This is a genomic window from Enterovibrio makurazakiensis, from assembly GCF_050336585.1.
Classification (GTDB): Bacteria; Pseudomonadota; Gammaproteobacteria; order Enterobacterales; family Vibrionaceae; genus Enterovibrio; species Enterovibrio gelatinilyticus.
Genome location: NZ_JAKJSE010000008.1, coordinates 172407 through 230077, shown reverse-complemented (window position 1 = coordinate 230077; position 57671 = coordinate 172407). Strand labels below are relative to the sequence as shown.

The 57671-nt window shown below is 46.3% G+C and carries 48 protein-coding genes and 2 riboswitches (1 of these 50 only partly in view); of the genes, 23 read left to right on the top strand and 25 right to left on the bottom strand.

Annotation, left to right across the window (positions count from 1 at the left end; genetic code table 11):
- Positions 1 to 313: 313 nt before the first annotated feature.
- Positions 314 to 393, top strand: a riboswitch (glycine riboswitch).
- A 20-nt stretch (positions 394 to 413) separates the two neighbouring features.
- Positions 414 to 537: riboswitch (glycine riboswitch) on the top strand.
- 111 nt (positions 538 to 648) lie between these two features.
- Positions 649 to 2040 (top strand): alanine/glycine:cation symporter family protein, encoded by a 1392-nt coding sequence (locus tag L4D06_RS07285; protein ID WP_274165536.1) that lies wholly within the window; start codon positions 649 to 651, stop codon positions 2038 to 2040.
- Positions 2041 to 2156: 116 nt separating this feature from the next.
- Here L4D06_RS07285 and L4D06_RS07280 read toward each other — a convergent pair whose 3' ends face one another.
- Positions 2157 to 2837, bottom strand: a complete 681-nt coding sequence (locus tag L4D06_RS07280; RefSeq protein ID WP_429738508.1) for an HAD family hydrolase — start codon at positions 2835 to 2837, stop codon at positions 2157 to 2159.
- Between the two features lie 623 nt (positions 2838 to 3460).
- On the opposite strand from L4D06_RS07280, the gene L4D06_RS07275 reads away from it, so the two are divergent.
- The 4 genes from L4D06_RS07275 to L4D06_RS07260 all read left to right on the top strand — a co-directional run bounded on the left by L4D06_RS07275 (position 3461) and on the right by L4D06_RS07260 (position 7972).
- The gene (locus tag L4D06_RS07275; protein WP_274165538.1) at positions 3461 to 5617 is read left to right on the top strand and encodes an adenosylcobalamin-dependent ribonucleoside-diphosphate reductase; all 2157 of its coding nucleotides are present in this window, start codon (positions 3461 to 3463) and stop codon (positions 5615 to 5617) included.
- Between the two features lie 68 nt (positions 5618 to 5685).
- Entirely contained in the window at positions 5686 to 6384 is a 699-nt protein-coding gene (locus tag L4D06_RS07270; RefSeq protein WP_028024136.1) for a TSCPD domain-containing protein, read from the top strand.
- Positions 6385 to 6699: 315 nt separating this feature from the next.
- Positions 6700 to 7299, top strand: a complete 600-nt coding sequence (locus tag L4D06_RS07265; protein ID WP_429738507.1) for an FMN-dependent NADH-azoreductase — start codon at positions 6700 to 6702, stop codon at positions 7297 to 7299.
- A gap of 196 nt (positions 7300 to 7495) precedes the next feature.
- On the top strand, positions 7496 to 7972 hold the full coding sequence (locus L4D06_RS07260) for a hypothetical protein (protein ID WP_274165541.1): 477 nt from the start codon (positions 7496 to 7498) through the stop codon (positions 7970 to 7972).
- A gap of 213 nt (positions 7973 to 8185) precedes the next feature.
- On the opposite strand, the gene L4D06_RS07255 is transcribed toward L4D06_RS07260, so the two are convergent.
- Together L4D06_RS07255 and L4D06_RS07250 are read right to left on the bottom strand one after the other, a co-directional pair.
- Entirely contained in the window at positions 8186 to 9586 is a 1401-nt protein-coding gene (locus L4D06_RS07255; protein ID WP_429738505.1) for a MipA/OmpV family protein, read from the bottom strand.
- Positions 9587 to 9685: 99 nt separating this feature from the next.
- Entirely contained in the window at positions 9686 to 10321 is a 636-nt protein-coding gene (locus L4D06_RS07250) for a 2OG-Fe dioxygenase family protein (protein ID WP_274165543.1), read from the bottom strand.
- Between the two features lie 343 nt (positions 10322 to 10664).
- Between L4D06_RS07250 and L4D06_RS07245 the strand changes: the two genes are divergently transcribed.
- A complete protein-coding gene (locus tag L4D06_RS07245; protein ID WP_274165544.1) occupies positions 10665 to 11435 on the top strand; it encodes a nucleotidyltransferase family protein in 771 nt (256 codons plus the stop codon).
- Between the two features lie 91 nt (positions 11436 to 11526).
- On the opposite strand, the gene L4D06_RS07240 is transcribed toward L4D06_RS07245, so the two are convergent.
- The 8 genes from L4D06_RS07240 to L4D06_RS07205 all read right to left on the bottom strand — a co-directional run bounded on the left by L4D06_RS07240 (position 11527) and on the right by L4D06_RS07205 (position 20752).
- Positions 11527 to 12315, bottom strand: coding sequence for a class II glutamine amidotransferase (locus tag L4D06_RS07240; RefSeq protein WP_429738503.1), 789 nt, complete (start codon positions 12313 to 12315; stop codon positions 11527 to 11529).
- An 88-nt stretch (positions 12316 to 12403) separates the two neighbouring features.
- Positions 12404 to 13591, bottom strand: coding sequence for an NnrS family protein (locus L4D06_RS07235; protein ID WP_429738518.1), 1188 nt, complete (start codon positions 13589 to 13591; stop codon positions 12404 to 12406).
- Between the two features lie 176 nt (positions 13592 to 13767).
- Positions 13768 to 14712: an ABC transporter permease gene (locus tag L4D06_RS07230; RefSeq protein ID WP_274165546.1), complete on the bottom strand. Its 945-nt coding sequence runs from the start codon at positions 14710 to 14712 to the stop codon at positions 13768 to 13770.
- The gene (locus L4D06_RS07225) at positions 14709 to 15677 is read right to left on the bottom strand and encodes an ABC transporter permease (protein ID WP_274165547.1); all 969 of its coding nucleotides are present in this window, start codon (positions 15675 to 15677) and stop codon (positions 14709 to 14711) included. Before L4D06_RS07225 ends, L4D06_RS07230 begins: the two co-directional genes overlap by 4 nt.
- The gene (locus tag L4D06_RS07220) at positions 15674 to 16690 is read right to left on the bottom strand and encodes an ABC transporter ATP-binding protein (RefSeq protein ID WP_274165548.1); all 1017 of its coding nucleotides are present in this window, start codon (positions 16688 to 16690) and stop codon (positions 15674 to 15676) included. Before L4D06_RS07220 ends, L4D06_RS07225 begins: the two co-directional genes overlap by 4 nt.
- A gap of 10 nt (positions 16691 to 16700) precedes the next feature.
- Entirely contained in the window at positions 16701 to 17648 is a 948-nt protein-coding gene (locus L4D06_RS07215) for an ABC transporter ATP-binding protein (protein WP_429738501.1), read from the bottom strand.
- A 9-nt stretch (positions 17649 to 17657) separates the two neighbouring features.
- Positions 17658 to 19313: a peptide ABC transporter substrate-binding protein gene (locus tag L4D06_RS07210; protein WP_429738499.1), complete on the bottom strand. Its 1656-nt coding sequence runs from the start codon at positions 19311 to 19313 to the stop codon at positions 17658 to 17660.
- Positions 19314 to 19861: 548 nt separating this feature from the next.
- Positions 19862 to 20752, bottom strand: coding sequence for a TauD/TfdA dioxygenase family protein (locus L4D06_RS07205; RefSeq protein ID WP_274165551.1), 891 nt, complete (start codon positions 20750 to 20752; stop codon positions 19862 to 19864).
- Between the two features lie 262 nt (positions 20753 to 21014).
- On the opposite strand from L4D06_RS07205, the gene sbcB reads away from it, so the two are divergent.
- The 7 genes from sbcB to purT all read left to right on the top strand — a co-directional run bounded on the left by sbcB (position 21015) and on the right by purT (position 27624).
- Positions 21015 to 22439: an exodeoxyribonuclease I gene (gene sbcB / locus L4D06_RS07200; protein WP_274165552.1), complete on the top strand. Its 1425-nt coding sequence runs from the start codon at positions 21015 to 21017 to the stop codon at positions 22437 to 22439.
- 134 nt (positions 22440 to 22573) lie between these two features.
- Entirely contained in the window at positions 22574 to 23074 is a 501-nt protein-coding gene (locus L4D06_RS07195; protein ID WP_274165553.1) for a hypothetical protein, read from the top strand.
- A gap of 117 nt (positions 23075 to 23191) precedes the next feature.
- Positions 23192 to 23539: a CidA/LrgA family protein gene (locus L4D06_RS07190; RefSeq protein ID WP_429738496.1), complete on the top strand. Its 348-nt coding sequence runs from the start codon at positions 23192 to 23194 to the stop codon at positions 23537 to 23539.
- Positions 23539 to 24243: a CidB/LrgB family autolysis modulator gene (locus tag L4D06_RS07185; RefSeq protein ID WP_429738516.1), complete on the top strand. Its 705-nt coding sequence runs from the start codon at positions 23539 to 23541 to the stop codon at positions 24241 to 24243. The genes L4D06_RS07190 and L4D06_RS07185 overlap by 1 nt, the downstream gene beginning before the upstream one ends.
- 135 nt (positions 24244 to 24378) lie before the next feature.
- Positions 24379 to 25266, top strand: coding sequence for a cytidine deaminase (gene cdd, locus L4D06_RS07180; RefSeq protein ID WP_274165556.1), 888 nt, complete (start codon positions 24379 to 24381; stop codon positions 25264 to 25266).
- A 121-nt stretch (positions 25267 to 25387) separates the two neighbouring features.
- Positions 25388 to 26272, top strand: a complete 885-nt coding sequence (locus L4D06_RS07175) for a DMT family transporter (RefSeq protein ID WP_274165557.1) — start codon at positions 25388 to 25390, stop codon at positions 26270 to 26272.
- A gap of 176 nt (positions 26273 to 26448) precedes the next feature.
- Complete coding sequence (gene purT / locus L4D06_RS07170; protein ID WP_274165558.1) at positions 26449 to 27624, top strand: formate-dependent phosphoribosylglycinamide formyltransferase; 1176 nt, start codon at positions 26449 to 26451, stop codon at positions 27622 to 27624.
- 101 nt (positions 27625 to 27725) lie between these two features.
- Here purT and L4D06_RS07165 read toward each other — a convergent pair whose 3' ends face one another.
- Positions 27726 to 28367, bottom strand: a complete 642-nt coding sequence (locus tag L4D06_RS07165; protein ID WP_429738494.1) for a thiopurine S-methyltransferase — start codon at positions 28365 to 28367, stop codon at positions 27726 to 27728.
- 273 nt (positions 28368 to 28640) lie between these two features.
- Here L4D06_RS07165 and L4D06_RS07160 point away from each other — a divergent pair, with 273 nt between their 5' ends.
- Together L4D06_RS07160 and L4D06_RS07155 are read left to right on the top strand one after the other, a co-directional pair.
- The gene (locus tag L4D06_RS07160) at positions 28641 to 29168 is read left to right on the top strand and encodes a SulA-like leucine-rich domain-containing protein (RefSeq protein WP_429738492.1); all 528 of its coding nucleotides are present in this window, start codon (positions 28641 to 28643) and stop codon (positions 29166 to 29168) included.
- Positions 29169 to 29395: 227 nt separating this feature from the next.
- Complete coding sequence (locus L4D06_RS07155) at positions 29396 to 30805, top strand: basic amino acid/polyamine antiporter (protein WP_274165561.1); 1410 nt, start codon at positions 29396 to 29398, stop codon at positions 30803 to 30805.
- A 141-nt stretch (positions 30806 to 30946) separates the two neighbouring features.
- On the opposite strand, the gene L4D06_RS07150 is transcribed toward L4D06_RS07155, so the two are convergent.
- The gene (locus tag L4D06_RS07150; protein ID WP_274165562.1) at positions 30947 to 31357 is read right to left on the bottom strand and encodes a hypothetical protein; all 411 of its coding nucleotides are present in this window, start codon (positions 31355 to 31357) and stop codon (positions 30947 to 30949) included.
- A gap of 346 nt (positions 31358 to 31703) precedes the next feature.
- On the bottom strand, positions 31704 to 32081 hold the full coding sequence (locus L4D06_RS07145; RefSeq protein ID WP_274165563.1) for a MarR family transcriptional regulator: 378 nt from the start codon (positions 32079 to 32081) through the stop codon (positions 31704 to 31706).
- A gap of 271 nt (positions 32082 to 32352) precedes the next feature.
- On the opposite strand from L4D06_RS07145, the gene L4D06_RS07140 reads away from it, so the two are divergent.
- Complete coding sequence (locus tag L4D06_RS07140) at positions 32353 to 33048, top strand: DUF2982 domain-containing protein (protein ID WP_274165564.1); 696 nt, start codon at positions 32353 to 32355, stop codon at positions 33046 to 33048.
- Positions 33049 to 33060: 12 nt separating this feature from the next.
- On the opposite strand, the gene L4D06_RS07135 is transcribed toward L4D06_RS07140, so the two are convergent.
- Positions 33061 to 33714, bottom strand: coding sequence for an MBL fold metallo-hydrolase (locus L4D06_RS07135; RefSeq protein WP_274165565.1), 654 nt, complete (start codon positions 33712 to 33714; stop codon positions 33061 to 33063).
- A 219-nt stretch (positions 33715 to 33933) separates the two neighbouring features.
- Here L4D06_RS07135 and L4D06_RS07130 point away from each other — a divergent pair, with 219 nt between their 5' ends.
- Both L4D06_RS07130 and olsF read left to right on the top strand, forming a co-directional pair.
- Positions 33934 to 34818: a UDP-2,3-diacylglucosamine diphosphatase gene (locus tag L4D06_RS07130; RefSeq protein WP_429738489.1), complete on the top strand. Its 885-nt coding sequence runs from the start codon at positions 33934 to 33936 to the stop codon at positions 34816 to 34818.
- Positions 34819 to 34853: 35 nt separating this feature from the next.
- Positions 34854 to 36632, top strand: a complete 1779-nt coding sequence (olsF, locus tag L4D06_RS07125) for a bifunctional ornithine lipid synthase OlsF (RefSeq protein WP_429738487.1) — start codon at positions 34854 to 34856, stop codon at positions 36630 to 36632.
- A gap of 89 nt (positions 36633 to 36721) precedes the next feature.
- Here the strand turns inward: olsF and mepK are convergent, their stop codons facing one another.
- From mepK to L4D06_RS07095, 6 genes are all read right to left on the bottom strand, one after another.
- On the bottom strand, positions 36722 to 37273 hold the full coding sequence (gene mepK / locus L4D06_RS07120) for a peptidoglycan L,D-endopeptidase MepK (RefSeq protein WP_274165568.1): 552 nt from the start codon (positions 37271 to 37273) through the stop codon (positions 36722 to 36724).
- Between the two features lie 303 nt (positions 37274 to 37576).
- The gene (locus L4D06_RS07115) at positions 37577 to 39223 is read right to left on the bottom strand and encodes a L,D-transpeptidase family protein (RefSeq protein ID WP_489685843.1); all 1647 of its coding nucleotides are present in this window, start codon (positions 39221 to 39223) and stop codon (positions 37577 to 37579) included.
- Positions 39224 to 39324: 101 nt separating this feature from the next.
- Positions 39325 to 40413, bottom strand: coding sequence for a DUF1513 domain-containing protein (locus tag L4D06_RS07110; RefSeq protein WP_429738484.1), 1089 nt, complete (start codon positions 40411 to 40413; stop codon positions 39325 to 39327).
- A gap of 2 nt (positions 40414 to 40415) precedes the next feature.
- The gene (locus L4D06_RS07105; RefSeq protein ID WP_429738482.1) at positions 40416 to 41471 is read right to left on the bottom strand and encodes an imelysin family protein; all 1056 of its coding nucleotides are present in this window, start codon (positions 41469 to 41471) and stop codon (positions 40416 to 40418) included.
- Positions 41472 to 41483: 12 nt separating this feature from the next.
- On the bottom strand, positions 41484 to 42860 hold the full coding sequence (locus L4D06_RS07100) for a di-heme oxidoreductase family protein (RefSeq protein WP_429738480.1): 1377 nt from the start codon (positions 42858 to 42860) through the stop codon (positions 41484 to 41486).
- 71 nt (positions 42861 to 42931) lie between these two features.
- Positions 42932 to 44188 carry an imelysin family protein gene (locus tag L4D06_RS07095; RefSeq protein WP_429738479.1) on the bottom strand — a complete coding sequence of 419 codons (1257 nt, stop codon included), beginning with the start codon at positions 44186 to 44188 and terminating at the stop codon, positions 42932 to 42934.
- A 303-nt stretch (positions 44189 to 44491) separates the two neighbouring features.
- Here L4D06_RS07095 and L4D06_RS07090 point away from each other — a divergent pair, with 303 nt between their 5' ends.
- The gene (locus tag L4D06_RS07090; protein WP_028024093.1) at positions 44492 to 44974 is read left to right on the top strand and encodes a MarR family winged helix-turn-helix transcriptional regulator; all 483 of its coding nucleotides are present in this window, start codon (positions 44492 to 44494) and stop codon (positions 44972 to 44974) included.
- Between the two features lie 146 nt (positions 44975 to 45120).
- Here the strand turns inward: L4D06_RS07090 and L4D06_RS07085 are convergent, their stop codons facing one another.
- Positions 45121 to 46002 carry a DMT family transporter gene (locus L4D06_RS07085; RefSeq protein ID WP_429738478.1) on the bottom strand — a complete coding sequence of 294 codons (882 nt, stop codon included), beginning with the start codon at positions 46000 to 46002 and terminating at the stop codon, positions 45121 to 45123.
- A gap of 255 nt (positions 46003 to 46257) precedes the next feature.
- Here L4D06_RS07085 and L4D06_RS07080 point away from each other — a divergent pair, with 255 nt between their 5' ends.
- The 4 genes from L4D06_RS07080 to L4D06_RS07065 all read left to right on the top strand — a co-directional run bounded on the left by L4D06_RS07080 (position 46258) and on the right by L4D06_RS07065 (position 51814).
- The gene (locus tag L4D06_RS07080) at positions 46258 to 47475 is read left to right on the top strand and encodes an EAL domain-containing response regulator (RefSeq protein ID WP_429738476.1); all 1218 of its coding nucleotides are present in this window, start codon (positions 46258 to 46260) and stop codon (positions 47473 to 47475) included.
- A 464-nt stretch (positions 47476 to 47939) separates the two neighbouring features.
- A complete protein-coding gene (locus L4D06_RS07075; protein ID WP_429738474.1) occupies positions 47940 to 48635 on the top strand; it encodes an aspartate/glutamate racemase family protein in 696 nt (231 codons plus the stop codon).
- A gap of 24 nt (positions 48636 to 48659) precedes the next feature.
- Complete coding sequence (locus L4D06_RS07070) at positions 48660 to 49166, top strand: GNAT family N-acetyltransferase (RefSeq protein ID WP_429738472.1); 507 nt, start codon at positions 48660 to 48662, stop codon at positions 49164 to 49166.
- Positions 49167 to 49498: 332 nt separating this feature from the next.
- Complete coding sequence (locus L4D06_RS07065) at positions 49499 to 51814, top strand: methyl-accepting chemotaxis protein (RefSeq protein WP_429738470.1); 2316 nt, start codon at positions 49499 to 49501, stop codon at positions 51812 to 51814.
- A gap of 118 nt (positions 51815 to 51932) precedes the next feature.
- On the opposite strand, the gene mukB is transcribed toward L4D06_RS07065, so the two are convergent.
- The 3 genes in view from mukB to mukF are tightly spaced (each overlapping or abutting the next) and all read right to left on the bottom strand, a layout consistent with a single transcriptional unit that may run on beyond the window.
- Positions 51933 to 56396 carry a chromosome partition protein MukB gene (gene mukB, locus L4D06_RS07060; RefSeq protein ID WP_429738468.1) on the bottom strand — a complete coding sequence of 1488 codons (4464 nt, stop codon included), beginning with the start codon at positions 56394 to 56396 and terminating at the stop codon, positions 51933 to 51935.
- Positions 56393 to 57127, bottom strand: coding sequence for a chromosome partition protein MukE (mukE, locus tag L4D06_RS07055; RefSeq protein WP_429738467.1), 735 nt, complete (start codon positions 57125 to 57127; stop codon positions 56393 to 56395). The genes mukB and mukE overlap by 4 nt, the downstream gene beginning before the upstream one ends.
- Positions 57108 to 57671, bottom strand: the end of a protein-coding gene (gene mukF / locus L4D06_RS07050; RefSeq protein ID WP_274165582.1) for a chromosome partition protein MukF. Its footprint extends 759 nt past the window's final position; only the last 564 of its 1323 coding nucleotides appear in the window; the start codon falls outside the window, past its right edge; its stop codon occupies positions 57108 to 57110. Before mukF ends, mukE begins: the two co-directional genes overlap by 20 nt.

Sequence of the window (57671 nt, the reverse complement as noted above, 5' to 3'; positions counted from 1 at the left end):
TTGATTACTTTGATAAAGATTTATCGGCAGCGGCAGAGAAAACTTGAGTGTTTTAGGGGGAACCCTCAAGTGTTGCGATGAAATGCCAGCCTCTATTTGTCTCACTATTAAGATAGTAATTTCCCCATAGTTCTGCGCATTCAATTGATGAAGTTTTGTGCTTGGCCTCGTTTTTAATTATCAATATTGGCACATTTACTTAACAGAAATTATCAATTTCACCCACCTCAGAGTGAAAATTAATCCAACTCACGATTTTTCATTGCATTCGATTTTTTGTGATCTATGATGCTATCGACAATTTGACGTTCCGTTGAAGACAGCAGGAGAGAGATGGCCTTTGCCATCCGCCGAAGAAGTAAATCTTTCAGGCACTCATACCGTGCATTTGCACCTGAGTAAGGACTGTTGTTGGAGGAGCCTCTGGAGAGAGATAGGCACGACCTATCCGCCGAAGGAGCAAACTCAATTTACCCTCATTTCTTAATGAACGTATTTTTGAGTGAAACTCTCAGGCAAAAGGACAGAGGAGAAAACTGCACTATAGCTTGCGCTTTAGTGCTGCTTTGTGCAGCTATTCTCCTCCTTTTAATTTAAGCCCACACTTTCATTACTTTTCATTGAAAGCTTGGCATGAAAGGGGGAATCATGAACCATTCACTTTATAACTTTCTTCAAACCATCGACAATCTTGTCTGGGGTCCACCTCTACTGCTTTTGCTAGTAGGCACGGGGGTATATTTCACCTTCCGTCTTGGTGCAATTCAATTTTTTAAACTCCCTCTTGCACTCACGTACCTTTTCACCAAAGAAAAAGGCGTGAAAGACAAAGGTGATGTTTCTAGCTTCGCCGCATTGTGCACAGCCCTCTCTGCCACCATAGGCACCGGCAATATAGTTGGTGTGGCGACTGCAATAAAATTGGGTGGCCCAGGCGCTCTGTTTTGGATGTGGATGGCAGCCCTATTCGGCATGGCAACCAAATACGCAGAATGCCTACTTGCTGTGAAATATCGCGAACAGGATAAAAACGGCAACATGCTGGGTGGCCCTATGCTGTACCTTGAAAAAGGTGCAGGTCAAAAGTGGCTTGCTCGCCTTTTTGCTTTCTTCACAATTGGTGTTGCCTGCTTTGGTATCGGAACATTCCCTCAGGTGAATGCCATTGTTGACGCTGGATTTATCGCATTCAATGTCCCTCAACATGTCACTGCAATCGTACTCACTTTGTTAGTAGCAGCAGTCACCATTGGTGGCATTCGCTCGATCGCAGGCATCGCTAGCAAAATCATCCCCACAATGACAGTGGTTTATGTCACGGCTTGTGTCGGCATATTGTTTAATCACGCAAGCGCGATTCCTTCCGCAATCAGTTTGATTGTCGAATCTGCATTTACCAGCACAGCAGCAACGGGTGGCTTTGTTGGCGCAAGCATTATGTTAGCGATTCAATCAGGTGTTGCTCGCGGTGTGTTTTCAAACGAGTCAGGATTGGGTAGCGCCCCCATGGCTGCGGCATCTGCACAAACCAATTCATGTGTTCGCCAAGGTCTGATTTCAATGGTGGGTACCTTCCTAGACACCATTGTAATTTGTTCGATGACAGGTCTAGCTCTTGTACTGACAGGTGTATGGTCAATGGACATTGAAGGCGCACGCATGACCACTGAAGCCTTCTCACTTGGCCTTAACCAAGATTTTGGGCCTATCGTTGTCGCTATTGGCTTAATGTTCTTTGCGTTCACGACGATTTTGGGATGGAACTACTACGGTGAGCGTTGCGTCGTTTACTTATTTGGGCAACGTGCAGTCTTACCCTATAAGTTGGTGTTTGTTGCCTTAGTCTTGTCTGGTGCGTTCATCAAACTCGACATGATTTGGCTACTCGCTGACATCGTCAATGGCTTAATGGCGATTCCTAACCTTATCGGTTTGATCATGCTTCGCCATGTAGTCGCAGATGAAACCAATGCGTATTTCGAAATGTTAAAAACGAAGCTTTCCAATCAGCCAGACAAGTGTCCGCGTATCAATGTTTAGCAATAGGCTTTATCGCTAAGAGACTGCCTGAGTAAGATAGCTAGAAGATAAGCACAAAAAAAACAGCGCCCCAAGAGGCGCTGTTTTTTTTGATGCGATGACTGCTTCAAGCGAGCTTACGCAGTTTTAGCATTGAGCATGTCACTAAGACCGAGTTTTCCGAAGATAGCGTCATAGTGAGCGAAGTTAGGGATACGTGTGTGGTGTTGAACTTTCGTGCCCACTGCGACAAATTCATACCCCAAGGTACTCGTTGCCATCTTGTCCCATTCACCATCACCAAAGTAGACACGACGAGTGAAAATAGCGCCAGTATCTTGCTTGGCTCGGAATGCAGCCAATGCCATGATTTCACTGCGCGTCATCGCATCAGAACAAGATGCAAAGCTAACGCCGCTAACGTCAAACCCAGCCGCTTTCAACTTCATTCTCGCTGATTCTTCCCAGCCACCCGTCGCAATCGCTAAAATCACGTTCGGGTGAGATTTCATGTCATTAACAAATTTTATAGCGCCAGGCGTTGCCGCAAGTTCTGTGGCGTTACTGGCAATATATACACGCAATTTTTTCAGAAATAGTGTTTTCACTTCTCTTAGAATACGCATCCTTTCATGTCGCATTCCTTGTTGCTCAATCAGTTCTTCTAAAATACCGACGTCGGTGACATTGGTGAATGCCCCCCAATCATCGGTTAACTCTATACCCATCACTTCTTCAACCGCAGATCGGAAGCAATCGGAGTCAAAATCATAACTATCGATAAGCGTACCATCGACATCTAACATAAACAGGTTCATTAGCGCCTTTCCTCAAATCTTGTCATTACTCTACTCAAGGCTGATTTGATATCGCGCTTGGCATTTCCCAGACACGCAAACGAAACATTGTATTTACATACGCAGTCCATTGGCAACTCTAATATGCATATTTAGAGATAGTAGACTGTCTTGATACTCAGTGCACCCCGTATTGTAAATCACGAAAATAGACAATGACTTACGGTAAGAAAAAGAGTGAATGTGTACGACAAATTGTTGAAAACTGTGCGTTGTGTTTTTTGTATAAATGAGAGGCCGAATAGAACGCCATGACTATATAGAAGCGGATCAGAGGCAGCCCACTCAATCAACCTTTCAATAGCATATTGTTAACATAACAATGTTTGTATCTGATGTGACGAAAGTGACCAAATTATGGGCACCGTCTCGCTTATTGACTTTACTATCAGAACAGTTTGAACACACAACGCGCTGTGACAGAAAGAGAAGTAAAATTTGTTCGATAAAGTGTGCTTGTCAAGACTTGAAGATCACACGATATAGTGGTTTGATCTGCGCCCTTGCCAATCAGAGACACAATATAGTGTCTTTGGACAAGTTTCGCTCAACAAGTCGGCATTACTCTCGAGGTGCAATTTATAATGGCCAAAACCAAGTCAGCTTCTGAAATCGAACTTACTGGTGTTCTAGCAATTCCATACCAAGATACGTCCATGGAAATCTGGGACAGCAAGTACCGCTTAAAAAGCAAACACGGTGACGCAATCGACGAAACACTCGACGATACGTTCAAGCGTGTTGCTCGTGCTCTAGCTGATCTCGAAGAAAAATCGGTACAAGATAAATGGTATCAAGAATTTCTGTGGGCGCTTCGTCACGGTGCTATCCCAGCAGGACGTATCACGTCTAACGCTGGTGCTTTCGAGCACAAACCTGCGACATCAACGATCAACTGTACGGTAAGTGGCACCATTGAAGACTCAATGGATGACATTTTGGGTAAGGTGCACGAAGCGGGTCTAACGCTAAAAGCAGGTTGTGGTATTGGCTACGACTTCTCTACCCTTCGTCCACGCGGTGCATTCGTATCTGGTGCAGGCGCATACACGTCTGGCCCACTGTCGTTCATGGATATTTACGACAAGATGTGCTTTACCGTGTCGTCTGCTGGCGGACGTCGAGGTGCCCAAATGGGGACCATGGATATCCGTCACCCTGATGTGATGGAATTCATTCGCGCGAAGCGTGAAAACGGTCGTCTGCGCCAATTCAACTTGTCATTGCTGATCAACGAAGAATTCATCGAAGCCGTGAAGAATGACGGCGAATGGCAATTGATCTTCCCTGTGACTGAAAAAGAAGCACGCCAGGACAAAACAGACCTAAACAACGATGCAAGCATCGTATGGGCAGACTGGCCGAGCAGCGAAGGGTTTGTTGAAGACGAACTTGGCCGCATCGCATGTAAGATCTACCGCACTATGCCAGCACGTAATCTTTGGAACGTCATTATGACGTCAACTTACGACTACGCTGAGCCGGGCTTTATCTTGATCGACAAAGTGAACCAGATGAACAACAACTGGTTCTGCGAAGAAATTCGTGCGACAAACCCGTGTGGCGAGCAACCTCTCCCACCTTATGGCGCTTGTCTCCTAGGTTCAGTCAACCTAACCAAATTCGTTCGTGACCCATTCACTGAGAATGCGAAGTTCGATTGGGAAATGTACCGTAAGGTTGTAGCGACCTTCACGCGCATGCTGGACAACGTGGTTGAAATTAACCAATTGCCGCTTGCAAAACAACGTGAAGAGATCGAAACCAAACGTCGCCACGGTATGGGTTTCTTGGGCTTAGGCTCAACCCTAACCATGCTGCGTCACAAATACGGCAGCGCTGCGTCTATCGCATTCACTGAGCAAGTTTCTCAAGAAATGGCGATTACGGGTTGGGAACAAGCTGTTGCACTCGCTGAAGAGAAAGGCGTTGCACCTGTCATGGACCAAGAATTTGTTGTTACCGCAAAAATGCTACGTCTACGCCCAGAAATGGCGGCAGATGGCATTAAGATCGGCGACAAAGTGAAAGGTAAAGTACTTCACGCAAAATACAGCCGTTACATGCAGCAGATTGGCGACATTCGCCCTGATTTGATTGCAAAACTGGTAGAAAAAGGCGGTCGCTTTACCCACCACAGCTCTATCGCACCGACAGGAACCATCTCACTGTCTCTTGCGAATAATGCCAGTAATGGTATCGAGCCAAGCTTTGCTCACCACTACACGCGTAACGTAATTAAACCAGGCAAGAAATCGAAAGAAAGCGTTGATGTATTCAGCTTCGAATTGCTGGCTTATCGCGAACTGATCAACACCAAAGCAATGCCTTACAGCACGAAAGAAGACGAGCAATTGCCGGAGTATTTCATTACTGCTGATGACATTACGCCAAGTCAGCACGTTGAAGTTCAAGCTGCCGCGCAGCGTTGGATCGACTCTTCGATTTCGAAGACAGCTAACGTACCAACTGACTTCCCATTTGAGGACTTCAAAAACATCTACATGGATGCATACGACAAAGGCCTGAAAGGCTGTACGACCTTCCGCTTCAACCCAGAAGTATTCCAAGGCGTATTGGTGAAAGAAGAAGATCTTGAAAACACCACGTATGTATTCGCGTTAGAAGACGGTTCTACCTTCGAAGCGAAGGGCAACGAAAAGATTGAGTACGACGGTGAAATCCACTCGGCAGCGAACCTTTACGATGCGCTGAAAGAAGGCTACTACGGTAAGTTCTAATCACACCGGAATACAATTGTTGGGATGGCTTGAGATCAAGCCATCCACTATGAAAGAAGTAATTCGTTATGACACGTAAAATTGAAAGCAAAATTGTTTCATACAAAGTAAAGAGCAAAGACTCTGCTGACGTTGCGCCAGTTGCGCTTGTGCCAGAACTGCCAACCATCGAGACGATGCATGAAGAGATGCCGCGTCCAGAAATCTTGCTTGGCACCACTTACAAGCTAAAAACACCAGAGCATGTTTCTGAGCATTCGCTGTTTATCACGATCAACGATGTAGTTCTGAACGAAGGCACGGATCATGAGATTCGCCGCCCATTCGAGATCTTCATCAACAGCAAAAGCCTTGAGCACTACCAATGGATTGTGGCGCTAACACGCATCATTTCTGCGGTATTCCGTAAAGGTGGTGACTGCACTTTCTTGGTTGAAGAATTACGTTCAGTGTTCGATCCAAAGGGTGGCTACTGGAACAAAGGGAAATACGTACCATCACTGATTGCTGAAATCGGCAATGTGATTGAACAGCACCTAATGAAAATCGGCATGTTGCGTAACCCTGAAATGGATGAGCACCAAAAAGCATTTCTTGAAGCCAAGCGCGCTGAAAATGCGGCAAAAGAAGAAGTTAAGGAAGAAGAGCCTGTAAATACCGGCTTTCCACCCAGTGCGACCCTTTGCTACAAATGCCACAACAAAGCCGTGATTGTGAAAGACGGTTGCCAAACCTGTCTGAACTGCGGCGATTCTAAGTGCGGCTAATGCACCTAGTGTCATCATAGAAAAAGGCTTCCTTAGGAAGCCTTTTTGTTATCTGCCTATCTATACCCAAACAATCTGGAGATGCAGGATTCAGCGAGCATCTTCAGGTTGATTGGGTATATACGTTAATACGTTACTTCTTTTTTGGACTTCACTTCTGAAACGCCCTCTAATCCTGAACGCCCTGCATCTCAACTTGTTCGATTTTTTCGAATGATAGCGACGGAAATTTACGCTTTGTCATGCTCAACGTTTTGCTTATAGTGATCATCAATAAAGAAATCAGTATTTTATAAAGAATTTACGGAGCGTCTAATGGCAAGTGTTTTAGTTTTGAAATCGAGCATTCTCGGCGAGTTTTCATCATCGACAAAACTGATCGACGGGGTAATTGAACAGTTCGGTAATGACCATTTCGTTATCGATCGCGACTTAGCTGCTCACCCTGTGCCTATGCTCGATGGTGAAATAATGGCTGGCTTGCGTGGCGCGGAAAACCCAACGCAGCGACAACAAGACGCACTGGCATTATCCGACCAATTGATCAATGAAATCCAAGCCTGTGATACCTTGTTAATCGCAGCGCCCATGTACAATTTCAACATTCCAACCCAACTTAAAAACTGGTTCGATCTTATCGCGCGAGCAGGCGTCACTTTCACCTACACAGAACAAGGCCCTAAAGGCCTACTAACCGGAAAGAAAGCCATTGTTGTTACCACACGTGGTGGTTTACACAAAGACACACCGAAAGACCATATCACCAACTATCTGATTACTTTATTGAATTTTTTTGGCATTAGTGACATTGAGTTTGTTTACAGTGAAGCGCTTGCGATGGGTGAAGCCTCTGCTGCGGCATCATTGGAACAAGCATCAAACGAACTTTCCGATCGGATGTCTTTAACTTCATAGATTGCCAACGTCAAAGCGCTGCAGACTCATCTCTTTGCGCTTTGCTTTATCTGTTTTGGGCGTTTAATCGCCCTTTTTTTCATCGGTCCGAAGAACGAATATCGATCTCCCTCTCAGCCTGATACAACCGTCATTTTCTTTTATCTAAAAATCCCGTTTCATGACGCATCTAACATTCCTTCATTTGGAGTTATAAGTGATTAAAAGCAATCCATTTTTGGGTAAAGATTCTGACCGTGCAGAAATTTGGGACATGCTAGTCGCCAAAGATATTAAGGCTTACACCCAAGCGGACTGGTCAATGGTTGAGAACGATTTTCTAGAACAAGAATTTTTCGCTGTTAACGCTGGGTTTGACCAAGACCCAGGAAACTGGAACCTTGCCTTCTCTCGATTCGATGATTACCGCGATTCATGGTTAGAAGCGGCAAGAGCCAGTCTTGATACTGAATATGCAGAACCGCTCGAAGACGCCATTCACACGCTGACCACACTTGAACAAATCGAAGTGAAAGACGGCAAAGCGATCGCACGTAAGCAGTTCGATGGCACCATACAGGTTGTCGGAAAAGAACCTGAAATCCTAAAATGGCAAACGCTTTATTATCTAAAACAAACGCCATCAGGTTGGAAGATTGTCGGTTTCACTGGCTACCTGCCCTATACTGCGTAAATACTGATATAGCCAAACCGCCTGAAGATACAGGACTCAGAAAGCTTTACTGACGTCATTATCAATACCTCAGTAAAGCTCGCCCTCAGTGAGGGCGTCAGGTTGATTGGGTATAAACAGGCATAAAAAAACGGGCTAACATCGCCCGTTTTTTATCGCCTACGCATCACTCCACTGAATGCTCTCAACCACATAAAGCAGCCACTAGCTCAGTTAAAAATCCATTTGTAAGTAAATGGTGTTGTAGTTGCTGCCGCCTTTTATTCGTCCAAACTGGCTGGCTTTCTCAAAGATGGCTGAGCGGTGATGAATGGAATATCCAAGCCAGAGGTTGTTCCAACTCTTTTTGCCAATCAAGTCACCTACATTCACATCCACGGAAAAATCTAAGTAGTTAAGAAGATGGCTGGGTTCATACCCTTTGCGCTCCATCTCCGATCTTTCCACATGAGTTATGTTATTCACATAGGACAGACCTTCTGCCACACCAAATCGCCACGTTGTTGGCCAATCAAACGTGTAATAGGCCTTTATCGCCATGACGTATTCAGGCGACGAAGCCTGTACTTCCGAACTCCAGTGCCAAACGATGCCTGGGGTAAGATAAATATCCAAAGGAATGCCAAACAAAGAATCACTGAGTGGATGCCCATAGAAGAAGGATGTCAGGGTGTTTCCATACGGGTCTTTTTGTGAATCACCCGCAATAATCTCACCAATGTTTGATGGCGTCGCCCAACCTTGTGCCAATCGCCAATAGGGTCTTGTTGATATCTCTTTCTTTCCGTGGCGTTTATTGTCATTGAAAAAGCCAAAGCCCGCGTACACTTCGCCCTGCCAATCCGTATCAATAGTCGAAGCGTGGCGAACATTCTCATCGAAATAAGTCGCATAAGCCGCCCCGACCAAATACAGGTTCGAATACACGTGATATCGTGCGCTCATACCCGCTTTGACATCAACTCCAGCACCAATATGCTCGCCTTCATTTCTATATTCTGACAGCCCGTAATAGAAACTGTTAAAGTCAGCGCCTTTATAGCGCGCAGACACCATTGCTTCGATATCGGCATTATCCGTCGACAATTGCTTTCCAAGTTTGGCAATACCATGAAAACGCGAGTCTTTATCTGATAGCACGTCGATATCTGCATACCAACCATCACCTAACTGACGTGTGAGTTGGAAGCCAAAATCACCGGTATCACCACCAACATCGTTCTGAACAGCGGTGGGTAAATCGATGAAACGCATACGAAGGATTGCATTCGCTCGCCAATCACCATCTTCCCACAAACGGATACCACCCTCTGTACCTCTAATAAAAAAAGCTTCATCTTCATAAAACATCATCGGCACAAAGCTAGATACATTCGCACTTCCGCCTTCAGTATAAGGAACCCCCGCGGTTCTTACTGTTGCAGCAATGCCCCAGTCTTCACTTCGTTTTAATCGCAGAGAGTCAACACTTTCGGTCGGTGAGGATTCGGATACAGCAAGAATAGGCGTATTTTGAACGTCAGTATCACCCCAACTAAGCGGCGCAAGTATGGCAGTAGCGAAAGCAACAGATTTAGATAAGCTCGGCATTAGAAAACAGAACGATAATTTCACATTGGCTCTATTGTAACCTAACTCAGTTTATTTTCCGGACAGAGAGGTCGAAAAAAGAGTGGAAAAGCAATTACTTTGCCCACCCTTTCCCTTTTGCGACTAGTGTTCTCGCGCCGTTAACACGAAGAGATCGACATGCCCAATGAGAGCAGGGTTGATGGGGCGTATGGGGTTCGCGTTATGCCACACTGCGTGATCGTCAAGCAATGCGACGTCCCCATCATTCATTGCCAATGAAAAAAAGGGCTCTTGCGTTTTGTCTTTATAGACAAGAATTTCGCCTCCTTGCACATTTTGGCGATGGATCGCCGCAATCGCAATATGGTCAAACCCATCCTGATGGACACCTTCCGGTGACACTGGCGTCATGTCGCTAAGTGTAATCACACGCATCTGATGTATCTCAATATCTTGGTGGTCATCCAATTCATTGTTGTCTTTGAACAATCGGCACAGCTCAAAAAAACCTTCTGAGTGAAGCACGTTGTCGGATAGATCTTCAAATTGGCGAACAATTCCACCTTGATGCTGATTAATTGACTTACTTTGCACAAAGGTATGCTGCGGCATGTGGCGCACAGAACCGTCATGACATTGCACAATGGAATAGCGTCTTAGTCTGTATTGACCATCGGCGTACGGGGTAGTTGGCAAATGCTCAAAGGTTGGTTCTAATTCTCGTACCGCTTGGTCGCTGATATGACATAGCTGCATGAGATAGTCTGGATGATACATGATACGTCCTCCATTTCGATTGAACGTCATGTGTTTCGGATAAGAAGCACACGACAACAGTCTTCACATAAAGTTAACGCCACCGCATCAGTTTTGACAAATTTACACAGAGTGATTAATTAATCGATATGGGATATACGCACAGATAAACTATACATATAACAAATGTCAGAATAATAATTTGCGTAATTTGATCTGAGCCTCGTGTAAAAACACAGATTGAGAACTTCACCTCGAACCTCGTCCTTCCATTCAGCTAACATTCATCTTCAGTCGATATGATGAAGTTGTAGTCACTCACAGGACGCTAACCGAGTGACCCTCAACCAACAGAGGTATTTAGATGGGAAGAATGTTTAAAGCGCTGATTATCGTTCCTATTTTGGTGATTCGTGTACCTGCTTACGCAGAGCAACTCGACGTAAAAACACCCGAAATTAGCCAGAGCATTTCATATCAGCAGCCACAAGCAAGTCACGAAGCGAGCCTTTCAGAGCTATTTTCTATTCCTTCATTCCGTGCCCAAGCCATCGCACAACCACATGCCGATTTAACCAAGCTTTATGCCGCAGCCCCAGCTGCTCAGGCAGAACTAGAACAACTTGCCAGCGACATTGCCAAACAAAGTAACGGCAACGTGTTATCCGCTGGATTGAAAGGACTGGATCGCGCAACCGAAAAGGTCGATAAAGAACTCGATGGTGATGTATCACGCCTCACTGACATCGTTCGAATCACCGTGGAAACGGACTCAATAGAAGATTTGAATATCGCTTATGAGCAATTAGCTGCGTCAGCGAAAACAATGGAAGTCATCAATCGTTTCCATACTCCTCGCCCATCTGGATATCGAGATATTAAAGTCTTGGTGGCTTTGCCAGAAAGCAAACTGATTGCTGAAGTTCAACTTCACTTAAAAGCCATTTCTGCGGTTAAAAATGGTAAGGAGCATGAGAACTACGAGCAGATACAAACCATCGAGCGCAATGCGACGTTGAATGCTCGTGATTTGAGCCAATATGAAGTGGCAAAAATTGAAAAGCTACGAAAAGAGTCTCGTGCCTTGTATGACCATGCATGGCAAGGTTATGAACCGTACGGTATTGCCATTTAGTGCATTTCAAAAACTATAAGGGCGCACTCTGCGCCCTAATTTTTTTTGCATGTTAATGCTTTACGCTTTCAACAGTCGAAATCACTGCTTCCTATTCCGTGCTTTCAGCGCTAAGGCTAAACTCAGTCACTGTCACTTGCTCACCAACCATTTCAACAAAACTTTGAGCTGGAATACTTTTCCACTCATGTCTGTCTAGCTCAAACGGCTCAGATGCAAGTACAACACCGCTGTCGACGCTTTTATAAAACATGGTTGGTGGCGTACCGAACGAGGCGTAACGCAAAGCCCAGTATTGATGACCATCGCTGATACACAATGCCGCCTTGAAAGGCTGATCATTAATGCCCTTATTACCCATCTCTACTTCAATCATGCTAATCACTCGTCTTAATGCCAATTTGGGGTTTTGATCTAACCCGTGCTGCATTAAAAGGAGGAATATCAGCTCACTATCTGTTGTACCTTTGCGCTTTAAATAACAAGGCTCATCGAGTTGTCGCTCAAGTTGATAACGAACTCTTTCGAACTCTGGGATTTGCCCATTGTGCATAAAGAGCCAATTTTTTACGTTGAACGGATGGCAATTCTCTCGAGATGTATTTGCGCCAGTCGATGCTCTAACATGCGCCATGAATCGGTGTGAACGAGTATGTTCTGCGAGAGACCGTAAGTTAGCATCAGACCAAGCGGGAAGCACTTCGCGATAAAGCGCAGGCGTTGGCTTTTCACCGTACCAAGCCGCACCAAAACCGTCAGCGTTTACTGCTGTCACCGCTTTTGACGCTTCCATGCTTTGCATCACCAACGAATGATTAGGCTGATGTAGCATTTCATCCAGAAAACACGGTTTACCTTGGTACGCCAGCCATCTACACACGACAATTACTCCTTGATTATCATATCAGTAGTATGACGCAATCTCGGTTTATTGCAGTGCGACGTGCCACAAAAGCACGAAACGCGGCTCAGCCAGGATGACCATCAACGCGCGCTTTCAACAGCATCGGTCCAAAGCACATCACAAAGCCACCGAATGCAACGGTCCACCCTATTCCCGCTACAATGACCCATGTTTGCAAATACTCAGACCAAAGTATCGCACCCACCACCCGCACTAACGTGGCGAACACCAATGCCAAATACGCGAATCTGAACTTGGGTCCTTTATAAATCGCTCGACCTGTATGACCCATGCTCACCCGAGCAATCATTGCCAGTATGACGCCGGCTAAAGCCCCCATAGCGAACAAATGAATCAAGGAGTGAGAAATCCAAGGGTTGCTGACAAAAATGGCCTTTGCAATTAAGCCGACAGGAAGCGCCAAATAAAACAAATGCAGTGACCACACTAAAGGCTCACCCATCGACTTCAACCCCTGCCAGCGATAAAGACGATAAGCCTGCGCTAAACCAGCGATACCCATCAACACAGCACTGACCAATACTGGAAGCAAAGGGAAGAAGCTCATTACCGCCAACATCAGCAGTGGAAGGATCGCCACAACATCGAGCCACAACATCGGTTTTGGCGGCTCAAGTTGAAAACGCTTCGCAGTGAAAAATGGGATCACTCGACCACCCATCACAGAGATCAATATCATGAACCACCACAACATCGCCTGCCACAGTGCACTGGATGAAAACGGCGGCATGCCTTTGACTGTCGCGTAGCTTGCCAAATTAGCGCTTGCAGCCACAAGTAACATAGGAATGAAGAACAGGTTACGCCAACGCTTAGTGACGATTACTCGATAACCCACTTCCCAGCCCGTCATTGCAAGGAATGCGGTATCCACAATCGCTATCACTGACAAAGGCGTATCAGTCCAAAACAGGATTCTCGCTGCTAACCAAAGCATGACAATAAACGCGAGCTTGACTCCCGACGTGCCTTTTACGCCCGTCCACGTTTGTACTGCTGTCAGTAAAAAGCCGGCAACAACGGCCATCGCGACACCAAACAACATCTCATGAGCATGCCACCACATAGTCGGAACACTTAGTGGTGATGGACTGCCGCTCGTAAATAGCCACACCCATACCGCGATGGAAAACATAGCGTAAATACCTGATACAAGAAAGAAGGGTCTAAAACCGAGACGAAGGACGGGTGGAATCTGTTCTTCTTTTTGTTTATCGACGATATTGAGCATCATAGCATTCACCTAAAAGATGGAATCTTAAAACATGCATTATTTTTACATGTTTAAGATGAATTGAAAAGAAGACTCTGGATGTAACTGACGAATCGTCGATCCAACCAGAGAAATTTCATATGTCGGAAAACAAAAAAGCCAGCAGATGCTGGCTTTTGGAAGTGAGAGTACGTTTAGTTATCTGACTTGGGATCAAGCGCATCTTGCAGCGCATCACCCAAAAAGTTAAATGCCATCACAGTCACCAATATTGCAATACCTGGGTAAATGGCCAAACCCGGAGACTGCCAAATAACCTCCTGAGCATTTTGCAGCATGTTGCCCCAAGAAGGCATTGGTGGCTGAATGCCAAGCCCTAGGAACGATAATGCACTTTCCAGCAATATTACCCCACCCAATGCCATCGTGGTCGCAATGATCACGGGTGACAGAACGTTTGGAAGCACGTGGCGGCGAATAATACGCCATGGTGATGCACCATAGCCCACAGCGGCTTTTACATAGTCGCGCTCTCGAAGCGACAGCGTACCCGAGCGAACCAAACGCGCGGTGGTTGGCCAACCAAACAAAGCCACAATAACGATGATGCGAATGAAGCTTGCATTCTCGCCTTGCGCCCAGCTTTCAGGCAAACCGAGTTTACTCAAATCTACAGCTGCCATGACGATCATCAGAGGCAGTGTAGGCAGAGACAGCGTGAAATCAGCAATACGCATTAATACCGCATCCAACTTTCCGCCGAAGTAACCTGCAAACACACCTACCAATGTACCCAGAACCGCGGTCATGAGTGCTGCAACCGCGCCCACAGACAACGACACTTGACCGCCGTAAAGCAAGCGAAGGAAGACATCTCGCCCAAGCTCATCAGCACCCAACCAGTGCGTGTCACTCGCGGGTTCAAAACGCGCAAAGAAGTCTACTTCAAATGGGTCATGCCCAAACCAACTCGCAAGCAGTGGCGCACTAAAGCAAAGAATGGCGAATAGCAGAATAAATACACCACTGACCAGACCGGCTTTGTGCTTACAAAAGCGATGCCACACTAAAACCCATGGTGAAGATGCTTGGCGCTTTGGCGCTGCTACCGGAGCAGCATTTGTCATGTCTTGTGTCATGCTGAAGCTCCTTTTGTCAGACTGATTCGTGGGTCCAATTTCGCGTAAGCAATATCTGCCAACAAATTACCCAATAGCGCGGTAAAGGTAATCACCATCAAACCAAGCAATGCAAGATTGTAGTCATTGCCCATGATGGCATCGAAGATTAGCTTGCCCATTCCCGGCCATGCGAACACGGTTTCGGTGATAAGTGCACCCGACAACAAAAAGCCAATATCCAACGCGATAATGGTGACCAAAGGGATCATGGCGTTACGCAACGCATGACGGAAAATAACACGCGTTCTTGACGCCCCTTTTGCTACCGCAGTTCGAATGTAGTCCTGACGCATCACCTCTAGCATGGTGCCACGAACGTAACGAGAATGGCTTGCCACGTTCAATACGGTCAGCGAAATAACAGGAAGAATAAGGTGTTTAATTTCAATCCAAAAACCGCCACCTTCCGCTTCTCCGGTTCCGCCTGCTGGTAACCAACCTAGTGTCACAGAGAATACGAGGATCAGCATCAAAGCCAACCAAAACGCTGGCGTTGAAAAGCCAACAAACGCACCAAAACTGATGACGTAATCCGCCCAAGTGCGGTGTTTCAATGCTGCGATGACACCAACAGGTATCGCGATAACCAGTGAAAGAACCGTCGCAATACCAACCAGTTTCACGGTGTTCCAAACCGCCGGAATGAGAACATCTTCTGCGGGTTGATAATACAAACGAGAGTATCCGAAATCCCCCTGCACTGCTGCCACCAGCCAGTTCCAATACCGTTGAACCAACGGCTGATCCAAACCTTGCAGTGCTTTAAGCATGGCAACATCTTCCGCTGTCATGTTCGGATCAGACGTTGCCATTAAATCAATCGGGTCTCCAGGCATCAGACCAATAAGTGCGTAAGAAACAAATGAGACCAAAAACAGAACAAATACGCTTTGTAATGCCCGGCCAATAACGAACTGCATCATACCGTGGCCTCCTTGCAATCAAACTTTTTTGCATCTATCACTTCACTCGGAAAGTGACACGCAACAATGTGTTTGCTGTCTCCGCCGTATAGCGACGCGATAGGTGCTTCTGTTTTGCACTTGTCTGTCGCTTTCGCACAGCGAGGGTGAAACGCACAACCACTAGGTGGATCGATTGGGCTTGGCACATCACCTTGCAGTGATAAGCCTTTGCGTCGTTTTCCTCTGCCCACTTCTGGTACTGCCGCTAATAAGGCTTGGCTGTAGGGGTGAGCGGGATTAGCAAAAAATGCATCGCGCGGCGCTTGCTCAACAATCTGGCCTAGGTACATCACCACAATGGTATCGGCAAGATAATCGACCACCGCCATGTCATGGCTAATGAAGAAAAAAGAAAGGTTTCGTTCGCGCTGCAATTCTGCAAACAAGTTGAGGACTTGGCTTTGCACCGATACATCGAGCGCTGAAAGAGGCTCATCCGCGATAATCAATTGAGGCTCAAGTACCAATGCACGAGCAATACAAATGCGCTGACGTTGACCACCAGAGAACTCATGCGGGTAACGATCTAAAGCATCTTCGCTGAGCCCTACCGCGATGAGAGCATCAATGACCTTTGCCTTACGTGATGCCTTGTCTCCAACGTTATAAACCTCAAGCGGTTCGCCCACCAGCTCAGAAACAGGTAAGCGAGGGTTTAGGGCTGAGTATGGGTCTTGAAACACCAAACCTAGCTTACGTCGAAGCGCTTTGAGGTCGTCGCCTTTTAGATCTGCGGTTTTAATACCGGCTAACTCTACGGTCCCTTCCACAGGGTGTTCGAGTAACGCCACCATGCGCCCTAGCGTTGATTTTCCGCAACCAGACTCACCTACAATTGCAATGGTTTCCCCTTCATCTAATGAAAGGGAAATCTTGTTTACGGCTTTCAACTCTTGCGCAGGTTTCCCAAACCACCCTTTTTGTCCAATGGGGTAGCGCTGACAGACATTGTCTAATTTTAATAATGTCATAAGTCCGTCCTTAGATATGGTGACACGCAACGGTGTGCACGGCACTTAATTCAACTGTTTCAGGCATGGTAGATACGCACGTTGGCGTTGCTTTACCGCAGCGATCTGCAAACGGGCATCCATTGCCTCGCAGATCAAGAGGTGGCACTGCTCCAGGAATCGCTGGCAACACATCACGTGCTCCACCAATTTTAGGTAACGTTGCCAATAAGCCTTGGGTATACGGGTGTTGCGGGTTTGCAAATAGCTCTTCAGCTGTCGCTTGTTCTACAATACGCCCTGCATACATCACGATAACGCGCTCTGCGAGCTGCGAAACAACGCCTAAGTTGTGGCTGATGAACTGAACCGCTGTACCTGTGGTATCGCGCAGTTCTTCGAGCAAATCGAGAACCTGCGCTTGTACCGTCACATCCAATGCCGTTGTCGGTTCATCGGCGATGATCAGCTCCGGTTCACATGCCAGTGCCATGGCAATCATTACACGCTGTCGCATCCCACCGGAGAGTTCATGTGGGTAGGCTTTTGCGCGTCGAACCGGATCAGGGATATGCACCCTTTCCAGCATTTCTATCGCACGTTCTTTTGATTCGGCTTGATTACTACCACGGTGAAGCTCAAACATTTCGGCGATTTGATCGCCGACAGTCACAACAGGATTCAGCGCTGTCATCGGCTCTTGGAAAATCATGGCGATGCCTTCACCGCGTACTTTTTGCCAATCCGCATCACTGTTGTTGAGAAGGTTTTCACCACGGAAAACCACCTCACCACTGGCTTTCATGACATTGGGTTGAAGCCCCATCAAGGTAAGTGCAGCAAGGCTCTTACCACAACCTGACTCTCCCACAACACCAAGAATCTCGCCTTTCTTAATATGAAAGCTGATATCGTTAACCGCTGGGTAGCCTTTAAAGGCTACCCGCAGACGACGAACATCCAATATCGTCTGTTCCATTGACGGCTCCTACTTCTTAGTGGTGTACCACTCTTCAACCCAGTTAGTTGACGGGTACATGTGGCCCGTCGGCGTCACACCTTCTAGCCATTTCGGCATCACAAAGCTATCTGCTCGGAAATACAATGGCAGCGCTGGCAAATCTTCCGCGTAAATGTTCTGAATCTCATGGAAGATCTTCTTACGCTTTTCAGTATCCAGTTCCGCTTCAACTTTGTTCAGCAGTTCATCCATCGCTGGGTTCTTGTAGCCAATGTAGTTTTGGCCAGACCAACCATTCTCTTCCGTTGGGATGTTGGTTGAAAGTAGCGTGGTACGCGGAGGGCTTTCTGGTGATGAATACCAAGCAAACATTGCAAGGCCTTTGTGCTTACGTTTGTTCAACGTTTCACCAAAGTACACGCGTGCTGGCTGGTTATTGATGTTCACCTTCACACCAATCTGTTTCCACTGTGATTGCAGCACTTGCTGTACCAACTCACGGGTTTTGTTGCCCGCCGTTGTCATCAGTTCAATTTGGAGTTCGTTACCATCGCCATCAACCATGACACCGTTCTTCAGGGTATAGCCAGCATCAATAAGCAATTGCTTGGCTTTTTCTGGGTTGTATTCGTAACGCTTGACATCAGCAAAGAACGTCGTATCACGCGGGCTCACGTTGGTATCGGCAACGGGCTGTTTGCCCGCAAACAATTTATCAACTAGCTGTTGGCGATTTGCGCCGTAAAGCAGCGCTTGACGCACTTCTTTTTTAGCAAGATGCGGGTTGTCCATTGTTGTGTCTAGGTGCTCGTAAAGCAGACCCGGCTCATAGTGAACGTTGAATTTATTGCCGTGGCGTTTTTCTAGTTGCAGCACTTGATCAAGAGAAAGGCCAAGTTCGCCCGGTAAATAGTCAACTGAACCAGAAAGTAAGTGGGCTTCAAGCGCTGACGTATTTTCAACGGCTTTAAAGATAAGCTCATCAATGACGGGTGATTTACCTTTCCAGTGCGGGTTTTGTTCTGCAGTAATAAAGCTGCCCGGATTTACTTTGGCGATGACAAATGGGCCGTAGTAAAGACCAGGATTCGTAGGCTCTGTCGCGTACTTGGTCGTTTTCGAGTAGCTGGTTGGGTCACTCTCATATAGCTCGCCTTCCACGTGGGCAGGCATGGGTGTTGGAATAAAGGTGTTGTACTTAAACGTAATCTTGTTCAGGTACACTTCGAAATTTTTGTCATCAAGCAGAACCAGTTTTTCCATGGTTTTTGCTTCTTGCAACCCCGGATTACCGACACGCTCGTCCGTTTCAATGTCGTAACCCAGCTTAATGTCTTTACTGGTGACTGGAACGCCATCGCCCCAGAAAAGATCGTCAGGAATTGTGACGGTCATTTTGATGCCTTCACTTCCATCATCTAGCTTTATACGTTCCGCTAGACCATTTTCAAAACTTGGCACTTCCACACAGGCGTTACATTGTAACAGCCAGTCTTTACCATAAATGACGGTGCCGCGATGCGCCGTGCTAAGAATATAAGAAGCTGCAACGTTTGATACGAGAATAGGGTGCAAGCCTTCAGGGTATTGAGACATACCGATTTTCAGGGTTTCAGCGCTTGCTGATGCAGCCGAAAGCGCAAGAGGTGCTGCCATCGCCAATGCGAGGATTGTTTTCTTCATTTTATCAGTTCCTTTGTATGCAGCTGGGGAAATTCCGTTACCCAAATATCATGCGCAATTAAGGTGGTTTCATTAGCCCCAAAACTAAATGCAGTTGAAAATTGCGCATATGCCTTCAATGTTAAACATATGTTTCGATTATTGTCGACTGCACATTGTTTACAATTCATGCAGAAAGAACAAATAAATCACGAAAATGCCCGAACAGGTCGCATTTAAACATTTTTAACAATTTAAATACTTACAGCTCAATTGGTTACACCAATAAACATCAAGCATCACAATGGCAATGCTAATTTTATGGGTAATCATGCGGTATGTTTATGAAGGGAGAGCATGTGAGGGTAGAGACACATACAGATGGTCGCTTACAAGCCATTAAATTGTCTAGGGTTAACGTGAGATCCGCACAATTCCTCGACGACCCAAACCATCGCCCCCAGTGAATAGTTAGGCACTAATAGATTGAGAAGTGGACGACGTATTCCGCGACCTCAATATGGCAGGCTATCGTCGACGGGAGTTAAAACGGGACGATAGCGTGTGGTTTAAACATCCAGAGTTGGCATGGCAGCCGGTTTTTCGCCTTTAACCACCACACGATGAAGTTTACGTGGCTTATCACCATAATCCGTGACAGCGAAATGTTGGGTGCAGCGGTTATCCCAAATAGCGACACTCCCTGCTTCCCAGGTAAATCGAACCTGAAACGCCTCCTCACGACTCAGAGAAAATAGTGAAGACAGCAAATTATCCCCGTCTTTGCCGTTTTTTTCACTGAGAGCGTTTATTTCTACACATTCCAAATCGAGGTTATCAATGTACTGGCAAAACTGTTCGTTAATGTAAAGACTGGGGTGATCTGTTTCTGGATGACGAACGACCAATGGGTGTTGTACCCCATTCATTTTGCCAGCTATCTGCGCAACTTTACTTTCGCCCTTCGCGTTGGTTTTATCAAACCGACTACCGGCAAAACCGTGAACAGCATGAGTTGCCGTTAGTCCCTGCAAAGATTGTTTCATTGCGTTAGGTAAGGATTGATATACCGCTTCCATTGACGTCCAAATTGTATCCCCTCCCTCATCAGGAAGATGTTGAGCGCAAAGCACTGAGCATTTTGGCGGCGCTTTTTGCCATGTCATGTCCGTATGCCAATAGCTCTTCCCTGGCGGATTACCCGGCGTCGTTTCAATCACACTCACTTGTGGGAAGCCATCAACATGGGGGAAAAATGGATGCGGCGCTTCCAACTCGCCAAACCGACGAGCAAGTGCGAGTTGTTCATCAGGAGAAAGATACTGATCTCTGAAAAACACCACTTTGTCGTTCAAAAATGCCTGATATATCTGTGCAAAATCGTCGTCGCTGCACGATGCAAGCGCGACACCATCAATGATGGCGCCAATATGGGGAGTGAGTGGCGTGATTGTTAGCATCTGTCCTTCCAAATGATTGAGCAGGTTGTCGACGTATTAGAACGGGCAAAGCGTCTTTATCGTTCATCATACACCTTAGCAACTCAACAAAACGTCAGTGTGCTCCTTAGATCAACCCATCACACAATATTGTAAGTCGTTGGACGCCAAATCCCCCACTCGTTGGCATAGGGTGCTATCGACCTATTTTCCTTTCCTCCGCAAGATTTCTCTTTTGATTTGCGGTAACATCGCCTCGTCTTTCAAACCCTTGGATACCGCCGTGGCACACACCAACGAACCGACTTTTTTCTTCTTTGATTATGAAACTTTTGGCATCAGTCCAGCACTTGATCGCCCCTGCCAATTTGCAGGAGTAAGGACAGACAAAGACTTCAATATCATTGGTGAACCCTTGGTGATCTACTGTCAGCCACCGAATGACTACCTTCCTCAACCTGAAGCGTGTCTAATCACGGGGATAACACCACAAACAGCGGTAAGTCGTGGCCTTCCTGAACCAGAGTTCATTGCGAAGATCCATGAGCAGTTTTCTCAGCCAGGAACCTGCTCCGTTGGCTATAACAATATACGGTTTGATGATGAAGTTTCTCGTTATACCTTGTATCGCAACTTCTTTGACCCGTATGGCTGGAGCTGGCAAAACGGGAATTCAAGATGGGATCTCTTAGATGCCATGCGCGCAGCATATGCGCTTCGTCCAGACGGTATTGAGTGGCCCGAGAACCAAGAGGGGTTTACCAGCTTTAAACTGGAACACTTGTCGGTCGCTAATGGTATTGAACACGCCAATGCGCATGACGCGATGGCAGACGTGATTGCTACTATCGAAATGGCGAAAAAATTCAAGCAAGCCCAGCCTCGCTTATTTGATTACCTATATACGCACCGCAATAAGAACAAGCTGACCGCACTAATTGATATTGTTGCCATGAAACCATTGGTTCATGTATCTGGCATGTTCGGCACAGAGCGCGGTAACACAAGCTGGGTTGTGCCTGTTGCTTGGCACCCAGACAACAAGAATGCGGTTATTGCTGTCGATTTAGCGTTAGACCCTACCCCTTTATTTGATCTCGATGCCGATGCCCTGCGCGAGCGTCTTTACACCAAACGCGCTGACCTCGCCCATGATGAACTTCCAGCCCCTATAAAGCTCATTCATATCAATAAATGCCCAGTGCTTGCTGAAGCTAAGACCTTGCGACCTGAAGATGCAGAAAGGCTAGGTATCGATCGTCAGTTCTGCTTGGAAAATCTCAAAAAACTTCAAGCCCATCCAGAGGTTCGAGAGAAACTGGTCGCGCTATATGCGGAGAAGCCAGAATATGCGACCTCCAATAATGTAGATGCCGAGTTATACAATGGCTTTTTCTCACCGTCTGATCGCTCTACCATGGATATCATTCGTCAAACTAAGCCTGAAAACCTTGCCGCGCTTGATATTAAAGTGTCAGACCAACGTATTAAGCCGTTGTTATTCCGTTATCGTGCTCGAAACTTCTCATGGACGCTAACCGATAGCGAACAGAAAAACTGGCACCTTCATCGTCGTGATTATTTCGAAACTCACTTGCCCGAATATATGACGCGGTTAGAAGATCTAGTGGAAGAACATCAAAGCGATGAAAAAAAATTGTCCATCCTTAAGTCCGTTTATCATTACGTTGAATCGCTTGTATCTTAGTGTTTATCACTGACTTTCCCTAAATACCGTGTGATGTGCGCTATACACCCCTGAATAAACAGGGGTGTTACGGTTGAAATTCTGTGATTTGAGTCCACACTTTTCTTATAAGAGATAGTGATATGGATGATTAAATGGTCACGAAAGTTAACAGTCGATGCTACCGATTTTCTGACGTCGATTTCGAGCCTGAAAGCCGCTCCTTGTATTGGCAAGACAGCTCTGTGACAACACTCACCTATGAAGAATGTCGGTTGCTGGAAATGCTTTGTTATCATGCGGGGGAGGTGCTATCTGCTCGCGTGCTCTATGCATCCACTTCTCTGCCTGATTCTTCATTTTCTCAGCATCAAAGCAGTCTGTGCTCACTGCTATCTAAGTCATATCGACAAGGCGAAAAAGCACTTCCGTTAGATGTGGTTGGTGATCATGGTTATCGCGTCTCTTTGCCTCAAAAGACCTACCAACGCCAGGCGATGCCTGCGCCGGATCCATCCGTGCCAGATCCGCTCGATGTTCACATTGACGAACCTGTGATTGATAACATCGGTACCAATCGCCACATTCTTCCTATTATCGCTGTCACATTAATATCGCTCTTAACGGTGGCCGCTGCATTTGCCTACTTTATGTAACACGAACACATTTGCCTAACTAATGTGCAATAGTGGGAATAACCTCGCATTGAACAAGATTTTCATAGCCAGCTCAGTTTAAAATAGCATTACGTTCAACCTTGCTGGCTTTTCTCCGTGAAACATCTTCTTGGCTTTGTCCTCATTGCCGTTTACTACCTGATTGGTAGTTTGTTGACTCAGCTGTTACATCTTCCTATACCCAGCAGCATCGTAAGCATGCTGTTACTTTTTGTGAGCCTCACAACTGGCATAGTACCCGCTCGCTGGGTTAAAGATTCCTGTACATTGCTCATCACCATCATGCCGCTGTTTTTCATTCCAGCCAGCATGGGATTAATGAACCATTTCCATTTTCTCATCAGCGATTCAATTCCACTACTCAGTGCCACAGCACTAAGCTCACTGCTGGTGTTTGTTATTGTGGCAAAACTTGTTGATAGATCTCAGGGGAGCGAAGAATGATTTGGTTGTTCGCTACATTAGTCACGTATTTTATTGCCCGTCAGGTTGCGCTGAAGTTACGCCATCCCGTCTTTAATCCGATGCTGCTCAGTATGTTGGTATTGATGCCATTGCTGGTATTCACGGACAATACCTATGAAACCTATTTTGACCAAAATGCCATCATCAACTTTATGCTCGGCCCAGCAGTGATCGCTCTGGCTTATCCTCTCTACGAACAAATGCACGTGATTCGACGCCAATGGAAAATCATATTGATAGCTTGTACAGGTGCAAGTGTTCTATCAATGATTCTTGGATCGGTTATCGCTCTTCTAGCTGGCGGCGATTTACAAATTGCGGCGTCTGTCTTGCCTAAGTCGATTTCTACGCCCTTTGCATTAAGTACGGCTGAAAGTATTGGCGGCATACCCGCGGTTACTGCCGCTCTGGTGGTTATTGCAGGTCTACTCGGGGCACTGTTCGCTTACCCACTTTTAAACGCCATGAAGATCAAATCACCGTTGGCGCGTGGATTATCAATTGGCGCAGTATCTCACGCAATTGGAACGGCAAAAGCAGCAGAGACAAACTATCAGGAAGGTGCGTTCAGTTCGTTAGCATTGGTTATTTGCGGCATTATCAGTGCAATACTTGCCCCATTTATCTTCCATGTCGTTGAGTTATTTGTTAATTGCAACGCAATCACGACTTGCTTCAAATGAAATCGAATTCATGTGAGGTCACCTATATTTATGAAACATGAGATATGATTGCACTGACTTAGTGATTTTGATCACGTTTATTATCCAGCGTTTGCCCGTAGAATACTCAGCCATACCATTGCCTTTGGAGCAAACATGCGAGTTAGCATTCAACAAGCCATTTCAGCGCTTTCGTCGCCACTGAAAGAAGCCATAGAAACGCTGTGCGCTTCTCCAGAATTTGATGCGACTATTAGCGCACAAGAATACGATAACTTGCTTGAAATCACAGGCTTGTCCGATCAAGACCTGCGCGTTGCATTACTGCCTTTGGCAGCAGCCTATTCTGTTGCACCCATCTCTAAATTTTATGTCGGTGCTATTGCTCGTGGCGAATCAGGCAAGCTCTACTTTGGTGCAAACATGGAGTTTGAAGGCGTTCAATTGAGCCAAGCTGTTCATGCAGAGCAATCAGCCATTAGTCATGCTTGGTTAAAAGGCGAAACGGCACTAAAAGACATCACAATTAACTACAGCCCTTGTGGTCACTGCCGCCAGTTTATGAACGAAATTAACGGCGCTGATAAGCTCAACATTCAACTGCCCAACCGTGATGCCAAATTGCTGCATGAATATTTGCCTGAGCCATTTGGGCCAGCAGACCTCGGTATCGAACAGCCTCTGCTTGCGCCGGTTGATCACGGTTTAACTATCAGTGAAGACGAGCCACTTGTACAAGCTGCCGTCGCGGCAACCAATCGTAGCCATGCCCCCTACTCACACAATTTGAGTGGTGCAGCAATTCGAGACATCAACGGCAACGTATATTCTGGCATGTATGCTGAAAATGCGGCATTCAATCCAAGCCTTCCACCACTTCAAGTTGCTCTCATTGCGATGAACTTGGCTGACGTAAAATTGGAGGACATCCAAGAGGTTGTTCTGGTTGAAAAAGCCCGTGCTGTTGTTAGCCATCTGCAAGATACACAAGCCATTCTTGAAGCACTAAACCCAGACATTCCGTTGGGTTATTTGGCGATTTAGCGCTAATAACGCACATTTGTCGTCCAAAAAAGAAAAACGCCAGCAAACACTGGCGTTTTCGTTATACCCCGCGTTAAAAGTTAGCTACTATCACGTCACTTTTTCTAAATTCTGAACACGCATGAGCCAACCTCACAACCCTATTATTGGCGCTTCTTGGATGCTTACCGCTGGCGTTTGCTTCGCGATGGTCAATAGTCTAGCCCAATATGTAAGCTTCAAGATGCAACTGCCTTCTACGACGGTCGCCTTTATCCAATACTTCATTGCGCTTGTTGCGATGATCCCTTGGCTGCGTAGCATGGGAATTCGTGAAGCATTAAAAACCGACCATCTCGGCATGCACTGTTTACGCGTGTTCTTCTCAGTCATTGGGATACAACTTTGGTTGTGGGCGCTTGCCTACCCCGTACCGATTTGGCAAGGTATCGCGCTGCTAATGACATCCCCCTTATTCGCCACCATAGGCTCAGGTTTGTTTCTGGGTGAACGTGTTGGCCCTGCCCGTTGGATAGCGACGTTAAGCGGGTTTATCGGCGCAATGATCATTCTTGAACCATGGTCTGATGATTTTAACTTGGCCACACTATTACCCATTGGGGCTGCATTCTTCTGGGCGACATACTCCTTGATGGTGAAAAAGTTATCTCATGCAGATTCACCAACAACCATGGTGGTTTATCTCCTTCTGCTTATTACCCCGTTCAACATTGTTTTGGCGATCCCCGAATGGACGCTGCCAACAGGTAACACAGCTTGGCTCATGCTTCTCGGGGCTGGCTTACTAACTGCCATTGCGCAATGGGCCATAGCCAAAGCCTATGCGGCGGCAGATGCGTCATTTGTTCAGCCTTTTGATAACGCAAAACTGCCACTCAACGTGCTATTTGGTTTCTTAGTGTTTGGCTGGGTACCGCCAGGTCGTTTGTGGTTGGGTGCTGCCATTATTGTCGCTGCCGTGTTTTTCATTACACATTGGGAAACTCGCAAACCAAGAACGGCTTAAACCGCTAGAACTCTCGTATACAAACGGCCACTTATAGTGGCCGTTTGTTTCAGCACGCCCATACTCAATCAGAATCATAGCAACCAATAACGGACCAACCGCCAAAGCAAACGCTTGCGCAAACGTTTGCTTAAGGTAAAATCACCAGCAGTTAATTGCATTGTTGGAAGATAATCATGTTTGGAACTGCTACTCGTCCGGGCGCAACGCGTGTTTTGCTATTAGGCTCTGGTGAATTAGGTAAGGAAGTGGCCATCGAATGCCAACGTCTTGGCATTGAAGTCATCGCTTGTGATCGCTACGCTGATGCACCCGCGATGCAAGTCGCACATCGCAGCCATGTCGTCGATATGCTTGATGGTGATGCGCTCGCCGCGATCATTGCACAAGAAAAACCTGACTTTGTTGTCCCAGAAATCGAGGCGATTGCAACAGACCGCCTTGTTGAGCTAGAAAAAGAGGGACTCAATGTTATCCCTACCGCACGCGCCACCCAACTCACCATGAACCGTGAGGGCATCCGCCGCTTAGCTGCAGAAGACCTTGGTGTCGCCACATCACCTTATGCATTTGCCGATACATTTGAAGCATTCAGCAGTGCAGTCGAATCTGTGGGTAAACCCTGTGTGATTAAGCCAGTGATGAGCTCCTCTGGCAAAGGCCAAAGTGTGATTAAAACCGATGCTGACATTGAGGCATCTTGGGCATACGCTCAAGAAGGTGGCCGTGCAGGTGCCGGACGCGTCATCATCGAAGGCTTTGTCGAATTTGATTACGAAATCACCCTGCTTACCATTAGCGCGATTGATGGCATTCATTTCTGCGCACCAATTGGACATCGCCAAGAAGACGGTGACTATCGCGAATCATGGCAACCACAAGTAATGAGTGATAAAGCGCGTGCTGCCGCGGAAGACGTTGCCAGAAAAGTGGTGGGGGCATTAGGCGGCTATGGTTTGTTCGGCGTCGAGCTATTTGTTAAAGGTGACGAAGTGCTGTTCAGTGAGGTTTCCCCTCGCCCACACGATACCGGTATGGTGACATTGATTTCTCAGGATCTGTCAGAATTCGCCCTTCATGTTCGCGCTTTTGTAGGACTACCCATCAACAACATTAGGCAGTTCGGCCCTTCCGCATCCGCAGTGATTTTAGGCCAAGGCACGTCAAACAACATAGGATTTACGGGTCTAACACAAGCGCTGCGCCACCAAGATTCGCAAGTTCGTTTGTTTGGTAAACCTGACATTGATGGTCAACGCCGCCTTGGCGTTGCGCTAGCACGTGACAACACGATTGATGCTGCGATAAGCAAAGCAGTCGCTGTAGCCTCTGCCGTAAAAGTTGAGCTGTAGTTTCTCTATTACTTCAATCTACAACCGCCGTAATCAAACACGCCACCTTAATGGGTGGCGTGTTTATTGAGCCCGTACAATTAACGGAGCGGTAACCTGGCTTACTCTGACTCGATAAGCCAGACTTCTTCCACAAAATGACTCGCCGCTTTACCCTTTGGTGGCCGATCGCTGTTTTCATCACGATCAAGGCAAGTGATCTTGCAGCCCTCAAACAACGAATGCACTTCATCGCCAGTCACACTAAATGGAGGGCCATCCATTTGATCCTGAGGATAATCCAAGGTAACCAATAAAATACGCCCACCCGGCTGCAACAAAGAAAGCAAACGAGCCACATAACGCTGACGAAGGTTACCTGGCATAGCAATCAGTGCTGCACGGTCATAGATCAGTGGATACTGAGCCAATGGCGCAGAGAAATAGTCTCCACTGTAAATGGAGACTTCATCAAATTGATACAGCTTCATCATTGGGCTGATTGCGGTCACCAAGGGGGTATATAAATGCTCAGAGAAAAACGCACGAACAGCGATCTCACTTAGCTCAACACCAACAACTTCATCATGCTTGCTCGCAAGCCAGCTTAGGTCGACCGACTTACCGCACATCGGCACGAATACCGCCTCATGACGCTGAGGATGAAGAGCTTGCCAATGCTTTAATAAAGAAGGGTTTGTCTCTGTGAGGTGAAAGCCAATTCGATTCTCTGCCCAGCGACTATGCCAAAATTCCTGATCCATCTTCAGCTCTTTAGAAAAATACTTACAGTGGCCTCTATCATATACCCAAACAACATGGTTTTGTTGGCCGACGAACTGCATCCTCAAGGTATGACTCAACAAAACATATACAATAAAACTCGTATATCTGAGCACGCCATGTAAGTTTCGAAGGATCAATACGCCCATATTCGTGATCAGCGTCTCGATGTTTTCTCATTCCCTATTGTTTTTTGTGTAAATAATAACTACTGTATAGACATACAGTATTGGATAAACATACAGGAATTTGAGATGAAACACTCGTATGCAACTCCCCATTCAGTACCTCATCAGTCGCTCTCACGCCCAGTCGTGCGTGAGCATTATGCTCGTCTTGCTGCCGGTGCAAAAAGCTATCGTCATACTGGTTCAAATACCTTTTCTCAGGAAGGTAATTCAAATGGGGGATTGGTTTCGGTCAACGTTTACCAAAACAATATGAGTGAATTGGCTTACTTGCTTCGAGTCTTAAAGTCATTTAGTGAAAGCCAAAAATGGATTACCTTGATTGCCCCGCCGTCTCGTTTTTGTTTGTCTCTTTTTCAACAAGCGGGTATTCAGACATCTCAAATCCGTATTGCAAGGCCTACTTCAACACATGATGCAATTGCATTGATGAAGAAAGCGATGGCATCAGATACTTCGTCTGCCGTGATTGCTTTTGGTGAGTATGAAGATTTTAATGACACCGTTTTGCAACAACAGCGCATAACGTCAGGCGAAGAAAATACTCAAGCCCAAGGCTTCGTCATCAATGGATTTTCTGAACGCCTGCACTGATCCAATGGTTATAAACAACAAACACTGCCTCGCGACAATCAGCTATCAACGATTCTGATTGTCGCGAAACCTTTATGAATTAGACCTGCACCTCTACATTCTTTGATTCATCAATCGCATCCATTATTTTCAAATCCCATTTCTGAACAAATGACCCATAGATTTTGTTAACTATACTCAGCCACTTCACTCTTTCACTTCTTAGATTGATAGCATGGGCAGTTATTTTGGGTAATAAGTTAGATTTAAAGGCGCTCACTGCGCTCGTCATTGGTTCAATGATTGGTGCGGGAGTATTTAGCTTGCCGCAAAACATGGCAGCCATCGCTAGTCCTGCAGCCGTGACACTTGGTTGGGCGATTACGGGTTTTGGCATGGTCTGTCTCGCACTGACGTTTCAAGAATTGACCATGAACAAACCCGACATTACTGGCGGTGTATTTGGATATGCTCAGGCAGGGTTTGGCGATCTTTGCGGGTTCTTTTCTGCATGGGGTTATTGGCTAAGTGCTGCCGTCGCGAATGTCTCTTACCTCGTTATCGTTTTTAGCACATTGGGTTTGTTCTTCGACACGAGCTCAATGACGCTGTTTGGCAATGGAAATACCCTTCTATCTGTTGGTTTATCATCCATTCTGATCTGGCTCGTCCACGCATTGGTAATGCGTGGCGTCCAAACTGCAGCCATCGTGAACTATGTCACTACCATTGCTAAACTTATTCCTATCATCATCTTCATTGTCGCTGCGTTATTTGCTTTCAAATGGCACACCTTTACCTTCGATTTTAGCGGTGTGACTATCGCCAATGAACCCAGCCTGTTTGATCAGGTAAAACAAACCATGCTGATCACTGTGTGGGTATTTATTGGCGTTGAAGGCGCTGTCGTGGTCTCGAGCCGAGCACAGAATCGTAAAGATGTTGGTCGAGCAACTATTCTGGGGCTATTAACCTGCCTATTCTTATACGTGTCAGTCACTTTGCTTGCAATGGGGGTAGTTTCAACGCCTGAACTTGCGAAATACCCTAACCCATCAACAGCGAAAATTCTCGAGGCATTAATTGGTAAGGCGGGTGTTGTCATCATTGGTACAGGTTTAATTATTTCGGTCTGTGGCGCCTACCTAAGTTGGACTCTTCTGGCGACAGAGACACCTTATACGGCGGCAAAAGATGGCATGTTTCCAAAATGCTTTGCGAAAACCAATAGCAACGGTGCGCCCACACATTCGCTCTGGCTAACCAGTTCGGTGGTGCAACTGTGTTTAATTTTTATGTATCTCATTGGAGGAGGTTATGACGACCTTCTCACTGTCGCATCGGAAATGATTTTGGTGCCGTATTTATTGGTGGGGGCTTATCTTCTTAAATTATCGCGTGTCGAACTGAGCACCACACGAGTAAGGATGATCGCAACACTAGCGACACTTTATGGCATTTGGTTACTTTACGCCTCTGGATTCCACCACCTACTTCTAGCAACGCTCTTGTATCTTCCCGGCATTGCATTTTATCTGTTTGCGAAGCACGAAAGCGGCGAGCCTGCATTCAAAGGAAGGAATAAGTTCATTCTTATTGGTGTTGTGATTGCGGGCATTGTTGCCGTTTATCTGATTGCCAACGGGGTGAAACTTTAAGGCGGGATATACCATTGAAACGCCGTTTTTCAGCCCTACTCACAATCATCATCACATGAGCAAACCTACGCAAATAAACGCAAATAAACGCAAATAAACGGCGAGGTAATTAGCTAGGTATTTGGCAAACAAACTTCACAGCTAAAACTGAACCTGAAGGACATCACGCTCTTCTTCCAGCTGTGTGATTTGAACATGAGTTTTACGACGAATTTTATCCAACTCACTCTCATCAAGTGCGTAAGGTAGCATGATGTTCAGCGCTTCAATGTGCTGTTTCTTTGCCTCTTCAATCAAGGTGATCAGATTAGAAACATCACTGTACAAAGAAGAGAGTGAATGGCTAACAGCAGATGCAAACGCCTCACTTGGAAAGGCGCAGTTAGTATTCTCTGGCTCAATTGCGCCACGACGACGCCAGCGTGATACTTGCACCATTAGGGCTTGAGAAAAAGTCCAGCTCTCGCGGCTAGACTCACAGAGAAAGTGAGTGTAATCAAAGTTGATTACGCCACTCAGATGACTCTCCGTTCCACCAACATATCCTGTCATAGCAAATCCTGCTGCTTTATTTTCAATCCAATTCGCATCCAAATGCTAACTACACCCAAGTAACCTGAAGATGTAGGCTTGCTTGGTATAACCCTCATTTGTTTAATAAACAGGTGTATTAAACAAACTAGGAACATTCAAATTACCACTCACTATATGTATTTTTCGAGAGTAATCTCGCAAATAAACGAGAAGTTTGGGCTTGATCAGCGATTCATTGTTCATAAACAAAAACACCATCATTAACGGCTACAGCACGTTAACAGTGGCGTAATTTTTAGCGAAAATTGCCTACAAAAAAACCAGCTCGAAAGCTGGTCCAAAACTTTATGAAGCGGTGGAGAAATTAAAGCGCTTTGTAAAGCACCTTGCTACCCACTTGTAGGCGTTCAACCACACCCTCTTCTGCCAGTTTCTTCAATGCCGCGCTCGCCCATGAAGCCGCTTTCGCTTCTTCCTGGCCAGCCGCTAGACCGATTCCTTTAGGATTAAGACCTTCAGCATTTTGACGGACAATATCCAGAACCTGCTGTTGTTTCGGAGTCAGAGAAGTACTCGCCACAACTTTAGGTGCTGTTTCAGTTTTTGGCTCAATAGCCGGTTTTGCCGCTACAACGGCTTTCGCTGGCTTTTCTTTTTTCAAAGACGCCACTGAAGCTGATTTCACTGCTTTAATGTGTTTTTGAAGTTTGCCTTGAACTTTACGTTTATGAGAGATCTTCATTAAATCGTCCTACTCCGATGCACTGCGTTAAGCATCCCCTGATACAGCAGGGTGAAAAACAAAGCGCGTTTTATACCAAAATCCGCATGGGTTTTATAGCGCTAACCGTGTTTTCGGATGAAAGTTGAGCCAAGTGTCGGAAAGTTCTTGTTATTTTGTTTGAAAGTTAAACAGCGCCTCTTTGAATGACTAAGGCATCTCTCGAATGTTATGTTAACGGAGTGATCGCACTATGCTTTGATTATGTATCGAATAAAGGATCTCTAAAGAAGTGAACAAGCAGTTGCTGATTTATCCACCATACCAACAGCTCGGTAAATATTTTTCCATTGCAGTCATAGTGCTTATCATGATTGTGCTGACGCTCGTCATCGTTAATCCACAGATCAATGCAATTCCAGCTTTCCTAGGCGTAAGTCTTCTTGGTGGTTTAGGCTTTTACATTGCTCGTATCATCGACCAACAACGCCTCTCATTTTCACTGTCCGACATGCACCTCCAACACCACACGCCAAAAGGTGGATGGAGCGTAAAATGGCGTGATATCCGGGAAATTGGCATCCCCTCTGTTTCTACTCAAGGCTGGCACCAACCTATGCCATGGCTTGGCATCAAGCTCAAAGACTATGAACCTTTGTTAGACGGAATCAGTTTTCGTCTTGCTAGCCACATCATTATGGAGCAACGAGGTTTATTGCTAACAGCCTATAGACGATCTGAAACCCAGCGTAAAACTAAGCTCGAAGACATGATGTTCGACGACACACCCTATGTTGGGGCGAGTGGAAAAGTCTACAAAGGTTTAGTCGCGATGTTGGCAAACCGCATGAAATATACAAGAGAACTATTGGGCTACGACGTGTTTGTCAGTGAAGATTTATTAGACCGGCCGCTAGAGGATTTTGTGGGATTAACGCGTCGGTATTTAGCCTCTGCGGGGCGACATCCCGCAGAGAAACCAGAGTAAAGTAGGACTCCTTTACCAAATCGGCATATTGTCAGCAACATGCGGGTTTTGTTGACGCTCAACACCAAACGTTGAAGTTGGGCCGTGACCAGGCACGAAGCGAATATCATTTCCAAGAGGAAACAGCTTCTCTTTGATTGAGCTAATCAGTGTTGCGTGGTCGCCTCTCGGAAAGTCGGTACGACCAATGCTGCCATTGAACAGTACATCGCCAACCCATGCCATACGATCATCTTCACTAATGAAGCAAACATGCCCAGGAGTATGTCCTGGCGTATGAATCACATTCAGCGTGCTTTCGCCAATGGTTACCGTGTCGCCATCATTCAACCATTGATTTGGCTCAAACGACTCGGTGAGCGCAAAGCCAAACATTTCGCTTTGTTTCGGTAACCCTTGAAGCCAAAATGCATCCTGCTTTTCAGGGCCGATAACTGGCACTTTATACGCTTCTGCAATATCCACCGTTCCACCCACATGGTCAAGGTGACCATGAGTCAGCAACACTTTGGTGACTTTTACACCTAGCTCATCAACTTTTGCAATCAATGTAGCCACATCGCCACCGGGATCGACCAATGCTGCTTCGTTGGTTTTATCACACCAGATGATGGAACAGTTTTGCTGAAAAGCGGTAACAGGGACAATCTCAAACTTCAAAGCCATAATACAATCCGTATAAATGCGAAAACGCGCAAAGCATACCATGCTATTTCCACTATTTTAATGTTGTCATCCTATCCCGCTCGCATTTAGCGCCTGCTATGTCATCTTGCTGTCAACTCGCTGACACCAAGACGTCACCATACTGACGTTCTTTTTTCATTTAACCGTCGTAGCTTGTCATTTGTCACATCACACGTTTTGACCAATAAATGGAAAGCTATGAATTCAATCTCAGTGCGTACCCTGTGGATCTCAGATCTTCACCTAGGCAACAAAGATTGCAAAGCAAAATACCTTCTCGACTTTCTCCAGCACCATGAGGCTGACACCATCATTCTTGTTGGAGATATCGTTGACTTCCATTCCATGAAGTCAAACCGACACTGGCCAGAATCACATAGTGAAGTCATCTCCTTACTGATTCAGCGAGCCCACGCCGGTACCCGCTTAATTTATGTGCCTGGCAACCATGATGCAGCCATTCGCGATTACCTATCCTTCGATTTTGGGCGCATCGAAGTCCATGCACGCTATCTACATGAAACAGTCTCCGGCAAATGCATCATTGCCCTTCACGGCGACGAATTCGACAACGCCGTATGCCACAGCCGACTCACGGAGTTAGCTGGGTATGTCGGGTATGATTTTTTGTTATTTCTCAACAGATGGTGGGCGTGGTCAAGACGGCGAATGGGCTTCTCCTATTGGTCGTTGGCGTCTTATATCAAATCCAAAGTCCAATCTGCGAACGTTGCCATTTCCCGTTTTGAAAACGCGGCGGTTCAGTTTGCGCTGAGAAAAGAGGCTGATGCCGTGGTATGTGGCCATATCCATCACCCGGGCATGAAGAACATTGGCGGGACGCTATATCTCAATGACGGTGATTGGATTGAAAACTGCACAGCACTCATTGAACAACACGAAGGCACACTGCAACTGATCCGCTGGACAGAAAAGCCAGAATTGATTTGTGAAACCAACGCGTTTGTCGACCCCTCATTAGTTTCAATGTCACCTAAAAGCGTTGACGTTGAACACCATGACTTTATGAGCAATGAGCCTGAGAGCGATCAATCTGAAGATAAAGACTCAGAAGCCGCTTGATCAACCAAATTGAAAAAGGTCATTTTAGGAAAACTATGTTCAATATCGATGAAGTAATCACCCACCATTATCCGAATTTGGCGCAAAAGCCTTGGCTAGCAAAGCCCGTATCATCAACGTTGCACAAGTTGCTCCACCAGCAAGCATTTCATGATTTTGCTAACAAATACCCGTACCTGAAAGGTTTCGAATTTGTCGAGCAAGTATTGGACTACTTTCACTTTAGCTACTTCACGAGTGATCGCGAAAAAGAACGCATTCCCCGTGCTGGCCGTGTTGTGATCATCGCTAACCATCCCATAGGTTCACTTGATGGATTAGCATTGCTCAAGTTGGTAAGAGAAATTCGTCCTGACGTAAAAGCCGTTGCCAATAACTTGCTGATGCAAATTAAGCCGTTGCACCACTGTCTGCTACCGGTGAATAACATGTCGGGCAAGACCCCAAAGGATAATCTGCGAAACATTGATGACTGGCTCAACAATGAAGGGGCCATCATCATATTTCCTGCGGGTGAAGTATCTAGATTGGGTCCTACGGGTGTTAAAGATATTGACTGGCAGAACGGCTTTCTAAGAATGGCGACCAAAGCCAAAGCCCCCATACTGCCCATACATGTTGATGGCAGAAATTCAGCCGTGTTCTATGGCGCTTCTATGGTTTACAAACCACTATCTACGTTGCTTTTGGTGAATGAAATGTTTGGGCAAAAAAATAGCCATATCACCTTCACTATAGGCGAAGCCATCCCATATACCAGCTACCACGCGAGCAAGAACTTACCCACTAAAACACGGGTCAAGTTGGTCAAAAAACACCTATATAATATTGCAAAAGGTAAGGTGGGTTTGTTTCCTACCGAATCAGCAATCGCCCCTCCCGAAAACCCGTTAGCACTGCAAGAAGAACTGCAAACCTCTGAGACATTAGGCATCACACCCGATGGAAAGATCATTTACCTCTATCGCTACAAAAACGAATCATCGGTTATGCGGGAAATCGGGAGGCTGCGCGAAGTGGCATTTCGCGCCGTCGGCGAGGGGACAGGTCAGCGACGTGACATCGATAAATATGATGAACACTACTTTCATTTGGTGCTGTGGGATCCTGCGTGTCTAGACATCGTTGGCGCCTATCGCTTCTGCGATACCCAAGCCGTCATCACTCAGCAGGGCATTCAATCACTATATACCCATAGCTTGTTCAACTACGACGAAGGCATGACCCCTTACCTGAATGCAGGATTGGAACTTGGGCGAAGCTTTGTGCAACCCAAGTATTGGGGTAAACGCAGCTTAGAGTATCTGTGGCTTGGCATAGGTGCATTCCTCTCTAAGCACCCCCACTATCGCTATTTGTTTGGTCCAGTCACCATCAGCAATGCCATGCCACATGCCGCCAAAGAGTTGCTTATCTTTTTCTATCGTACATATTTTGGTGCGACGTCTGACGTGGCGCGATCAAAGCATCCATTTAATATTGATAGCCAGAAAGAACATGAGTTACTTAATCACTTCTGTAGGAATGATTACCAGCAAGATTTAAAAACACTGAAGGTATTGCTCGATAATCTCGGCACCAGTATTCCGACATTGTACAAACAGTACAGCGAGCTTTGTGAGACCGGCGGCGTTCAGTTTCTCGATTTCGGCGTAGACCCCGATTTTTCAGACTGTATTGATGGTTTAGTTATGGTTGATATGAGCAAGCTCAAAGAGAAGAAACGTCAACGCTATTTGCGTCCTAACAATGATCAACAACCAACAGAACTCGCACCAAAACGCCAATCAAATAAGCAGACTAGCCCAGTCTAACCGTCTAAAAACAAAAAGGGCGCTAGCTCGAAAGCTACGCCCTTTTCACATCAACTGTCTTCCAACTCAACGAGGTATTTTAGCGATCACTACCACGTTCTTGCTGGGCCTGTATCAATATGGATGAAACCACTGTTGGGGTAATAGCCTACTCCCCCAGCTTTCAGCGAAAGTGCAGCATCACGAATACTTGCCAATGGCACGCCTTCAATATGGAAATCGATGGCTTGCCCAGTCATGTGATAACTTTTCTTCGCTTGACCCCCACCCTTTTTGCGCAGCATTTCGTTCGTGGCTGGTGAACGATAACCCGACACCATACTAATAGGATGCTTTGCCCCTACTTTTTGATAAATAGCCGTCAGCTGGTCATACAGCTTCTTGTCCATCTCGGTTGAGACATTTCTACGGTGGTCACGACACAAATTATTGAGTTCATGTAGCTCATTCGCAAGATACGTTTGACCGTCGAAATAGCAAATATTTAGGTGTTCACCCGTGTTTATGCTTGTCATCGACAGTACACGAGGTTCGCCGGAGGCCAAAGGTAGAGCAAGTGCCTTTTTCGGTAACGCTGCCGCTACCACACACGCCGCACCACCCAGCAAGAAGCGGCGACGTTGGGTATCCAAACCGTTCATAAAAACCAACTATTTCCCAAAAACTAAAATTCACAAAACAAGTCGCCCACTGCTTTGACGTTGCAGCTAATGGCGCTTTAAACAAACAGGAATCTAACGGCAGTTGATATATGAATCAAACGGTCAAGTGTCTCTAAAATGAGCGAACAGCTGTAAAAAGCACCGCTTCGTGATGAATTTAGATGGTTTTTTATCTTTGTCAGTAAAATGTAAAAATGTGTAAGTGTGGCGCACGTCTCTATTTTTACTCAAGCAACCTCACGCAACTCGAGGATGACGATCTCATTTCACAAGAATGTGGAATTAAAAGGTTGGATTATTTGCAGCGACAGCCCCTAACGAAGTTAGGGTGCGTTTTGGTCTTGCATCGTAATGATAAACATCACTGCGAAACTCAACGTTGCCTTCCCCATTCACCCATGCGGTTTGATAGATGGTATGAACTGCAACTTTTTGCCTCAGTGTCACCCATTTGGTTTCGAGATGCTGACGGTAATAGTCATAATCGCCAAACTCCAAACCAGAACGACTCAACAATACCTGCGCCAATGTTTCCGCTTTTTGAACACGAATACACCCTGAACTGAACGCCCTTCTCTCTTTACTGAATAAACTCTTTGCAGGCGTGTCGTGCAGGTAGATAGCATTGCCATTAGGGGTATTAAATTTGTAGCGCCCAAGTGCGTTAAAATCGCCTGGGGATTGCTGTAAACGATACGGGAAATTTCTGTCCGTGACGTTGTCCCAGTCAATATCGCTATGAGGGATCACATCGCCATTTACCCAACTGCTCAGCACCGTATAGCTGTGCTTGGACAAATACTCATTGTCTTGACGCGCCTTAGGAAGAATGTCTTTGCGCATAATCGTCACAGGGACATTCCAGCTAGGATTGAATACAACAGAATCCAACCGAGAATCAAACAATGGGGTTCTTCTACTTGGACGTCCAACTACCACTTTGCTGTCGAGTACGAGTTCGCTGTCAATCCACAACTCCATTTCGTAATTGGGAATATTCACCAGAATGATCTTGCTTCTCTCAGTTGGCCATAAGCGCAAACGTTCCATATTCAAAGCAAGAATTTGGATGCGAGCATTTACCGATTTATTCAGCCATTGGCGGGTTTTATTGCCTATTACGCCATCTTCTTTCAAGCCGTGACGAGCCTGAAAGCGCTTAACAGCACCAACCAATGTGGCGTTGTAGTCACTCACTTGTGCGATTTTTAGTCGCTGAGCTTCAGTGCCGCTCAACACACCATGTCTTTCCAAGCTGGTGATCAGACTGTCTGCGTCATCGAGTTCTTTACCCGGTCGTATCAGCCCACCTTGCGCAAACTTGGGCCAATACCGTTGTTCTACGTCTTGGAGCTTAACGATTGCTTTCGCCATTTCGCGATATTGTGGCGTATCTGGGCGCAGTTTAAACACATAATCAAAAAGTTGGTTTCGGCTTCCAGCTGCAACAAGTCCGTTGATTTTGGTCAGTGTTGGTGGCGGTAAATCATCTGTAATATCGGTGCCAAAGAACCAGCTTTTCCCATGAGTTGGGATACCATCGATATAACGGGTCAACGCAAGCAGACTGTCGGTGGCAAACACGTCGTATGCTCGCCAATCACCACTCGATCTTAGATCCCTCAGCATAAGCGCACGCCATTCAAAATCTTCACTCAATCCTGCAAGAGAAATAATGTTGATCTGCGTTTCTAGTTCATCCTTAGCGCGATAATCATGCCAAATGGGGGAGAAAGAAAAATACTCATAGATGTTGGCAAGATCGCTTGTGTGAGAAACCACCCCGACTTCTGACTCCGCTTGTTTCACCCAAGTTAGCGCAGATAATGACGGCTTTTGTTGCATATCAGAAGGTTCCGATGCCCATAAGGACATAGGTATTAAGGCTACCACCCATAATGCCTTAAAAAACGTACGAGCTAAAAACATGCGCTACCTCCCAATTGAGATCTTAGTATGGCAAAGGACGCGGCTTTCGTTGGCGGATTTTTTATGAATCTAGAAAAACAAAGAGTTAGAAAAGTATGACGTCATAGCATGACCCAATGATTATCCCAGGTCACGCCAGATGTATGAAAATTAATACTTTTTCTAGCCAGTTGAAATGCAACCCTGCCACTGCCTGCGCTTAACGCAAAACGGTCAGCTTCAGCCGAGACGCCAGAAGCATCCATCAAGGCTGATAGTGACTGGAGCTCACCCGTTTCAATATCCCAAACCCCAAAACAATTGCCACGAGGTGAGGTAGCTATCACTTGTTTATCCGTGCATGCCACACTGCCGATGTAGTGTTGAAAACGCGTCCACTGCTCAGTACTCCCCTTGAGAGTTACAAAGTCACCATTATTTCGCTTTATCGCTAATAATGGTGAAACTTTATCGGTATCACCTTTATATTGCTGCGCAATCACCACGTCTTTAGCTGAACTCACAGCAAGATGACGGATGCTTAATTGGTGGTCTTTTAGATAATATTGCTGGGTGACGTTCCCTGATGGAATATCGATGAATACCAAAGCGGGCTTCATCGTGCCGAGGTTCATTGGTATTCGCTTATCCGTGTGTATTCCCCCAACAGCAACAGCCAAAGTAAGCTCATCGACGACTTTAAGCTCATGCGGGCCAATCCCAAAACCAACAATCTCATGAAGTTTGGTAAGGCTGCCATTGGAAGCAATACGGTAGATACCAATCACACCTTCGCTTGATCCTTCAACACCTTCGGTTGTCAGCAACACGTCACCCAGCACATCGCCATGACCATAAAAATAGCGTTGAGGATCGGAATGATAAGTAGAAAACACCTTACCCGTCTCTGTTGATATCACACGGATATAAGTGCCTGGCCGACGAGCAAATACAAAGGCTAAACGCTTTTGGTGATCAACAGCTATTCCGTGACCACGTGATGGAAGTGGTGAGGTAAAACAGACCTCTCCCGTATCATCAATGGCCGTCACATTGAACTGACCGTCTGATTGACGAGCACATCCTATGTAAGATGGCGTCGCGGTCTTAGACACTCGATGCCGCGCATATAGTCCACCAGCAACACTGCCACCAGAGACCAACACCGCCAATGCTGATAACAACATGCGTCGTCGTTTTTGGCTCACCATGACTAGTCTCCGTCTGTCGAGTTGAAGCCCACGACCATACCCAGCGCCGCGGCGACTTCGTCAGCCAAAGCAATCTTGATATACTCTAAGTTATTCGACAGTGTTATTAATTTGCGGTACTCGGCAGGTTCTGATAGATAAGGCTTAATCGCATCGCCGTTCGGTACGCTTTCCAACGCAATGCTCCAGTGTTTAACCAGTCGATCTGCTAATGCCTCTCTACCTTGTTCTCGTAAAACACCATCAACCGATCCGATATAGCGGGCTTGTAAGGCTTCGATACGCTCTCGCAACAACGCCAGTGATTGACCTGAACGCCATGCTTGCGCCTGATACGGCTTAGGATAACCAGGCTTTCCCATTGGCAGAGACAGGGTTTTAATGGCTGAGTCCAGTTGACTAGCCAAGATATTCAACGCATCCCTCTCGCGCTGTTCTTTGGCCACCCCCTTCCAAAGATTGTCCTGCCATGCCGAAGCCATCAGCTCTGACGAAAACACCAGATGTGATGAAATTGCTTGAGTCAATGGACAGCGTGATACCAATATATCGCTCTTAGATTCACCCTTCTGCATGCCATCAAAAAGTAACCACTCAAGTGCCCCAAGACCTTGCACCGCGACACTTTGATTTTCTAGCGATAACGCGGACATGTCCTTGTCACTCTTAAGCAATTTCCCGATCTGACGTCCAATGGTGTTTTTCTTGTCAGGATAGAATTGAATTTGCCAACTCAAGGACATCGCCGCTTCGTTGCCATAATTCGCACCCGCCACGGACTGCCACGCTTTGATGGTTTTCACCCACTGCGTCTGACTCTCAGCAAGTGCCTCATGCGTTTTCACTTCGCACAGAGCAGCAATTTCAGATTCTAACGCCTTGGCTTCACGTATAAATGATGACGTTGATTGTTTTTGAATATCCCAAAGTTGCTCTCCCAGCTGCATATTTGAAACGGAGATGTTAGTCGCTTGGCTGTCACACCCCGAAATAAGTGACAGCGTCACCAAAAAGGAAAATCCACATAGCCAGTGTGCTCTGTTAGCTAAATCAATCATCACATTCCATTCCTACAACGACTTGAGAAATGCTATCAATGCGGCTCTCTGGCTCGCATTGAACCCTAACACTGCTTCTTTACTGTTTTTTGCTTCTCCACCGTGCCAAAGAATCGCCTCCATTTCCGTTCGAGCACGTCCATCATGCAGAAACTCTGTGTGTCCGTTCACCTCCTGGGTATAACCGATACCCCAAAGCGGTGCCGTTCGCCATTCTTGTCCGGTCGCGAGAAACTCGCCTCGGTTATCTGCCAGCCCTTGTCCCATATCATGCAGAAGTAAATCGGTATAGGGGTGGATCGTTTGCTGGCTAAGTGCTGGCCTATCTTTTCGCTCCGCTGTCTGTATCGTAGATTGATGGCAACTTGCGCAGCCCGCTTCTTGGAACAACACCTCCCCGTGTTGCACCAAAGGCTCGGCAAGGTTTCGACGCATCGGCACTGCGAGGTGTTGCGAATAGAACTCGACAAAATTGAGTATTTTCTCGGTGACTTCAGGTTGACCACCGCTTGGTAAACGCTGGCATAAGTCTTGCGCTACCGAGCAGTTTTCATCAGGAAACAAGGTACTGGTTAAGCCCAAGTCTCCATTAAACGCCGCCGCATTTTGCTGCATTAAATTTGGCTGACCCGCTTTCCAGCCAAAGCGACCAATTACAGTTTTCTCTTGCACTACGTCCCACACATAGTTGGGACGCCCCGAAATGGCTTTATTTTCCTTTCGTTGCTGCTCGGCGATGGCCAATAACGTCGCGTCAGGTATCGATTCCAGCAAACCTAGTCCAATCATCGGTGGCGCTATGCGTGCGGACATTTGGGTTTCGGAGTGCATCGCACCATAGTTCAAGTCATCAATCGTTATCTTTGGTTTGCGTAACTCAACGGTGTGTCCATCGCTAAACGTTTCAGTGTGATAATCGAAATTAACGACAATTCTACCTTCGGGGTTTTCGCCAGGAAGCGCAAAGTCTTGTAGCTGTCCACCATAAGTGGGCTCGGGAATATTCCCGGACAAGATAAGCTGCTTTTTTTGCGCATCAGTCATGGCTGGAATACTTAGGCGGATAAGCAGCGATACCGCATTTTGATCGCCTGCCAGAGGTAAGTGGCCTCGCCCATCCTTAATGTGGCAGTTCTGACATCCATTGGTATTGAACAGAGGCCCAAGGCCGTCTCTGGCATCAGTCGATGCTGGAGCGCTTACCCAAGGGTTTCGAAAAAAACTATTGCCAACACTGAAGTCAATGCGCTCGCTGAGGGGAAGGTTGGTGGCGGGTTGAGAAAAAGCATTCGCGCCTTGCTTGCTTGTTGTCGTGTCTCCACCCGACTTTATTTCGCCTGCAAATGACAACGATGCAAAGGCACTAAACAGTAAAACCGTGTATTTCATGACTACTTTCCAAATACGTCAAAAGGAGCTGCAACAGACCTGCCGCAACTCCCTATTTAATTGTTTATTTCTTAGAACTGGTGATCGGCACTATCTGGATTAAGATTGCTAATACCCAACTCACCAGCAATAGACTCAATGCCACGAGTTTGATCAACCAGTGCAGCAATCGCGTTGTTTATCACTAGATGGCCATCTGCATTATTAGTGGCAATCAATTGGTCGAAATACACACCGTTCACTTCAGCTGATTCCACCAGCTTGAAGACGGCACTGCGCGCTGAATCGAATTCGGCAAGGATCTCACCCGCCTTTTCAGGGTTCGCTTTTTTCACCATGTCATACAAAGATGGACCGCTCACTTCAGAGCCGTCTACACGAGAGTAGCTGCCGGTGAAGACGTTATAGATCCCTTGCTCGTTGTAATAATGGGAGTTGTGAGTGTTGTCCGAAAAGCAATCATGCTCGTCTTCTGAAGAGTTGGCCTCAAGAGCCACTTTCATGCGCTCACCCGCCAATTCACCTAACGACAAAGACCCCATGCCAAACAACATTTTACGCAGACCATTTTCAACGTTTTCGTTAAGCAGGGTTTCACGGTAATTACCACTTACACCCGCTGACCATTGGTTTTCCATCCACGCCAGATCAGTGATCAGCAATTCAGATGCCGCTTTCAGATAGTCTCTGCGACGATCACAATTTCCACTTGTGCATGACTCACCGTAAGCAAAGTCAGTATAAGAACGCTCCCCCGCACCACTGCTCGTGCCATTCAGATCTTGCCCCCAAAGCAGAAACTCAATGGCGTGATATCCTGACGCCACGTTAGCTTCAGACCCTCCTAGTTCATTCAATGATGCAATAAGCTCCGGCGTGATCTGCTGAATATCAACGGTTTCATTGCCCACACTAATCGACTTGCTAGCAATAATGTTAGCTACCGCGCCTTCGTTACCCAATTCATACTGGTAATCCGTTGCCACGTAATCAATCAAACCTTCGTCCAAGGGCCACGCATTCAGTTGCCCTTCCCAGTCATCAACAATGGCATTGCCGAAACGAAACACTTCAGATTGCTGATACGGTACTCGAGCTGCAAGCCACGCTGTTTTCGCTGTCGCCAACGTTTGTGCTGACGGTTTATCAATCAGCGCGTTGATTGCCGTATCAAGCTGTATTGCCGTGCGATGCGAATCGCTATAAACCGCATGAGCGAGATCGGCATAGTGGCTAACAACTTGATCTGGCGTCGCTGCCAACGTGGGAAAAGAAGCTAGCGAAAGTGAAAATACAGAGAGAGCCGTGGCACGAGAGGAATACATCATAATCTGTCCTTGAAAAGTTGATATGTAACCAGTTATTACAAACGCGAATGATTATTACATTCACTATCAACCTTTTCAAATGATAATGATAAAAAATATCATTTGAATGCGCATTATTGTTAACATGCTGCAAATGCGCCATCTATGACATCGTTTTCGACCCCGAATGAGATTCTGTGACTACTCGATATCGCATCTTTCGCTTCCTGTGTGTAAGGTTATTGAAAAAGCCTTTTATTATTTGCGTTTTACGCAGATAATTTCGCGGTTTTTCACCCTGCTGCAGTTATAGGAGACGCTTCGATGGAGAAGCACGAAGAGGTGCTGGTTGCGCTTAGACAAATTATCCGAGCCATTGACCTACATTCACGTAAGCTAAACAAAGTCGCAGGCCTAACAGGTCCTCAGCTTGTATTAATGAGTGCTATTCACGAATTGGATGAAGTGACTATTCGCCAACTGTCTAACCATACCAATATGAGCCAAGCCACCGCGACGACCATCTTAGATCGCCTCGCGAGCCGAAACCTTATCGTTCGAGTAAGAAGTAACTTAGACAAAAGAAAGGTGCACGCTCATTTAACACCAGAGGGTGAAAAAGCGCTTGAGCAAGCGCCTAAGCCTTTGCAGGACAGCTTCATTTCTCGCTTTCAATCACTGGAAGAGTGGGAGCAATCCTTGCTCATCTCCTCCGTACAGCGAATCTCTTCGATGATGAATGCTGACAATATTGATGCTGCGCCTCTGCTGGAAGTTTCTGCGTTAACAACGTCAGAATCTCAATAGCCTCGTCGGCGTAGACAAAAAAAGAGCCTTTTGGGGCTCTTTTTTGTTTCTACCGGTCTTTGTCGACTAGCTTTATTAACCCTCAAGTCGATAGCTATCTGCTCAATCACCGCGCATCATGGCTACACATTGTTGACCACCCACATCTACCCCGTTTTTCTTCGCGATAGAAACCCAGTTGCTAGTGCAGTTCCCAAGAAAATGGTAAGCGCACCGAGCATCATTCTTATGGTAATCACTTCGCCCAAGAACATCGCACCCCATACTGCTGCAAACAAGGGGATCAAAAATGTCACTGTCATCGTATTCGCAGGGCCAACGTTAGCAATTAGCCTAAAAAATATCACATACGCGAAGCCCGTAGAGGCAAATCCCAGCACCATTGCTGCAATCCATCCAGCACCACTCGGCGCTGCGTCGGGCCAAAAGTAAATACCAAAAGGAAGTAAAGACAATGTTGCCCCTATCTGACTACCCGTCGCAGTAACAACCGGAGGAATGTCATGTAAGAAGCGTTTGGTATAACTCGCAGCGATTCCATACATAAAGGTCGCTCCTAATACCGCTAACACAGGAAAACCCAATCCTTGGTCACCAAAGTCAAGTTTCCCCCAAACAAGAATCACGACGCCAACCACACCCAAAAGAAGGCCAAAAACGCGATTTCTGGTCATGGATTCCCCTAACCACAAATAGGCAATGATTGCCCCCCATATTGGTGTTCCGGCATTGACGATAGATGCGAAGCTTCCTGTAACACTCATCATCGCATAGGCAAATAACAAGAAAGGCACGGCAGAACTGAATAAACCTACAACACATGCGTGGAACCAATGCGCTTTCAACACAGGGAATTGACGACGTGCAATGAGAACTGGCAGCAGCAATGAAGCTGCAAGACCAACGCGAACTAAAATGAGAGAAAACGGCCCAAATTCGGGTACAGCGTAACGAATAAGTATAAAAGAAGCCCCCCAAAGTGCGGCGAGCAACACCAGTTCCAAGGAGTCTTTTCTGTTAATTTCCATGAAAAATCCTGCGTTGAGATACCCTTGGAAACCATACTAACCGCATTCGCGCATCTCTTTCGCCAGAATCGGCCATATCAACAAGACGGCAATAACGTATTGCTTCAAATCAATGAACAATGACTAAGCGCTTAAACCGATTCAAAATTTACGTCCGACTCCGCATTGTATGATTTTTCATACTCACCTGACGTTTGTGTTTTTCTGAGATGCATCTAGTTTTAATAGTGATACACTTTTCTCAAGGGAATAGAAATGCACAAAGAAAGGCGAATACTGATTGTCGATGATTCCATCGCCATCTTAGCCTTGGTAGAGGGAATGCTGAAAGAGCTTGGCTATCGAGACGTCACTAGCTTTTCGTCCCCGACTCAAGTCATTGATGAATTGCATAAATTTCCTACCAAGTATGACATCGTCCTTACCGATCTTAATATGCCTGAGATTGATGGAATGGGCGTGATAAGAGAGCTAGGAAAGATTGATTTCAAAGGTGGCGTTTGCATCATGTCCGACCTTGACGTGCGGATCATTGAACTCGCAGCTGAAGTCGCAAGGCAACAGTCTATTTGCCTATTGGGTAACGTTTCCAAACCGATAAAAGTCGATGCCTTGAAACTAATACTTGATAGAATGGAGCAAATTGAAGAACGGCGTTTTACCCACTTTAAGAAAATGGATAAAACTGAGCTCTTGAACTGTATAGAACGTCATCAAGTTATCCCCTATTACCAACCCAAATTAAACCCTGAAACAAACCTTGTCCAAAGCCTCGAAGTCCTTGCACGTATTCGATTGCCAGGAGAAACAGATGCCGTGCTACCAGGGCGCTTTATACCCACAGCAATAAAGCATGACCTGATGGATCTGATAACAATGCAACTGGCAGAAAGCACTGCCAACGATATGAATGAACTCTCGAAAATCTTTGGCGACAACGTACATGTCAGCATCAACCTGTCCGCTCAGCAACTCGCTGATTTAGAGATCCCCAATCGACTCGAAATTCTCTTTAAAGAAAAACACATTGATAAATCACGCATCGTGTTAGAAATCACCGAAGAGTATGCCCTGAAAACGCCCGAACAGATGGAGTCACTCAATCGGCTCAGGATAAGAGGGTATGGGTTGTCAATGGATGACTTTGGAACGGGATTTACCAATATCAATCAACTTCGTAATTTACCTTTTACTGAAGTGAAAATTGACAGAACTTTAATCAACCACATTCATCAAGATCAATTCAGTCAGGTGATTGTTCAGTCACTCGCTGAAATTACAAACTCATTTGATGTAGATTTGGTCGCCGAAGGTATAGAACACTTTGAAGATCTGGAATATCTTTCTTCAAGATACCCCGGCATACTGCTACAGGGTTTTTTAATCTGTCGACCGAAAGCCATAGAAAGCTTGAAGAATTGGTACAACAGTTGGTTGAAAGGTGTCGGCGCTACGTCAAAAACGAGCGGCTAAGCTAAACACAGCACCCTTGTTCCTGACTTAAAACAAAAAAGTTTCCGACTAAAAACAAGAAACTTCGCCACAGCAGCGGACCGGACACGCTGAATTTTTTCAGAGCCCGCGATCGGTTATGGCGATTCGGCAAGCGATGAACAAATGCATAAATGATCTGCTCAAGACTAACGTCCGGTTCTTGAGCAATCTCATTCAAGATCTTTCTTAAGCGAACCGCCTGTGGGCGAATCAATTTGGATGACGTCTCCCCCGCCAAGCACCATCAAGCCTTCGGCCAAACACACAACTTCTACATCAAGTTCCATATTTCATATTCCATCGTGTACGACACCAAAACTGATCGGATTGATTTCAATTTGGTTAGCGACAGTGTCTTTTCACAGATTATATGGTATTTACTGGTAAGTTAGCGGAAGCAGACAACATCGTTTCTTCAGCAACGGACTGTAGGGATCACGCAAATGAAAACAATTGGGTTAATCGGTGGAATGAGTTGGGAATCCACAGCGGTTTACTATCGCATGCTCAACCAAAAAACAAAGGAAGCGCTTGGCGGTCATCACTCTTCGAAAATGATTCTTAGTAGTGTTGATTTTGCTGACATTGAATCTCTCCAACGCGCTGGAGATTGGCAAGCAGCAGCAGCCATACTCGCCAATGAAGCAAAAAAGCTAGAAACTGCCGGTGCCAGCTTTATTTTGATAGGCACAAATACCATGCACAAAGTTGCTTCTGAAGTGCAATCGGTGATCTCGATCCCTTTACTTCATATCGCCGATGCGACGGCCCAGCAATTAAAGCATGACGGAATCAAACACGTTGGTTTACTAGGCACCCGCTTCACCATGTCTCAGCCTTTTTACAAAGAGCGACTTAACGAGCATGGTATCGAGGTATCTGTACCACCAGAGTGGCATCAAGACATTATTCACGAGATTATTTACCAAGAACTCTGCCAAGGGAAAATCTCTGCACATTCCCGCAAACAATATCTATCTGTGATTGATGACCTTCACAAGCAAGGCATCGAAGCGGTCATCCTTGGCTGTACCGAAATCGGCTTGCTCATTCAACAAAAACACACAGCCATTCCGCTGTATGACACCACAGAGATACATGCCTCTGCTGCCGTTAAACTAGCGATAAATGAAGAATAGTCGCCCTGTAAAAGGAATAACCGAGTGACAATAAGATATGCGACAGCTTTAGACCTTGATGCTATCAATGCCATTTATAACCACTATGTGTTGAACACAGCAATTACATTTGATTATGACCCTTGGTCGATACAGCGCCGACAAGCATGGTTTGAAAAACTATTAAACAGCGATGGTTATTACCATGTACTGGTCAAAGAAGATGCACAAGGAATGATTGTAGGATTTGCTTACAACGGTGAATTTCGAGAAAAGCTCGCCTATAAAATCAGTAGTGAAATAACTATCTACTTACATCATGAAAGACAAGCAAAAGGAATGGGCTCAGAACTCATGACTGCGCTACTGGAAAAAATGAACAGTTCCCCTATCCGACGCGCCTATTCAGTCATTACACTACCCAATCCCGCCTCTCTACGCTTGCATGAAAAATTTGGATTCAAACAAGTGGGATACCTAACAGATGTTGGCTACAAATTTGAGCAGTACTACTCAGTTGCTATTTTGGAAAAAACCACACTAGATCATTAAAATAACAGCAAATTTTCGCCATACGCGCCCTACTCTAACAGACATGATCACACCATTTGGTCATGTCTATTTATTTAGTCTCGTCAGACGCTTTCAACATCGTAAAAAGCCAAACAAACATTGAGGCTTTACCTGTCATTTCACGACTTACTCTTCAATCTATCGATGACAAGCTACGGAAATTAATACAAATAATTTATTAATGTTCAAATTCATAACGTTAACCTTGCTTTATAGGAAAAATATCGAATTCCGTAACAAATCATGCCAGCTTTCCTACACTTAATGAGAATCAAATTTGCAACCAATGACTAAAATTTGGAGCAAACAGCATGAACATCTCAACAAAAATTAAAGCTGCTTTCGTCACCGTGAGCGCCGCTGCTGTCATCATCTCTGCAGCACTGCTCACGATAACGGCTGACAAAGCCTCCGGCGAAGCAATGGAGCATCAAATCAAAAACCAGTTGATGTCAGCGAGAGAAGTTAAAAAATCTGAAATTGAGCGCTACTTCAACACTATCGTTAAGCAATTAACAAATCTCGCTAACTCCACCATGACTGAAGACGCCATGCTCCAGTTTTCACAGAGTTTTCAAAGTGTAGAAACTGAAGCCGTGCTTGCCCCCAATCAAGCAGAGATCCTGAAAAGTTACTACTCCAGCGAATTTGGCAGCACCTACACCGAAACAAACGGCAAACAATCCGACGTATTACAAAATCTCGACACCATAGGTCTCAATGGAAAACTATTACAGCAAGCATACATTGGCCTGAATGAGCACCCACTTGGAAACAAACATTTATTGGATAAAGCCTCTGATGAAACGACTTATAGCGAGATCCACGATGTTTTTCATAGTAATTATCGAACCTTTTTAGAATCGTTTGGTTATTACGATATCTTCTTGGTGGATAACGACGGCAATGTCGTGTATTCGGTATTCAAAGAGCTCGATTACGCCACAAATTTGATTAGCGGCCCCTACAGTAAAAGCGGTCTCGCTGATGCTTTTGTTCAGGCCAAAGATCTGGAAAAAGGGGCATTCAGTTTCGTTGATTTTGCGCCGTACTACCCTTCTTACGACAGCCCAGCTTCATTTGTAGGAACACCCGTCGTCAAAAATGGCCAAAATGTTGGTGTGCTTATCTTCCAAATGCCCATAGATAGCATTAATTCCATCATGACCTATGAAGGAAACTGGAAATTAGATGGAATGGGCGATACAGGAGAAACTTTCCTCGTAGGTCCAGACAAATTAATACGCTCTCAATCACGTATGCTTGCTGAAAACAAAGAAACCTATCTTGATACCTTACTAAAAAGCGGCATTCCGGATACGGTCGTAGAGAGAATTGCGTTCACCGAGTCGTCTTCGGGACAACAGATGATCAATTCCGCACATACCAACGCAGCACTGGGTGGAGAGACTGGCTTTGTTTCTGGCGTCAATCACGTAGGTAAAAATGTATTTGCTGCCTATCGTCCCATTTCGATACTGGGACAGGAATGGGCGCTGATTGCAGAGATTGAGACAGCAGAATCGCTCTATGAAGTGCATCAGCTGCAAGAAACCTTACACCAACTCGCCATCGCAATCGGCGGTGTATTGATTCTAGGCTCTTTGGTTCTCGCATGGTTTGTCGCTGGAAGCATCAGTAAACCGATAACGGCGCTCACAAAACGTATTTCTCACATCGCGAAAGAACATGATTTGACCCTACGATTGAACGCCTCGGGGAAAGATGAGATTGCTGAACTTTCAAAATCGATGAACATCATGCTTGAAGATTTTATGAACGTCATTCAAGGCGCTAATACTACGGTAAAATCACTTGGTACTGCATCGAAAAACATTCAAAGCAATATTGACTCCATGCGAAATGAAGTTGACCAGCAGGCAACAAACTCAAATCAGGTAGCAACAGCCGCCACCGAAATGAGTGCGTCAATCAATGAAGTCGCTGGTTATGCAAACAATGCATCGGAGTCATCAGAAACTGTCGTGCAGTCTATCCGCCAAAGCGCTGATGTCGGTCAGCAACTCGTCGGCGAAATTTCGCAACTTTCCACTCGAATGGGAGACGCCACTGAGTCTATGCAGCAATTATCTGCTGAGAGTGATTCGATCGGTACTGTCCTTGATGTTATTCAGGGAATTGCAGAACAAACTAACCTTCTTGCCCTAAACGCTGCCATAGAGGCGGCTCGTGCTGGCGAACAAGGCCGTGGATTTGCAGTCGTCGCCGATGAAGTGAGATCTCTCGCAATCCGAACCCAAACCTCAACAGAAGAAATCCGGGCGAAAGTTGAATCGCTGCAAGCGGAAACGAAGAAAGTTGTTAGCGGTATCAGTGGCGCTAACCAATTCGTGGCGAGCAGTGTGGGTAATTGTAATAAAAACAATGATATGCTCGAAGAAATCGCCCAAATGATGACAGCAATAAATGACATGAACGCACAAATAGCCACTGCAACAAATGAGCAATCATCGGTGACCGAAGAGATCACTATGAATGTGAATAACATAGCGCGTTCAGCAAACTCTGTGTCCGAGCGTGCGCACGACACGACGGATACGGCACATAGTATTGATGAGCAAGCGAATAAGCTTACTCATCAAATTGGGATGTTTAAAATTGCTTGAGTGCACTTTAAACGCGGGTAAAAGCAAAGAACGTTAAGCATAAAGAAGGCCAGCAATGCTGGCCTTCTTTGTCTTTAGTATCTTGATTTTTTTGTGTTCTGCTTAGAATTGACGATCGTTACTCGACAGCCTCTTCTAAAGACACTTGGGTCGGTACATTTGTCTGTGACACCTCACCAAAACCACGCAAACCAACAACATGCACATGTTCTTTATCGTTAAAGATCTTACGCACAAGTTTATAGGTTGTGCCCTGTTCTGGGCTGATGTTCTCTGGTGCTGCGATAAGAAGCTGCATATCTAGACGATGACAAAGCTCGAACAAGGTCGAAATCGACTTCGCATCCAAACGTGCAGCCTCATCTAAGAACAACAAACGACAAGGGATAACGTCTTTACCTCGAAGGCGGCGTGATTCCTCTTCCCAGCTCTGAACGACCATCAACAAGATAGCTTGACCTGTACCGATCGCTTCACCCGTCGACAACGCACCAGATTCAGCACGTAGCCAACCGTCTGTACCACGGTTAACTTCGATGCCCAACTCAAGATAATTGCGGTAATCCAGAAGCTCTTCGCCCAAAATTTGTGGTGAACGTTGGCCCATATCGATGTGTGGGTTCAAACGTTGGAACAATTTCGCCATCGCTTCAGAAAAGGTCAGTCGATTGTTACCAAACAAATCTTGATGTTGTTCGGCATTTTCCGCCAAGCCAGCAAGAAGTTGCGCGTGCGTCTCGCGAATAGACACATTCAGACGAACGCCTTTCACCTGGCCAAAGCCAATATTCGACAAGCCTTGGTTCAAGACGCGAATACGGTTTTGCTCACGCTGGATCGTTTTGCGAATAATATTCGCAACCGACTCAGAGCTAATCGCCAAACGTTTCTCACGCTGCGTCAGTTCTTCCGTCAAACGACCCAGTTCAACTTCCATCTCTTCGATAGCTTCTACTGGGTCATCCGTGCGAATAATGTCGTGGCGAATACGTTCACGAAGGTGCTGGTACACCGCGACATAGAACAACACTTTGCGTTCTGGACGCGCCATGTCTTCTGACGAACGCAGTGCGTCACGAAGCGTTTCGTTGTCTGCAACAGCAAGACGCAATGCACCCAAGGATTTATCAGACAATGAACGTAATTCATCCGCCGACATGTACGCCATTTCACGACGGTTAAGCTGCTTCTCAACACCACTATTACGTGCGATTTTGAGGACTTCRACCCAACCCGCTTTCGCATTTACAACAAAGGTACGCAAGTCAGCATATTCTTTGCTCACTTTTTTCAGTGTTTTGAGCAGCGACTTCATCTCAAGCTCAACCGAAGTTAAGCCTTTCTCTAGTTCGCTCTTACGCTGACGAGATTGGGACAGCTGTGCATTCAACTCATCGCGACGAATACGTGAACGTTCTTCGGCTTCCACATCAGCGCGAACACCCAACTCCGTCAGTTCACGCTTAAACTCAGCGACGGTTTCTTGCTTCGCTTGGTGCGAACTTTTCAAAGACGCCAGCAATTGGTTGTACTGGTTCACCTGATCGCGAACTTGCTTAACGTGTTCACGAGAACGCGTACGTGCACGCTCAGCATCAACCAGTTTGGTTTTTAGCTGTTCGTTTAACTCACTGCTCTTATCAAGTAATGCCACCGCATCTTGATAACCAAAATGGTGACGACGCTCAACAAGATCTGACAGCGCAAACAACTTCTTCTTAAGAAACTGCAAGGACTCATCAGCGTGAACATAAGCATCATTCAATGCATCAAACTGCTCAGGGTCGGCATCAAGCGTGGACAGGAGTGGCTCTAGCTCCGCCAATGTCTTGCTGTGCTCACGGGTGAAATGGCGAGCTTCATCAGCTTGTGCCAAACGTGCCTGAACTTCGTCTAAGCGTGCTTCCACCGCGTCATCTTCGAGTGCATTCACCAAATGTTGAAGCTTGTTCAGCAACGCAATGGCTTCTTTTGCACCCGTCAGTTGGCTGCGAATTTGCTGCTCGTTGTCACGCAATTGACCTAACTGACGCTGAACTTGATTACGCTGCTCACGCAATACTTTCAATGCCGCTTCTGGATCTTCATTGAACGCAACGTTCATATGATGCGAAACGAACTGGTTAAAACTCTGAGTTAGACGCTGAAGCTTCTGAGCATCAAACGACGCTTTGGCGTAGTCTTCAACCAGCTCTTCACGCTTTTCACGCAACACTTCAAGGCGATGCTCACGCGCCGCTCGACCAAACAATGGGACTTTAGGGAAACGCGAATAGCGAAGCTGACGATCATTAAGGTGAACGCAAACCGCGCCTTCCATTTCATCAGCATCGAATACACTGTCATCAAAGCCATCTGTATCGCCTTCGATAACGTAAAGATCGTCAGGGCAATCTTCAATATCAACCAGTTTCTCTTTAATGCCTTTAAGATCAGGAACCACGATGGCGTGGCGAGCTGGGCCGTACAATGCTGAAAAGTACGGTGCATCTTCCATCGTGATGTCATCGTAAATTTCTGAAAGCAGTGTGCCACCTAAGGTGTCAGCCAGTGATTGCAAGCGTGCATCGCCGCTACCGCCAGGCTGAGCCAAACGTTCAATTTCCGCTTCAAGCGTTTGTTTTTCGACGGCCAGCTTGTCACGGGTATCCAGTGTTTGACGTTCTCTCACCATCACTGTTTGCATGGTGTCGAGAACCGCTTGGTTGTCGTAAAGACTTTCTTCGGTTTGGTCTGACAGTTTTTCTAGCGCTTCTTGCGCCGCAATCCATGCAGGAGCAACGTTTTCAAACGCCGTCACTTTGGCATTGATGTCATTTTCACTGCGCTGCAGTTCGCGGAGTTTGTCCGCTTGTTCGCCAACCGCATCTTCCGCCGATTCGAGACGCTCCTGCTGACGTGCCATTTCAAGCTCGGTCAGTTCTTCAGACTCAACCGCCGTGTTGAATTGACGCTGGTATTGCTCTGAAAGCGTTTTGGCTTGCTGATAGCTGCGTAGCTGACGCTCAAGGTCACGATGCTGTGCGGTGAGTTGGTCGCTATTATTTGCCAAATTGGCAAACTCACGGCCTTTTGCAATCACTTCACGTGCTTTGGTTGACGCATCTTCACGAGAAACTTCACCAACGATCTGACGCACTAATTGCAAGCCACGTTCAAATTGTTTTGCCGCGGCAGACGACAAATCCAACTTGTGCTTCAGGCTCAGAAGTTGCGCGGTTTGCGCTTCTTCATCACCTTTCAGCGCATTCAGCATGTCTGCTGCATTATGATGCTCAAGATCATCATTACCCGTTATCTCTTGCGCTTTTTCTAACGCTTTAACGGCCTGTTGATACTGAAGCGCTCGAGTTTGCTGCATATCCAGCGCTTGCTGGTAATCCGCCAGTTGGGTTTTGAGGCTATCAACTTCTTCTTCGTTGAGGTGCGCTTGCTCCTCCGAGATCGCAAGTTGTTCAGTGGCTTCTTCAACCACCATCATTTGCTCTTCGAGGCGTACGGCTAACTCTTCCAAATCGTCTTGGTAGCGCTCCACTTTCTCTTGCTGGCGAACCGCGGTTTGCACTAATTGAAGGTGGTCTGAAGCCGCTTGGTAATCTTGTTCTAGATGAGCTTGTCCATCGGTCAGCACATCCAGTTCATCGGTCATGCGACCAAACGTACCTTGGAAATCACTTAGCTGGCGACGAGAACCCAGCAACTCGCCACGTCGTTGCAATGCCAGTTCAAGCTTCTTGCGACGCTCATTGGCATGGCGCATGTAGTCAGACGCAACGTAGTTGGTCGATTCAGTGATCAAGTGCTTGAACAAATCACGGTCACGCTGTGTCAGCTTGATCGCTTCTAGCGTCATACGGTTTTCGCGAAGTGCCACTTCCATGTCTTGGAAGGCTTTCTTCACACCACCGTTTTGCGGCAGCAAGTAATCGCGCAGTGACTTGGTGATCGCACTTGAAATGCCACCGTAGAGCGATGCTTCAATCAAACGATAGAACTTCGAACGATCCGTTTGATTACGCAGTTTCTTAGGCAACGCACCTAACTCAAACATTTGCGCATGGTAATCGGTGACAGAAGTAAACGCTTTAAAATGTGCCGTTTCGTGCTCACCTAGCGCGTCTTTCACGTCATTAAGCTGACGAACACGCACTTGGTTGGCAGACACGCTTTCAATCAAAATATCGGTTGGTTTAACGTGTGAAGGCAGACCTTGAATAATGAAAGGCTTGATGTCGACTTTCTTATCACGCCCCGCCACTTGCTGAAGGCGCACGCCGAACAAAATACGTTGGTTACGGGAGTTCACCACATCAAGCGCGGCATAACACGCGCCCGGCTTCAGTTTACCGTGAAGGCCTTTATCACGTGATGCTGTTGAACTGCCCGCTTCGGTGGTATTACGAAAATGCAGCAAGCTTTGATCGGGGATCAAAGCTGTAATAAACGCCGCCATCGTGGTCGATTTACCCGCACCGTTACCGCCAGACAAGGTGGTAACTAGGTTATCGATATCAAAGGTACGAGCAAAAAAGCCGTTCCAGTTAACCATGGTCAGCGATTGGTATTTACCGCGTTGGATCATGCCTGAGCCTCCTGATCGTCGTTGCTTAACGCGTCGATTTCTAATTCATCGCTCTCGTCGTTACTCAATAGACTTGATTGCGCATGCTCTTGTGTATGAACAACCGCTTCACCATCACGAATCAAACGCAATTGCGCTTCACGCATATCGTCACCCACTCGAACATCCGCACCAAAGCGGAACGTGGCTTCGCTAACGCGGAATTTTCCGTTATCTCCGATTGGGACAATCATGCCCAATCGGCGAAGACGACGAAGTGATGTTTTCACTTTGTCATACAGTTTTTCACGATCAAGATCAGAGCCGCTGGCACGCAAGGTCACCAGCTTCATCAGCTTCTTCTCATCCGCTAGAGTCAAGAGCTCGTCAAACAGCTCTTGGGTATTAAAAATACCTTCTTGAGCCAATCGCTCTGGGCTTAGGTAGAGGAAACACAGTACCTTACCCACCAGCATATCGAGCTCTGACAATACACTGCGACCGATCAACGATGTGGAGCGTGGACGCAGATAGAAAAAGCCTTCCGGCGCTCGCACTAGCTCAGCATGGTAGCGCTGATAGAAATGCTGCAGTGGCGTTTCAAATTCAATCAGATAAGCGTGGTTATCCAAATCTTCGCTGGCAATATGGCGGCCAGCACGCAGCGCGCTATCCAGTGTTGGGAACAAAGGGTTAGCTATCGCTTTTGCCAATTCCTCTGGCATAAGTTCTTCAATATTTATCGATGACATTCGCTTGTACCTTGGCTCCGTATTCGTTAATTGCCTGCCAATCCGGTTGGATCGCATTGAGATCTGATTGTGAATAACCTAGGCGTACCGCCTGATTAATCACTATCCGAGCCAAATCAAAATGGCGAGCTTGTGGGTGTTGAGCCAGATAGTTTTTCAAAACAACGCCCAAATCGATGCCCTCGCCCGTTGTTCGATGACGAGACAGCATGTCAGCGATTTGATCGCCCAATTGGTCGGTAACCAGTGTGAGTTCTTCAAATTCGACTTCCGCAGGCATTTCGCCAGTCACTTCGTCATCACGAAGCACCAAGGCTTCATCACGCATATCACGAAGACGTTCGGCATCTGAAAAAGTCAGGAACCACGGGTTATCAAAATATTCTGTCACCGATTGACGTAAACGCTGGCTAAATGCACGGTTCTTGTCCATGTCGATGGCATTACGAATAAATTTATGTACGTGACGGTCGTAACCAATCCACAGGTCTATCGCTTGTTGGCCCCAATTGACGATGCGGTCGAGTTTCATTTGCAAGTTGTA

Bases quoted from the DNA above. Each gene is read 5' to 3' on its own strand.
- L4D06_RS07080 (WP_429738476.1), top strand. From the start codon at position 46,258: ATGCACAAAGAAAGGCGAATACTGATTGTCGATGATTCCATCGCCATC.
- L4D06_RS07175 (WP_274165557.1), top strand. From the start codon at position 25,388: ATGAGCCAACCTCACAACCCTATTATTGGCGCTTCTTGGATGCTTACC.
- L4D06_RS07095 (WP_429738479.1), bottom strand. From the start codon at position 44,188: ATGATGTATTCCTCTCGTGCCACGGCTCTCTCTGTATTTTCACTTTCG.
- L4D06_RS07090 (WP_028024093.1), top strand. From the start codon at position 44,492: ATGGAGAAGCACGAAGAGGTGCTGGTTGCGCTTAGACAAATTATCCGA.
- L4D06_RS07280 (WP_429738508.1), bottom strand. From the start codon at position 2,837: ATGAACCTGTTTATGTTAGATGTCGATGGTACGCTTATCGATAGTTAT.
- L4D06_RS07245 (WP_274165544.1), top strand. From the start codon at position 10,665: ATGGGAAGAATGTTTAAAGCGCTGATTATCGTTCCTATTTTGGTGATT.
- purT (WP_274165558.1), top strand. From the start codon at position 26,449: ATGTTTGGAACTGCTACTCGTCCGGGCGCAACGCGTGTTTTGCTATTA.
- L4D06_RS07160 (WP_429738492.1), top strand. From the start codon at position 28,641: ATGAAACACTCGTATGCAACTCCCCATTCAGTACCTCATCAGTCGCTC.
- L4D06_RS07265 (WP_429738507.1), top strand. From the start codon at position 6,700: ATGGCAAGTGTTTTAGTTTTGAAATCGAGCATTCTCGGCGAGTTTTCA.
- L4D06_RS07145 (WP_274165563.1), bottom strand. From the start codon at position 32,081: ATGAAGATCTCTCATAAACGTAAAGTTCAAGGCAAACTTCAAAAACAC.
- L4D06_RS07270 (WP_028024136.1), top strand. From the start codon at position 5,686: ATGACACGTAAAATTGAAAGCAAAATTGTTTCATACAAAGTAAAGAGC.
- L4D06_RS07110 (WP_429738484.1), bottom strand. From the start codon at position 40,413: ATGGTGAGCCAAAAACGACGACGCATGTTGTTATCAGCATTGGCGGTG.
- L4D06_RS07130 (WP_429738489.1), top strand. From the start codon at position 33,934: ATGAATTCAATCTCAGTGCGTACCCTGTGGATCTCAGATCTTCACCTA.
- L4D06_RS07195 (WP_274165553.1), top strand. From the start codon at position 22,574: ATGGTCACGAAAGTTAACAGTCGATGCTACCGATTTTCTGACGTCGAT.
- L4D06_RS07065 (WP_429738470.1), top strand. From the start codon at position 49,499: ATGAACATCTCAACAAAAATTAAAGCTGCTTTCGTCACCGTGAGCGCC.
- olsF (WP_429738487.1), top strand. From the start codon at position 34,854: ATGTTCAATATCGATGAAGTAATCACCCACCATTATCCGAATTTGGCG.
- L4D06_RS07100 (WP_429738480.1), bottom strand. From the start codon at position 42,860: ATGAAATACACGGTTTTACTGTTTAGTGCCTTTGCATCGTTGTCATTT.
- L4D06_RS07115 (WP_489685843.1), bottom strand. From the start codon at position 39,223: ATGTTTTTAGCTCGTACGTTTTTTAAGGCATTATGGGTGGTAGCCTTA.
- L4D06_RS07075 (WP_429738474.1), top strand. From the start codon at position 47,940: ATGAAAACAATTGGGTTAATCGGTGGAATGAGTTGGGAATCCACAGCG.
- L4D06_RS07135 (WP_274165565.1), bottom strand. From the start codon at position 33,714: ATGGCTTTGAAGTTTGAGATTGTCCCTGTTACCGCTTTTCAGCAAAAC.
- L4D06_RS07220 (WP_274165548.1), bottom strand. From the start codon at position 16,690: ATGACATTATTAAAATTAGACAATGTCTGTCAGCGCTACCCCATTGGA.
- L4D06_RS07250 (WP_274165543.1), bottom strand. From the start codon at position 10,321: ATGTATCATCCAGACTATCTCATGCAGCTATGTCATATCAGCGACCAA.
- L4D06_RS07285 (WP_274165536.1), top strand. From the start codon at position 649: ATGAACCATTCACTTTATAACTTTCTTCAAACCATCGACAATCTTGTC.
- L4D06_RS07215 (WP_429738501.1), bottom strand. From the start codon at position 17,648: ATGGAACAGACGATATTGGATGTTCGTCGTCTGCGGGTAGCCTTTAAA.
- L4D06_RS07235 (WP_429738518.1), bottom strand. From the start codon at position 13,591: ATGCTCAATATCGTCGATAAACAAAAAGAAGAACAGATTCCACCCGTC.
- L4D06_RS07165 (WP_429738494.1), bottom strand. From the start codon at position 28,367: ATGGATCAGGAATTTTGGCATAGTCGCTGGGCAGAGAATCGAATTGGC.
- mukE (WP_429738467.1), bottom strand. From the start codon at position 57,127: ATGTCATCGATAAATATTGAAGAACTTATGCCAGAGGAATTGGCAAAA.
- L4D06_RS07210 (WP_429738499.1), bottom strand. From the start codon at position 19,313: ATGAAGAAAACAATCCTCGCATTGGCGATGGCAGCACCTCTTGCGCTT.
- cdd (WP_274165556.1), top strand. From the start codon at position 24,379: ATGCGAGTTAGCATTCAACAAGCCATTTCAGCGCTTTCGTCGCCACTG.
- L4D06_RS07105 (WP_429738482.1), bottom strand. From the start codon at position 41,471: ATGATTGATTTAGCTAACAGAGCACACTGGCTATGTGGATTTTCCTTT.
- mepK (WP_274165568.1), bottom strand. From the start codon at position 37,273: ATGAACGGTTTGGATACCCAACGTCGCCGCTTCTTGCTGGGTGGTGCG.
- L4D06_RS07225 (WP_274165547.1), bottom strand. From the start codon at position 15,677: ATGATGCAGTTCGTTATTGGCCGGGCATTACAAAGCGTATTTGTTCTG.
- L4D06_RS07230 (WP_274165546.1), bottom strand. From the start codon at position 14,712: ATGACACAAGACATGACAAATGCTGCTCCGGTAGCAGCGCCAAAGCGC.
- L4D06_RS07275 (WP_274165538.1), top strand. From the start codon at position 3,461: ATGGCCAAAACCAAGTCAGCTTCTGAAATCGAACTTACTGGTGTTCTA.
- L4D06_RS07150 (WP_274165562.1), bottom strand. From the start codon at position 31,357: ATGACAGGATATGTTGGTGGAACGGAGAGTCATCTGAGTGGCGTAATC.
- L4D06_RS07205 (WP_274165551.1), bottom strand. From the start codon at position 20,752: ATGCTAACAATCACGCCACTCACTCCCCATATTGGCGCCATCATTGAT.
- L4D06_RS07085 (WP_429738478.1), bottom strand. From the start codon at position 46,002: ATGGAAATTAACAGAAAAGACTCCTTGGAACTGGTGTTGCTCGCCGCA.